General features: G+C 71.4%; 47 protein-coding genes and 2 pseudogenes (1 of these 49 running past the window's edge). 22 read left to right on the top strand and 27 right to left on the bottom strand.

The genetic code is table 11. The features are described 5' to 3' along the window. Positions 1-625 precede the first annotated feature (625 nt). The 5 genes from ACWGKT_RS17470 to crcB (ACWGKT_RS17450) all read right to left on the bottom strand — a co-directional run bounded on the left by ACWGKT_RS17470 (position 626) and on the right by crcB (ACWGKT_RS17450) (position 3,802). Positions 626-1,093: a hypothetical protein gene (locus tag ACWGKT_RS17470; protein ID WP_453274312.1), complete on the bottom strand. Its 468-nt coding sequence runs from the start codon at positions 1,091-1,093 to the stop codon at positions 626-628. Positions 1,094-1,340: 247 nt separating this feature from the next. Further along, positions 1,341-2,504, bottom strand: a complete 1,164-nt coding sequence (locus tag ACWGKT_RS17465) for an NAD-dependent formate dehydrogenase (protein WP_453274311.1) — start codon at positions 2,502-2,504, stop codon at positions 1,341-1,343. 199 nt (positions 2,505-2,703) lie between these two features. Further along, positions 2,704-3,075, bottom strand: coding sequence for a fluoride efflux transporter CrcB (gene crcB, locus ACWGKT_RS17460; RefSeq protein ID WP_453274310.1), 372 nt, complete (start codon positions 3,073-3,075; stop codon positions 2,704-2,706). Continuing rightward, positions 3,072-3,419: a DUF190 domain-containing protein gene (locus ACWGKT_RS17455; protein ID WP_356153847.1), complete on the bottom strand. Its 348-nt coding sequence runs from the start codon at positions 3,417-3,419 to the stop codon at positions 3,072-3,074. The genes crcB (ACWGKT_RS17460) and ACWGKT_RS17455 overlap by 4 nt, the downstream gene beginning before the upstream one ends. Beyond that, positions 3,416-3,802, bottom strand: coding sequence for a fluoride efflux transporter CrcB (crcB, locus tag ACWGKT_RS17450; RefSeq protein ID WP_453274309.1), 387 nt, complete (start codon positions 3,800-3,802; stop codon positions 3,416-3,418). Before crcB (ACWGKT_RS17450) ends, ACWGKT_RS17455 begins: the two co-directional genes overlap by 4 nt. Positions 3,803-4,131: 329 nt before the next feature. Between crcB (ACWGKT_RS17450) and ACWGKT_RS17445 the strand changes: the two genes are divergently transcribed. From ACWGKT_RS17445 to fmdA, 3 genes are all read left to right on the top strand, one after another. Further along, positions 4,132-4,416 (top strand): FmdB family zinc ribbon protein, encoded by a 285-nt coding sequence (locus ACWGKT_RS17445; RefSeq protein ID WP_356153844.1) that lies wholly within the window; start codon positions 4,132-4,134, stop codon positions 4,414-4,416. Between the two features lie 179 nt (positions 4,417-4,595). Beyond that, positions 4,596-5,231, top strand: coding sequence for an AmiS/UreI family transporter (locus tag ACWGKT_RS17440; RefSeq protein ID WP_356153842.1), 636 nt, complete (start codon positions 4,596-4,598; stop codon positions 5,229-5,231). A 30-nt stretch (positions 5,232-5,261) separates the two neighbouring features. Next, positions 5,262-6,512 carry a formamidase gene (gene fmdA / locus ACWGKT_RS17435; protein ID WP_453274308.1) on the top strand — a complete coding sequence of 417 codons (1,251 nt, stop codon included), beginning with the start codon at positions 5,262-5,264 and terminating at the stop codon, positions 6,510-6,512. Positions 6,513-6,590: 78 nt separating this feature from the next. Here the strand turns inward: fmdA and ACWGKT_RS17430 are convergent, their stop codons facing one another. Next, positions 6,591-7,379 (bottom strand): TetR/AcrR family transcriptional regulator, encoded by a 789-nt coding sequence (locus tag ACWGKT_RS17430; protein WP_453274307.1) that lies wholly within the window; start codon positions 7,377-7,379, stop codon positions 6,591-6,593. Positions 7,380-7,526: 147 nt separating this feature from the next. Here ACWGKT_RS17430 and ACWGKT_RS17425 point away from each other — a divergent pair, with 147 nt between their 5' ends. The 5 genes from ACWGKT_RS17425 to ACWGKT_RS17405 all read left to right on the top strand — a co-directional run bounded on the left by ACWGKT_RS17425 (position 7,527) and on the right by ACWGKT_RS17405 (position 17,765). Continuing rightward, positions 7,527-9,365 carry an MFS transporter gene (locus tag ACWGKT_RS17425; RefSeq protein WP_453274306.1) on the top strand — a complete coding sequence of 613 codons (1,839 nt, stop codon included), beginning with the start codon at positions 7,527-7,529 and terminating at the stop codon, positions 9,363-9,365. Between the two features lie 187 nt (positions 9,366-9,552). Further along, the gene (locus ACWGKT_RS17420; protein WP_453274305.1) at positions 9,553-12,405 is read left to right on the top strand and encodes an AAA family ATPase; all 2,853 of its coding nucleotides are present in this window, start codon (positions 9,553-9,555) and stop codon (positions 12,403-12,405) included. Positions 12,406-12,552: 147 nt separating this feature from the next. Further along, positions 12,553-13,335 carry a hypothetical protein gene (locus ACWGKT_RS17415; protein WP_453274304.1) on the top strand — a complete coding sequence of 261 codons (783 nt, stop codon included), beginning with the start codon at positions 12,553-12,555 and terminating at the stop codon, positions 13,333-13,335. Then, positions 13,335-15,590, top strand: coding sequence for a bifunctional serine/threonine-protein kinase/ABC transporter substrate-binding protein (locus ACWGKT_RS17410; protein ID WP_453274303.1), 2,256 nt, complete (start codon positions 13,335-13,337; stop codon positions 15,588-15,590). Before ACWGKT_RS17415 ends, ACWGKT_RS17410 begins: the two co-directional genes overlap by 1 nt. A 9-nt stretch (positions 15,591-15,599) precedes the next feature. Next, positions 15,600-17,765: a bifunctional serine/threonine-protein kinase/ABC transporter substrate-binding protein gene (locus ACWGKT_RS17405; RefSeq protein ID WP_453274302.1), complete on the top strand. Its 2,166-nt coding sequence runs from the start codon at positions 15,600-15,602 to the stop codon at positions 17,763-17,765. 40 nt (positions 17,766-17,805) lie between these two features. Here the strand turns inward: ACWGKT_RS17405 and ACWGKT_RS17400 are convergent, their stop codons facing one another. Continuing rightward, positions 17,806-18,306 carry a hypothetical protein gene (locus ACWGKT_RS17400; protein ID WP_453274301.1) on the bottom strand — a complete coding sequence of 167 codons (501 nt, stop codon included), beginning with the start codon at positions 18,304-18,306 and terminating at the stop codon, positions 17,806-17,808. A 125-nt stretch (positions 18,307-18,431) separates the two neighbouring features. After that, positions 18,432-18,875 (bottom strand): hypothetical protein, encoded by a 444-nt coding sequence (locus ACWGKT_RS17395; protein WP_453274300.1) that lies wholly within the window; start codon positions 18,873-18,875, stop codon positions 18,432-18,434. A gap of 41 nt (positions 18,876-18,916) precedes the next feature. Here ACWGKT_RS17395 and ACWGKT_RS17390 point away from each other — a divergent pair, with 41 nt between their 5' ends. Further along, positions 18,917-20,047 (top strand): saccharopine dehydrogenase NADP-binding domain-containing protein, encoded by a 1,131-nt coding sequence (locus tag ACWGKT_RS17390; protein ID WP_453274299.1) that lies wholly within the window; start codon positions 18,917-18,919, stop codon positions 20,045-20,047. A gap of 14 nt (positions 20,048-20,061) precedes the next feature. Here ACWGKT_RS17390 and manD read toward each other — a convergent pair whose 3' ends face one another. Both manD and ACWGKT_RS17380 read right to left on the bottom strand, forming a co-directional pair. Next, entirely contained in the window at positions 20,062-21,303 is a 1,242-nt protein-coding gene (gene manD, locus ACWGKT_RS17385) for a D-mannonate dehydratase ManD (RefSeq protein WP_453274298.1), read from the bottom strand. A gap of 139 nt (positions 21,304-21,442) precedes the next feature. Further along, on the bottom strand, positions 21,443-22,888 hold the full coding sequence (locus tag ACWGKT_RS17380) for a gluconokinase, GntK/IdnK-type (protein WP_453274297.1): 1,446 nt from the start codon (positions 22,886-22,888) through the stop codon (positions 21,443-21,445). 238 nt (positions 22,889-23,126) lie between these two features. On the opposite strand from ACWGKT_RS17380, the gene ACWGKT_RS17375 reads away from it, so the two are divergent. Further along, on the top strand, positions 23,127-23,342 hold the full coding sequence (locus ACWGKT_RS17375) for a hypothetical protein (RefSeq protein ID WP_356153807.1): 216 nt from the start codon (positions 23,127-23,129) through the stop codon (positions 23,340-23,342). Positions 23,343-23,372: 30 nt separating this feature from the next. On the opposite strand, the gene ACWGKT_RS17370 is transcribed toward ACWGKT_RS17375, so the two are convergent. Next, positions 23,373-25,439, bottom strand: a complete 2,067-nt coding sequence (locus ACWGKT_RS17370) for a SpoIIE family protein phosphatase (RefSeq protein WP_453274296.1) — start codon at positions 25,437-25,439, stop codon at positions 23,373-23,375. Between the two features lie 215 nt (positions 25,440-25,654). On the opposite strand from ACWGKT_RS17370, the gene ACWGKT_RS17365 reads away from it, so the two are divergent. Further along, positions 25,655-28,027, top strand: coding sequence for a SpoIIE family protein phosphatase (locus ACWGKT_RS17365; RefSeq protein ID WP_453274295.1), 2,373 nt, complete (start codon positions 25,655-25,657; stop codon positions 28,025-28,027). A 184-nt stretch (positions 28,028-28,211) separates the two neighbouring features. After that, positions 28,212-28,334, top strand: coding sequence for a hypothetical protein (locus tag ACWGKT_RS17360; RefSeq protein WP_453274338.1), 123 nt, complete (start codon positions 28,212-28,214; stop codon positions 28,332-28,334). Between the two features lie 311 nt (positions 28,335-28,645). Here ACWGKT_RS17360 and ACWGKT_RS17355 read toward each other — a convergent pair whose 3' ends face one another. After that, positions 28,646-29,218, bottom strand: coding sequence for a TetR/AcrR family transcriptional regulator (locus ACWGKT_RS17355; RefSeq protein ID WP_453274294.1), 573 nt, complete (start codon positions 29,216-29,218; stop codon positions 28,646-28,648). A gap of 385 nt (positions 29,219-29,603) precedes the next feature. On the opposite strand from ACWGKT_RS17355, the gene ACWGKT_RS17350 reads away from it, so the two are divergent. Both ACWGKT_RS17350 and ACWGKT_RS17345 read left to right on the top strand, forming a co-directional pair. Then, positions 29,604-30,152, top strand: coding sequence for a hypothetical protein (locus ACWGKT_RS17350; protein ID WP_453274293.1), 549 nt, complete (start codon positions 29,604-29,606; stop codon positions 30,150-30,152). Positions 30,153-30,292: 140 nt separating this feature from the next. Continuing rightward, complete coding sequence (locus ACWGKT_RS17345) at positions 30,293-31,561, top strand: FAD-dependent monooxygenase (RefSeq protein ID WP_453274292.1); 1,269 nt, start codon at positions 30,293-30,295, stop codon at positions 31,559-31,561. A gap of 334 nt (positions 31,562-31,895) precedes the next feature. Here ACWGKT_RS17345 and ACWGKT_RS17340 read toward each other — a convergent pair whose 3' ends face one another. The 6 genes and pseudogenes from ACWGKT_RS17340 to ACWGKT_RS17315 form a co-directional block, all read right to left on the bottom strand. Then, a complete protein-coding gene (locus ACWGKT_RS17340) occupies positions 31,896-32,813 on the bottom strand; it encodes an NADP-dependent oxidoreductase (RefSeq protein ID WP_453274337.1) in 918 nt (305 codons plus the stop codon). 81 nt (positions 32,814-32,894) lie between these two features. Beyond that, a pseudogene (locus ACWGKT_RS17335) lies at positions 32,895-33,149 on the bottom strand (isocitrate lyase/phosphoenolpyruvate mutase family protein); the annotation flags it as partial. A gap of 164 nt (positions 33,150-33,313) precedes the next feature. Beyond that, the gene (locus ACWGKT_RS17330; RefSeq protein WP_453274291.1) at positions 33,314-34,027 is read right to left on the bottom strand and encodes a class I SAM-dependent methyltransferase; all 714 of its coding nucleotides are present in this window, start codon (positions 34,025-34,027) and stop codon (positions 33,314-33,316) included. Beyond that, complete coding sequence (locus ACWGKT_RS17325) at positions 34,024-34,527, bottom strand: hypothetical protein (protein WP_453274336.1); 504 nt, start codon at positions 34,525-34,527, stop codon at positions 34,024-34,026. The genes ACWGKT_RS17330 and ACWGKT_RS17325 overlap by 4 nt, the downstream gene beginning before the upstream one ends. 2 nt (positions 34,528-34,529) lie before the next feature. Continuing rightward, complete coding sequence (locus tag ACWGKT_RS17320) at positions 34,530-35,795, bottom strand: molybdopterin-dependent oxidoreductase (RefSeq protein WP_453274290.1); 1,266 nt, start codon at positions 35,793-35,795, stop codon at positions 34,530-34,532. Positions 35,796-35,976: 181 nt separating this feature from the next. Further along, positions 35,977-36,714 carry a flavodoxin family protein gene (locus ACWGKT_RS17315; protein WP_453274289.1) on the bottom strand — a complete coding sequence of 246 codons (738 nt, stop codon included), beginning with the start codon at positions 36,712-36,714 and terminating at the stop codon, positions 35,977-35,979. A 177-nt stretch (positions 36,715-36,891) separates the two neighbouring features. Here ACWGKT_RS17315 and ACWGKT_RS17310 point away from each other — a divergent pair, with 177 nt between their 5' ends. After that, positions 36,892-38,583, top strand: coding sequence for an acetolactate synthase large subunit (locus tag ACWGKT_RS17310; RefSeq protein WP_453274288.1), 1,692 nt, complete (start codon positions 36,892-36,894; stop codon positions 38,581-38,583). Between the two features lie 14 nt (positions 38,584-38,597). Here the strand turns inward: ACWGKT_RS17310 and ACWGKT_RS17305 are convergent. Further along, positions 38,598-38,890, bottom strand: a pseudogene (locus ACWGKT_RS17305) (transposase); the annotation flags it as partial. Positions 38,891-39,231: 341 nt separating this feature from the next. On the opposite strand from ACWGKT_RS17305, the gene ACWGKT_RS17300 reads away from it, so the two are divergent. Next, complete coding sequence (locus ACWGKT_RS17300; protein ID WP_453274287.1) at positions 39,232-40,638, top strand: MFS transporter; 1,407 nt, start codon at positions 39,232-39,234, stop codon at positions 40,636-40,638. A 54-nt stretch (positions 40,639-40,692) separates the two neighbouring features. On the opposite strand, the gene ACWGKT_RS17295 is transcribed toward ACWGKT_RS17300, so the two are convergent. The 4 genes from ACWGKT_RS17295 to lnt form a co-directional block, all read right to left on the bottom strand. Continuing rightward, positions 40,693-42,660 (bottom strand): helix-turn-helix domain-containing protein, encoded by a 1,968-nt coding sequence (locus tag ACWGKT_RS17295; protein WP_453274286.1) that lies wholly within the window; start codon positions 42,658-42,660, stop codon positions 40,693-40,695. Between the two features lie 76 nt (positions 42,661-42,736). Further along, the gene (locus ACWGKT_RS17290) at positions 42,737-43,537 is read right to left on the bottom strand and encodes a 3-hydroxybutyrate dehydrogenase (protein ID WP_453274285.1); all 801 of its coding nucleotides are present in this window, start codon (positions 43,535-43,537) and stop codon (positions 42,737-42,739) included. Between the two features lie 54 nt (positions 43,538-43,591). After that, positions 43,592-44,071, bottom strand: a complete 480-nt coding sequence (locus ACWGKT_RS17285) for an NUDIX hydrolase (RefSeq protein WP_356151400.1) — start codon at positions 44,069-44,071, stop codon at positions 43,592-43,594. Positions 44,072-44,172: 101 nt separating this feature from the next. Beyond that, positions 44,173-45,786 carry an apolipoprotein N-acyltransferase gene (lnt, locus tag ACWGKT_RS17280; RefSeq protein ID WP_453274284.1) on the bottom strand — a complete coding sequence of 538 codons (1,614 nt, stop codon included), beginning with the start codon at positions 45,784-45,786 and terminating at the stop codon, positions 44,173-44,175. A gap of 232 nt (positions 45,787-46,018) precedes the next feature. Here lnt and ACWGKT_RS17275 point away from each other — a divergent pair, with 232 nt between their 5' ends. Further along, on the top strand, positions 46,019-47,053 hold the full coding sequence (locus ACWGKT_RS17275) for an O-antigen ligase family protein (RefSeq protein ID WP_356151404.1): 1,035 nt from the start codon (positions 46,019-46,021) through the stop codon (positions 47,051-47,053). Positions 47,054-47,102: 49 nt separating this feature from the next. Here the strand turns inward: ACWGKT_RS17275 and ACWGKT_RS17270 are convergent, their stop codons facing one another. Beyond that, entirely contained in the window at positions 47,103-47,666 is a 564-nt protein-coding gene (locus ACWGKT_RS17270; RefSeq protein WP_356151406.1) for a hypothetical protein, read from the bottom strand. Between the two features lie 125 nt (positions 47,667-47,791). Beyond that, positions 47,792-48,577 (bottom strand): glutamate racemase, encoded by a 786-nt coding sequence (locus tag ACWGKT_RS17265; RefSeq protein WP_453274283.1) that lies wholly within the window; start codon positions 48,575-48,577, stop codon positions 47,792-47,794. A gap of 57 nt (positions 48,578-48,634) precedes the next feature. Here ACWGKT_RS17265 and ACWGKT_RS17260 point away from each other — a divergent pair, with 57 nt between their 5' ends. Then, a complete protein-coding gene (locus ACWGKT_RS17260; protein WP_453274282.1) occupies positions 48,635-49,810 on the top strand; it encodes a glycosyltransferase in 1,176 nt (391 codons plus the stop codon). Between the two features lie 49 nt (positions 49,811-49,859). Here the strand turns inward: ACWGKT_RS17260 and ACWGKT_RS17255 are convergent, their stop codons facing one another. Further along, positions 49,860-51,146, bottom strand: coding sequence for a TerD family protein (locus ACWGKT_RS17255; RefSeq protein WP_453274335.1), 1,287 nt, complete (start codon positions 51,144-51,146; stop codon positions 49,860-49,862). A 299-nt stretch (positions 51,147-51,445) separates the two neighbouring features. On the opposite strand from ACWGKT_RS17255, the gene ACWGKT_RS17250 reads away from it, so the two are divergent. The 4 genes from ACWGKT_RS17250 (at position 51,446) to ACWGKT_RS17235 (ending at position 56,192) form a co-directional block, all read left to right on the top strand. Continuing rightward, complete coding sequence (locus ACWGKT_RS17250) at positions 51,446-51,886, top strand: DUF6643 family protein (protein WP_356151410.1); 441 nt, start codon at positions 51,446-51,448, stop codon at positions 51,884-51,886. A gap of 42 nt (positions 51,887-51,928) precedes the next feature. Beyond that, positions 51,929-52,753 carry an MOSC domain-containing protein gene (locus tag ACWGKT_RS17245; protein ID WP_453274281.1) on the top strand — a complete coding sequence of 275 codons (825 nt, stop codon included), beginning with the start codon at positions 51,929-51,931 and terminating at the stop codon, positions 52,751-52,753. Between the two features lie 231 nt (positions 52,754-52,984). Next, on the top strand, positions 52,985-53,590 hold the full coding sequence (locus tag ACWGKT_RS17240) for an Rv1733c family protein (protein ID WP_453274280.1): 606 nt from the start codon (positions 52,985-52,987) through the stop codon (positions 53,588-53,590). 163 nt (positions 53,591-53,753) lie between these two features. Beyond that, the gene (locus ACWGKT_RS17235; RefSeq protein ID WP_453274279.1) at positions 53,754-56,192 is read left to right on the top strand and encodes a right-handed parallel beta-helix repeat-containing protein; all 2,439 of its coding nucleotides are present in this window, start codon (positions 53,754-53,756) and stop codon (positions 56,190-56,192) included. A 34-nt stretch (positions 56,193-56,226) separates the two neighbouring features. Here ACWGKT_RS17235 and ACWGKT_RS17230 read toward each other — a convergent pair whose 3' ends face one another. Continuing rightward, positions 56,227-57,671, bottom strand: the 3' portion of a protein-coding gene (locus tag ACWGKT_RS17230; protein ID WP_453274278.1) for a hypothetical protein. The gene runs 979 nt beyond the window's last position; only the last 1,445 of its 2,424 coding nucleotides appear in the window; its start codon lies off the right edge, out of view — the gene reads right to left on this strand; the stop codon is at positions 56,227-56,229.

Genomic DNA, 57,671 nt, shown 5'->3' with positions numbered 1-57,671 from the left:
CTCAGACCACGCCCCCCACCGGGCCGCCGCACCGCCGCGCCAGACCCCCAATTAGGTCTGCGTCGCAGCCGCCGACCGACCCGAGCCCGGGGTGACCGACGACATCACCTGCCTCCGTGCCGTCGCGCCGCACCAGCAGCGCCTGCCCCAGGATTCACCCCGGCCACGAGCGCCCCGGGCGAGGACGGCCGATCCTCGGCACCCTCGGCCGCGGTCCGGAACCGTGCCGGCGCCCGCACACCCACCGGCGTGATCAGGAGGTCGACGATCACACCGCAGGTCGGACCTGCGGCGAACGCGCCGGGGCCGAGCTGGGCGCCGCCCACGGGCCGTGGCCGAGGCCGGACCGGCGACGGCGCGATGCGTGAGGCCGCCGGCGGTCCGGGGAGTACCGCAGAGCCGGCCCACCTGCCGGTGACCCCCGCGGCCGCGCTTGCCCCCCGCCCTGACGACCAGGCCGGGGGCATCCGCCCCCCAGTGACCGCCGACGACCGGTGGGCACCTGCCACCCGTCTCCTCCACCGCGTCGGGGACGGCCCAGCGCGCGGGCACCCGGCAGGTGAGCCCGGACACGAACGAGGGAGCCCCCACCGGGGGCTCCCTCATGATGCGCTCGGGTGCGGCGTCAGAGCTTTCCGCCGATCTCGCAGGCCTGGCACGGCGGCCGGCCGCAGGTGCACTGCATGATCGCTTCGAGGACGTCGCGGTCGTGGTAGAGGCACTCGTCCCGGCACGTGTGACGCGGGATGAACCCGGCCGGGATCTCACCGGGCCACGGCTCGTGACCGTCCCTGCAGCGGGCGAACCGCTCGGGGTCGGTGGCGTGCAGGTCGTGCATCTTGGTCCGCGCCTCGTCCTCCAGCTTCCGCACTCGCTCCACCAGGCCCTTGAGCTCGGCGGCGATGCTGGAGTACTGGTCGGTGCCGGTCCGCACGTGCGCGGCCCGCAGCGCCATCGCGGCGTTGCCCAGGAACCGGCCCGCATCCTGAAGGTCGGTCACGTGGTGCAATTGAATGCCGTTCACGCCTCGTACCCATACGGCGTCCGTACTGCTCACTGATCCACCTTCCCGGCATACACCTTGGCTATTCATGAAACGGTATGCGGGGCGCCGGTGCCTTCGCACAAGAAAATCAACCTATTCATGAAAGCTAAAAGGTAATGGGCACGCCCGTCCAGTATGTCAGGGGTGAATCGGCTCACAAGACGCGTGATCCCTCGGCGGGGACGGGCAAACCCCAGGCAAACCCAGGGACGGCCCGTTACCCGCCGATCAAGGGGATCCGCTGCCGCGGCTTCCAGTGAATCTTCTTCCGTTTAGCCGCCGCCGGCTTTATACGTCACTTGGCGACCGTGTAGGAACGCGCTCCCGCCCCGGCGAGACCGCCACCGTCGACGATCAAGTATTCCGAGCGGATGGGGCGCCCGTCGAACCAGCACTCCAGGATTTCCCGGGTACCCGCCGAATAGCGGGTCTGCGCCGAGAGGGTCGATCCGGACACGTGGGGCGTCATCGCCTCGTTCGGCATGGTACGCCACGGGTGGTCCGGCGGGGGCGGCTGCGGATACCAGACGTCACCGGCGTAACCGGCCAGTTGTCCGCTGTTGAGCGCCCGTACGACGGCGTCCCGGTCGACGATGAGCGCGCGTGCGGTGTTGACGATGTACGCGCCGCGCTTCATGGCGCCGATCATCTCCTCGTCGAAGAGGTTCAGCGTCTGCGGGTGCAGCGGCGTGTGGATGGACAGCACGTCGACCGAGGAGGCCAGCGACCGCGCGTCGGGATGCCAGGTCACCTCCAGCTCCGCCTCGACCTCCTTGGGCAGCCGGTGCACGTCGTGGTAGTGCAGGTGGACGTCGAACGGCTTGAGGCGGCGCAGTACCGCCTGGCCGATGCGGCCGGAGCCGAGGACACCGACGTCCATGCCCTCGATGTCGTAGGAGCGGGAGACGCTGTCCGCGATGTTCCAGCCCTTCTCCGCGGTCACCCACTCGTGGCAGGGCACGAAGTTGTGCACCAGGTCGAGGATCTGCATGACGGCGTGCTCGGAGACGCTGATGCTGTTGCTGAAGGTCACCTCCGCCACGGTCATGCCGTGCTCGATGGCGCTCGGCAGATCGACGTGGTCGGATCCGATACCCGCGGTGATCGCGAGTTTGAGCCGGGGAGCCGCGGCGATCCGCTCGGGGGTCAGATATGCGGGCCAGAAGGGCTGCGATATCACGACGTCGGTGTCGGGCAACTCGCGGTCCAGCGTGGAGTCGGCACCTTCCTTGTCGCTGGTCACGACATAGGTGTCGCCCCGGTCCTCCAGGAACCTGCGCAGTCCCAGTTCTCCCGATACGCAGCCGAGGAGCTGGCCCGGGGTGAAATCTATGGCTTGCGGGGTGGGCGCGGTCTGTCCGCCCGGATAGCCGGTGATGGTGGGAATCTCGTCGCGGGCGTACTTCGGGGGGTAACCGCCCACGGGGTCGGGATAGAGCACCGCAAGGATCTTTGCCATGGCCGTCCTCCATCGGTCAGGCCACTGTCCGGGTATGTCAGGCAGGGCGCCGATGATCTTGTAATTTTAGTCGAGCGTGCTTCAGCGCTGCAATCCCCGTGGTTCATGAGGGAGATGGCCCACTGGATAGGCATGCGGTCTTCGCCGGAACCTTCGGCAGGAGTCCGGGTGACAAGGCCCGCGGCCGAGGCGTCCACGGTCAGAACACGGCCTGGGAGAAGGCCAGACCGACGAAAAAGGCCCCGAGTCCGGCGACGACCGAGACGATCACATTGGCGGCCGCGAAGAATCGCGATCCGGCCTCGAACAGGCTCAACGTCTCGTAGGAGAACGTGGAGTAGGTGGTCAGGGCCCCGCACAACCCGACGCCCAGCAGGAACTGCTCGTCCGGTGACGCGACCTTGGCCAGGACCGCCCCCGTCAGCACGCCCAGGATCATCGCGCCGATGATGTTGGCGGCGAAGGTGCCCCAGGGAAAGACGGTGTCGTGATGCGCCTGGATCGTCCGGTCGATGAGATACCGCAAGGGGGCACCGACGGCGCCCCCGAGCGCGACGAGCAGATACCTCATGTATCCGCAGCCTCCCGCCCTTTGTAGCGGACCACTTCGACCTCGTGCACGATGACCAGGCCTTCGATGGACAACTCCTCCAGCTCCGGCAGGAAGGACCGGATCCGTTCCTCCTCGTCGACGATGACGACTGCCGCCGGCAGGTTGTCCGCCATGGACAGCAGCCGTGTCGTATGCACGATCGAACTTGATCCAAAACCCTCGACGCCACGGAACACCGTCGCCCCGGCCAGGCCGGCCCGGTGAGCGCGGTGGACGATCTCCGTGAACAGGGGCGTGTGATGCCACGTGTCGGTGTCGTCGACGAAAATCGTCAGACACAGCGCGCGTCCACTGAGCCTCATCTCGACTTCCTCACCCCCAGAACGCGGCGGGCGCCGGCCACGCCGATCGTCACGGCGACCAGCGCGACGACCACGGTCACCACCAGGTACACGAGAGCGATGCCGGCCCGGTCCTCCCGGACCAGTCGCTCGATGTCTGCGCAGTACGTGGAGAAGGTCGTGAAGCCTCCCAGCACCCCTGTGCCGAAGAACGGACGCACCAGCGGATTCACGGTCCACACCTCGGTGATCGCCACCACGAACGCGCCGATGATCAGACAGCCCGAGGCATTCACGCACAGCGTGGTCCAAGGGAAGTCCGCCGGACCCGTCGGCCAGATCAAGGCCGCCGTGTACCGGGCGCAGGCGCCTATCGCCCCGCCCACGGCGATCACGGTCAGCACCCGGGCGTTCCTGCGACGGGCGTCCCGGGATTGACGTGCCTCTACCACAGCAGAACTTTCCACCGTTGCGGTCGCCACAAAATGCCGGGCGGCGGCGATCGGAGGCTGCGCAGGAACCCCGCCCTCCGGCCGCTGTGCCGATGAATCCAGCTTAAACCTGCGCGTCCCGTCCGGCCTGTGGATGGCGGTGGACGATCGAGCCTCCGGGGCACTTACGACGTTCTCGGATTGCGCCGCGAGTAGACCCGCCGGCCGACCGCCACCTGACTTGACACGTGGATTACCGAGACGTCTCCTGGAAGGGAGGGAAAAGCGTCCGGAGGCTGCTGATGGCAACGTACGAATATCTATGCAGCCACTGTGGACCTTTCGATGTGAGGTTGGCGATCGGAACGGCGCCCAGAATTTACGAGTGCCCTGATTGCGCCGCTGGTGCAAAACGCGTGTACTCCGCGCCCGGCCTGACGCACACCTCGAAAGAAGCCGCTGCCCTCCACGTCCGCGAGGAGCAGTCCCGCGAGGCCCCGGCAGTGGTTTCCGAAGTGCCGCCACGCACGAGGACGCGGCCGCAGCCGCGGCCGCACCCCGCGCTCTCGCGGTTGCCGCGTCCGTGAGGGCGGTGGTCGACACGGCAGAACGCGTTGTGCGTCGACGTCCGCACAGGACGTCGCTCCCGTAGCAGTGCGAGGAATGCGGCCATCGCGCCACGCCGGCCCGGCTGAGCCGGAATCGCGTCGGCGGCCAGGGTGCGACGCGATTCCGTTCTCCACGCGGATTTAGGAGGTGCGTCCCCGTGGCATCCGTGGGACTGCTCTTCGTCGGCGCGGTGCTCTTCATCAACGGGATGATGCTCCTCGGAAAGGTAGACGCCCGGTCGGCCGCGGTGTTCAACCTTTTCGTGGGCTCAATCCAGGTACTCACGCCGACGTACCTCATCTTCATCGCCAACAACGAACCCCGGGCGATTCTGGCGGCATCCGGAATCTATCTGTTCGGCTTTACCTACCTCTACGTGGGTATCGGACTACTGGTCGGCCTCGACTCCACCGGGGTCGGCTATTATTCGCTCTTCGTGGCGGTTGTGGCCCTGGGGTACTCGTTCATCAATTTCCACATCCTCAAGGACAACCCGTTCGGAGTCATCTGGCTCTATTGGGCATTCTTGTGGTTCCTGTTCTTCTTGCTGCTCGGCCTCAAGAAGGACAGCCTCACGGTCTACACCGGCTGGGTCACGGCGATCGAGGGCTGGGTCACCGGGGTGATTCCCGCCGCTCTGCTGCTCGGCGGCTACTGGACACACCCCGACGAGACCGCCATCGCACTGGGGGCCTTCGCCGTCGTGGTGTTCGGGGCCCTGTGGCCACTCACCCGGGCAACGCGGCATCCGGCCCCCGCCACCCCGTCGGCGGGCCTGAGCGCGTCCACGTGACCGGAATCAGAAGTATTCGAGGAGATTGTCATGCCCGAAGTTCGCTTCAAGGTGGACCAGAGCAAGTCCATGCGCGAGCAGGACGTTCCCGGACACAACAGGTGGCACCCGGACGTCCCCACAGTCGAAATGGTGAAGCCGGGTTCGGAGTTCCGTATGGAGACCCGCGACTGGACAGACTGCCAGGTCGGCGACAACGACTCCGCCAACGACGTACGTGACATCGATCTGACCATTCCCCACATGCTCAGCGGCCCGATAGGCGTGGAGGGAGCCGAACCCGGCGACCTGCTCGTCGTCGACATCCTCGACCTCGGCCCCGTGCCGCAGCAGACCGGGAGCGCGGCAGGCCAGGGCTGGGGCTACACCGGCATCTTCGCCAAGGCCAACGGCGGAGGCTTCCTGACCGACTACTTCCCCGACGCCTACAAGGCGATCTGGAACTTCCACGGCCAGCAGGCGACCTCCCGCCACCTTCCTGGCATCCGCTTCACCGGGATCACCCACCCGGGGCTGTTCGGAACCGCGCCGTCCGCCGAGATGCTCGCCCGCTGGAACGCCCGTGAGAAGGCACTGATCGACACGGATCCGGAGCGGGTCCCGCCGCTCGCGGTACCGCCGGACGCCACCAACGCGCTCGCCGGCACGGCCACCGGAGACCTCGCGAAGCGCATCGGCGCGGAAGGCGCGCGCACGGTGCCGGCCCGTGAGAACGGAGGCAACCACGACATCAAGAACTTCACCCGGGGTTCGAGGGTCTTCTACCCCGTGAACGTCAAGGACGCCAAGCTCTCCGGAGGCGACCTGCACTTCAGTCAGGGCGACGGAGAGATCACCTTCTGCGGCGCCATCGAGATGGGCGGCTTCATCGACTTCCACGTCGACCTGATCAAGGGCGGCATGGAGACGTACGGCATCTCCACCAACCCGGTGTTCATACCGGGCAACGTCGAGCCGAGGTACACGGAGTTCCTGACCTTCATCGGCATCTCCGTCGACCACGACACGGACACGAACTACTACTTGGACGCGACGCTGGCCTACCGCCGGGCCTGCCTCAACGCGGTCGAGTACTTCAAGAAGTTCGGGTACAGCGGGGAGCAGGCCTACCTGCTGCTCGGCTCCTCCCCCATCGAGGGACGTATCAGCGGCATCGTCGACATCCCCAACGCCTGCTGCTCGCTGTACGTACCCACCGCGATGTTCGACTTCGAGGTCCGGCCGAGCGCCGCAGGCCCGATGAAGGCCGACCGGGGCAAGTGCGCGTTGACCACTGCCTGACCGGACGACAGGACCGGGCGCAAAGGTCCGGACACACTCACCCACAGGTTTCAGGGGCGCTCCTCGGAGCGCCCCTCGTCACTGCGAGGGGGGCGACGGAGCCAGGTCCGGCAGGTAGCTCGCCAGGCCGCGCAGGATGATCTCCAGACCGATGTCGAAACGGTCGTCGGAAGAGTCGGAGACCATGAGCCCGGACAGGGCGCGCAGGTGGGGATAGTCCTCTTCGGGCAGTGACGCGAAGTAGTTCTGCATCTCCCCGGCCATCTCGCGCCAGTCGGGACGGGCCAGGGAGGAACCGCCCGCCTCGTGCGCGGCGGCCCGGTCCTGCCACATGCCCTCCTCCAGGACGAAGCCGTCGATGTAGGTGGAGATGAGGTCACCGGCCTCCGCCGAGATGCGGTCGGGCAGCCCGGCGGTACGGAAGATGGCGAGCAACGCCTCGACGTGCGGCAGCAGTTCGGCGGTGAACGGGACGTGGGCCATGGAGATCCTGGCCATGTCCCGGTGGGACAGCAGTCGCCGCCGTACGGAGCGGGCGAAGTCCCGCAGCTGCTCCTGCCACCGCTCCCGGTCGGGTTCGGGCAGGTCGAAGCCGACGAAGAGCCGGGTGTACATCAGCTCCAGCAGGTCGTCCTTGGAGCTGACGTGGGCGTAGAGAGCGGAGACCGTGACCCCCAGCTCGGCCGCCACCTGCCGCATCGACAGTCCGTCCAGCCCCTGGCGGTCCAGCACGACGAAGGCGGCCTCGACGACCCGTTCACGTGACAGCGGTACGCGCGCGGGGGTGACGCGGGAGCGCGCGGGGCGCCCACGTTCCCAGGGAGACGGCGGTAGGGGTGGGGGAGTGTCGGAGGCCGCGTCGCTCATGGGGACAGTCTAGGCCTCGGGAGAACAGCGTTCTCCTACGGCGAGCGGCGTTCACACGAGCGGATACGCGATATATCTTGTCGCGTGTCGCCAGTTGCGCTATATCTTAATGAACAGCGTTCGCCAAGTGAGCACCGTTCTGTTAAGGTGAACACCGTTCTCGCCCCACCGCCCGTCGACCAGGGCCGTACCGGCGAGCCGGACAGTCACATGCATCCGTCCCACCGCGCGCGGATCGTCGCCGTGGCGCGGCCCTTCAGCGAGGAGTTCCCGATGTCCACCACCGGTGTCGCGTCCACCGAGACGCCCACCGACTCACCAGCGCCCTACCGGTGGCGCTGGGCTGCGCTCTTCGTGATCCTCGCGGCCGAGGTGATGGATCTCCTCGATGCCGTCGTCACGAACATCGCCGGCCCCAACATGCGGGCCGACCTCGGCGGCGGCGCCTCCACCCTGCAGTGGCTCGCCGCCGCGTACACCCTGTCGATGGCCGTCGGGCTGGTCACCGGTGGACGGCTCGGGGACATCCACGGGCGTCGCCGGATGTTCCTGGTGGGCGCCGCCGGCTTCACCGTGGGTTCGCTGCTGTGCGCGGTCTCCGTGTCGCCCGAGATGCTGATCACCGCACGTGTCGTGCAGGGCCTGTTCGGCGCGGTGATGCTGCCACAGGGCCTCGGCATGATCAAGGAGATGTTCCCGCCGCACGAGTCCCAGAAGGCCTTCGGCATGTTCGGCCCGGTCATGGGCCTGTCCGCGGTGTGCGGACCGATCCTGGCCGGCTGGCTCGTGGACGCCGACTACTTCGGCACCGGCTGGCGGATGATCTTCCTGATCAACCTGCCGCTGGGCGCCGCGGCCTTCCTCGGTGCCGTGCGCTACCTGCCGAAGGGCCGGTCCGGCCCCAAGCCGCGTCTCGACATCCCGGGCATGATCCTGGTGTCGCTGGCCGCGCTGCTCATCATCTTCCCGCTGGTCCAGGGACGTGAGTACGACTGGCCCGTGTGGACGTTCCTGCTGATGGGCGCCTCGGTGGTCGTCTTCCTCGTCTTCGCCGTGTACGAGTCGCGCCTCAGCAGGAGCGGCCGGGACCCGCTGGTCGTCCCCAGCCTCTTCCGCAAGCGTGGCTTCAGCGGTGGCATGGCCCTCGGACTGGTCTTCTTCTCGACCATGCAGGGCTTCATGCTGGTCTTCAACCTCTACACCCAGATCGGCCTCGGCTACTCGCCGCTCAAGGCGGGACTGGTGATGGTGCCCTGGTCGGGCGGCATGGTCGTCGGCTTCGGCATCGCCCAGGGCATCGCCCGGTTCGGACGGGCCGTGCTGCAGGCGGGCGCGCTGGTCATGGCGCTCGGCGTGTTCGGCGTATGGCTGACCCTCGACGTGGTGGGCAGCGGCGTCGGCCCCTGGGAGCTCCTGCCCGCCCTGCTCGTCACCGGTATCGGCATGGGCCTGCTCATGGCACCGTTCTTCGACATCGTGCTCGCCAGCGTCGAGCAGCACGAGACGGGTTCGGCGTCCGGCACGATGACCGCGATACAGCAGCTCGGCGGCGCGTTCGGTGTGGCCCTGCTCGGCACCGTGTTCTTCGGTCTGCTGGGCGGCGGGATCGCCACCGCCGTCGACCACCGCTCGGACCACCTGCGCCAGGAGCTGACCACCGCGCACGTCGCACCGGCCGCGCGGGACCGCGTCGTGGCGGACCTGCGCTCCTGCGCCTCGGACCGCGCCGTCGCCAAGGACCCCGCCGCGACCCCGGCGTCCTGCGCCCGCCTGGAGAAGGACACCCGGACCGCGGTGACCTCGCCCGAGGCCGGCGCTCGGGTACCCGCCGCGCTGAAGTCGACCGCCACGTCGGCCTTCCAGAGCGGCTTCGGCTCCGTCATGAAGACGGTGCTGTGGATCGTCGACGGCATGCTCGCCCTGACCTTCCTGCTCTCGTTCCTCCTGCCGCGCCACGCGCGTCCCGAGGGGCAGGGCGGGCACTGATCGCGGCCCCACGGGCAACGGCGAACGACGGCAACGGCGAACGACGGCCGGGCACCCCGCTCAGGGGCTGCCCGGCCGTCGTGGTCCTCGGGCTCCGCCCCTCGATCGGCTGTGCGGCCCCATAGGGTGAGCTGTGGGAATCGAAGATCGACGGGGCCGAGCGGGTCACCGGCTGGGGGACTGGAACATGGCGGAACTGGTGGGCAGGTCGTCGGAACTCGCGGGGCTGGACGCCCTGTTGGCGAACCTGGGAAGTTCCGAACTGCCGAAGGTCGCCGACATCGTCGGTGAACCGGGCATCGGGAAGAGCAGGTTGCTCGACGAAGTGTGCGCGCGGGCCCGCCGGGCCGGGTTCACCGTCCTGCGCGGGCGGGCGACGGAGTACGAACAACACGTGCCCTTACGGCTGTTCACCGACGCGTTCGCCGATGCGGATGACGGTGCTGTTGCCGACGCCGGTCTCTTCGCCGACGCCGGTGCCGTTGCCGATGCCGCTCCTGCCGCCGCCCGATTCGGACTTCACCGTGACATCGCCGCGTACCTGACGCGTCTGGGTGAGCGCGGTCTGGTGCTGGCCCTGGACGACCTGCACTGGGCGGATCCCGCCTCACGCGAGCTCGTGGACCACCTGATCCGGCACCCCGCACGCGGGCGCGTCCTGCTGGTGGTGGCCCGGCGGGACCGGCAGACACCGACCTCGCTGGCCGCGGCACTGACCCGCGGCGCGGACGGCGGAGCCGTACTCCACCTCGCCCTGGAGCCGCTCTCCGAGCGGGAATCCGTCCTGGCGCTGGCGCCCGACGTTCCCGAGGACCAGGCCAGGCGGCTGCACGCCGCCAGCGAGGGCAACCCCCTGTATCTGTTCGCGCTGGTGCACGCGTACCGCACCGGGGCGTCCCCACGCGGCCTCACCCCCGACCACCACGCCGACACCGTGGACCCGGCCGGCCTGCCCGCCGGGCTCGCGGCCCTGCTGCTCGACGAACTGGCCGCGCTCACCGGGCCGCAGCGCCAGGTCGTCGAGGCGGTGGCGGCACTCGGCGACCACGCCACGCCCGCCCTGCTGAGCGTGGCGACCGGACTCCCCCGCGCGGACGTGGAGAACGCGACCGGTGCCCTGGTGGCCCGCGATGTGCTGCGTGCCGGGCCGGGCGGCCGGTGGGTGCTGCGCCATCCCCTGGTCCGGGCCCTGGTCCACGAGAGAACCGGGCCCACGCGGCGTGCCGAGGTGCACCGCCGTACCGCGCGGGAGCTGGCCCTTCGAGGCGCTCCGGCCACCGAACGAGCCCGCCATGTCGAGCGGTCGATGACCTCCTGGGACCCCCAGGCCGCGGAGGTGCTCGTCGAGGCCGCAGCACGGTTCGCGTCGACCGCGCCGGCGACGGCCGCCCACCTCCTGGATGTCGTCCTCACCCATATGCCGGACACCCCCGACCGCTGGGCGCGGCGCGGCGAACTGGTCCTGGCGCGCGCCCGCGCCCTCGGCGTCAGCGGGAACCTCCGGGAGAGCCGGGACCTGCTGCACGCCCTGATCGAGACGTCCGGCAAGGACCATCCCGAACTGCGTACGCAGGCCGTCGCCCAGTGCGCCGTGATGGAGCGGCACCTCGGCCACTCCCCCGAGGCCACCGCCCTGCTGCGCCGGGAGCTGTCCCGCGATCCGGGCCCGTCGCCCGCCCAGGGCGTCTCCCTGCGCCTGGCCCTCGGCATGTCCGCCCTGCTGACCGCCTCCTATCCGCAGGCACGCGCGGACGTGGCGCAGGCCGCGGCCGTCGCGCGGTGCGACGACGATCCCACCGGTGAGGCGGCGGCGCTGGCCCTGGCGGCCCTGGGCGAGGCGTACGAGGGAGAGATCGACGCGGCGGCCCGGTTCGCCGACGCCGCCGGGTCACTCGCGGACGCGCTGACCGATCCCGGTCTCGCCACACTGTGCGAGGCGCTGGTCTGGCTCGGCTGGGCGGAAACCCTGCTGGAACGCTACGACGACGCCGAGCGGCACATCAGCCGGGGGCTCGACGTAGCCCGCCGCACCGGGCAACTCCACGTCCTGCCCCACCTGCTGACGAGCAGGGCCTTCGTCCACCTCACCACCTGCCGGCTGCCGTCCGCGCTGGAGGCCGCCGAGGAGGCGGAGTCCATCGCCCGGGCCGCCGGCAGCGACGAGCTGCTGGGCTTCACGCTGGCCATCAAGACGCTGGTGCTGCTGCTGTCCCGTCCGCTGGGGGACGGCAGCGCCCTGTCCACCGGTCGCGAGGCCACCGCCGCGGCGGGCCGGAGCAGGGGCTGGTGGTCGTCGCTGGCCTGGTGCATGCTCGGGCACGCGACCTACGTGAGCGGCGACCCCCATGGTGCCCAGGAGGCCATCACGAAGGCGGGCGGCGGCCCCGAACTGCCCCTGCTGCAACCGTCGATCCGCCCGGGCCAGCTCGACACCCTCGCGGCCGCGGCCCTCGCCGCCGGTGACGTCGAGGCGGCCGGCCGCTGTGTCGCCCAGGCGACGCGCGAGGCCGACCGGCTCGGTCTCGACGGCCAGCGCGCGGCCGCCCTGCGCGCCCGGGCCACGCTGGCCGAGCACCGGGGCGAAACCACCGAGGCCGTACGGCTTCTCGACGCCGCGGCACAGGAGTACGTCCGCTGCGGCCAGCCCCTGTGGGAGGCGTACTCCCTGCTGCGGGCGGCGCCCTTGGCGCAGCGCACCGGGCAGGGGGCGCGCGCCGCCGCGATGTGGCGCCGGGCCCACCGGATCGCCGTCGACGGCGGCGCGCGCCTGCTGGTGGACCTCGCCGAACTGATCGGCCCCCAGGTGATGGCCGCGACACCGGCGGTCCCGCCCCAGCTCGCGGAGCTGACGGCCCGTGAGCTGGAGGTGGCAAGGCTGGTGGCGGAGGGGCTGAGCAACCAGGACATCGCCGCCCGGCTCCACCTCAGCCGACGCACCGTAGAGACCCACCTGTCCACGATCTACCGCAAGGCCTCGGTGCCGTCCCGCTCGGCCCTGGCCGGACTCATGACCCGGGTCGGGCTGGGATCCGGTTCCTGAGCGCAACGCACCGAAACACGTAGTCGGTTACGTGTTTCCACCGAGGCCGCTTCCCTCGCCGCCGTCTACGTTCGGTCAGTCGGACGACTCGACCGGTGCAGAGGGGACTGCGTGAAGGGCAACGCCCGAGGTATGGGGGGACGCTGGGTGACGCTCCTGGTGGCCGGGGGTCTGCTGGCCGGGTGTTCGGCCCAGGGGGTGGGCGACGGATCCTCCCGGCCGACCGGGTCGTCCGCCCGAGCCGCCTCGCCGAAGGCCACGACGCCTCCGGCGGGCGGCTCGGCCGCCACCCCCGCCTTCACACCCGACGCCGACCTCGTCCCCAGGACCTCGAAGGACGGGCGCGAGCTGGTGGACTCCGTGGTGTTCGCTCCGGCCGACTGGGGCCGGGGCTATGTCGCGCAGGACCCGGCCGTGAGCGCCCCGGGCACCTGGGCCGTGCTGGACGACGGCTGCCGCTGGGGACGGGAGAAGCTCCCCCGGGAGGTGCTGGCCAGCCTGTCCCGGTACAGCCTGCTGCCGGCCGGCAAGGGCAAGGGCGCCGTCAAGGTGACCGCCGCGGCCACCGCGCACGCCTCCGTCCTCGGCGCCGACGAACAGTTGAGCACCACCCTGGAGGAAGTCCTGCGCTGCCCGGAGCAACGGCCGCGCACCGACGAGCGGATCACGGGCCTGAACTCGCTCGGCACCCCCTTCGGCACCCGCCAGCAGGAGTACGCCGACGACTCGATCCTGGAGGCCGGTCAGTACGTCGAGCGGGGCGGCGCCGCCCAGCAGTACCAGTGGATGGTCGCCCGGCTGGGCACGATCGTCGTGGCGGTCTCCGTGACCGGCGGGAAGGGCCACACCCCGCAGGAGCTCCAACAACTGGGCAGCTCCGCCCTGGGGCAGATGCTGGTGCGCGTCCAGAAGCGGTTGAAGGAGAAGTGATGGAGCCGCTGCACACCTCGGACCCCTCCAGGCTGGCGGGACATCGGCTGCTCGGGCGGCTCGGCGCGGGCGGGATGGGTGTGGTGTACCTGGCCCGCTCGGCGGGCGGTGCACTGGTCGCGCTGAAGGTGATCCAGGCCGAGTACGCCGAGGACGCCGACTTCCGGGAGCGGTTCAGGCGGGAGGCGGAGACGGCCCGCCGGGTGACCAGTCCCTGGGTGGCGTCCCTCCTCGACGCGGACCCGGACGCGCCGCAGCCCTGGCTGGCCACCGCCTTCGTGCCGGGGCCCTCGCTCGGTGAGGCCGTCGCGGCGCACGGCCCGCTGCCCCTGCGGAGCCTGCGGGTGCTGGGGGCGCGGCTCGCTCAGGCGCTGGGGGACCTGCACGAGGTCGGGATCGTGCACCGGGACGTCAAGCCGGGCAATGTGCTCCTGGCGCTCGACGGCCCCCGGTTGATCGACTTCGGTGTGGCCCGCGATCCGCGGGACACCGCGCTCACGTCGACCGGCGTGGTGGTCGGCACCCCCGGCTTCCTGGCACCGGAACAGATCCGGGGCGAGCGGGAGTTGGGCCCGGCCGGCGACATCTTCTCGCTGGGCTGCGTGCTGGTCCACGCGGCCACCGGCCGTCCGCCGTTCGGCACCGGTTCGCCGGACGCTCTGCTGTACCGCACGGTGCACGACGCACCGGAGCTGGAGGGGCTTCCGCGGGAGCTCGGCGAGGTGGTGGGCGGCTGCCTGGAGAAGGAGCCGGGGCGGCGGCCCACCGCCGAGGCACTGGCCCGGTCCCTCACGGTCACCGCGCCCGCGACGCCTGCGGACCCGCGCGAAGCGCTGCGGGCGGTACGCCCGGGGGACGAGGACGAAGTCCCCGGTGACGAGGTCTGGTTGCCGGAGCCGTTGGTCCGGCTCATCGCCGAACGGTCGGCGGCCGGGCTCGCGGTGCCGGGCGTCGACGACACCGAGATCGACGCCGCGGACGAGACCGCGGACGGCACGACCGTACCCTCCCCGCCGCAGGGGCGCGCCGTAGGCAGGCGCCGTTTCCTCCTGCTGGCCGGTGGCGCCGGCGCGGTGGCGGCGGGCGGTGGCGCACTCGCCCTCCGGGCAGCGTCCCGGGGTGACGGAGAGGACAAGGGCGCGGGTTCCGGCTCGGCGCCGAAGGACAGCATGCCCCTGTACACCATCGGGCTGCACGCCGACCTGACCGGCGGTCAGAAGGCGGTCGGCCGGGCGCAGGAGCGTGGACTGCGGCTCGCGGTCGACGAGTTCAACGCCCGCAAGGACAGTCGGTTCGCGCTGGCCGTCAAGACCGTGGACGACGGCGGCGATCCGGCCAAGGCGGCCGCCGCGGCCAAGCGACTGGTCGCGGACCGTTCGGTCCTGGCCGTGGTCGGTCCCACCACGGACGCCACCGCCCTGGCCGCGCTGGCGACGTACGACGCCGCGTCGCTGCCCCAGGTCGCGGTGTCGCCCGGGGCCACCGTGCTGGGGGTGACGGGCAGCCGGTCCTTTTTGCGCGCCCGTGTCACGGACACGATCCTGCCGTTCTATCTCAGCGCGTATCTGCGCGGCACCGCGAAGTCGCGCACGGTCGGGATCGTCGACGACCGGGCGGCGGACGCCTACGCCTGGGAGATCAGCAGCATTCTCGCCCGGGTCCTGCGCGACGCCCGGCAGCCGGCCGTGCCGAAGGTGGTCAGCGCGCTGCGGACCGACTTCGCGCCGGCCCTGGACGCCCTGCTCGACGGGGGCGCCGACTCCGTGGTCTTCGCCGGCTACCACGACCGGGCCGCGCTGCTGGCCCGGGAACTGACCCGCCGTGACTTCCCGGGCGCGCGGGTCGCCGCCCAGGGGGTCCTCGATGCCCGGTTCCTGTCCGCCGCCGGGGACGCGGCCGAGGGCTGGGCGATCGTCGCCCCCGTCATGGACGCCGCCGTGGCACCCGAGGCGAAGGCGTTCGCTACCGCGTACCGTGGGCGATTCCACGCGGAGCCGGAGCGGTACGCCGTCGAGACGTACGACGTGGCGCAGCTCGTCCTGAGGACTCTGGGCGCGCTGTCCGTCGGACACCGCACCCGGCAGAACCTGACGACGGCCCTGCGCTCGGCCACGTACAAGGGGATCAGCCGGAACCTCGCGTTCAACAGGAAGACCGGGGAGCTGGTCGTCGACGGCACCGGGGTCCACCTGTGGAAGGTCACCGGCGGCCGGTTCTCGTACCAGGGCGTGGCGCCCTTCCAGGTCTCCACCTGAGGGCCGCTGATGGAGCCGTTGCGCGGTGCCGACCCGGCCGGGATCGCGGGGTACCGAGTGCTGCGTCGGCTCGGCGCGGGTGGCATGGGCGTGGTGTACCTGGCCCGGTCCGCCGGCGGTTCGCTCGCCGCGGTGAAGGTCATCCGCGCCGCGTACGCCCAGGACCCGGGGTTCCGGGCCCGTTTCCGGCGTGAGGTGGAGACGGCGGGCCGGGTCGTGAGCCCCTGGGTCGTACCGCTGCTCGACGCGGAGCCGGACGCGCAGTCGCCGTGGCTCGCCACGGCGTTCGTGCCGGGCCCCTCGCTGGCGGAGGCGGTCGAGGAGTGCGGTCCCCTGCCGGCCGCTTCGGTACGGTTCCTGGGCGCCCGGCTCGCCGAGGCGCTGGCCGCCGTGCACGGGGCGGGTCTGGTGCACCGGGACGTCAAGCCGGGCAATGTGCTGCTCGCGGTCGACGGGCCGCGGATGATCGACTTCGGTATCGCCCGGATGCCGGAGGACACCGCGCTCACCGCCAGCGGGATGGTGGTCGGCTCCCCGGGGTTCCTCTCCCCCGAACAGGCCCAGGGAAGGGGCCGGGAGATCGGACCGGCCAGTGACGTCTTCTCGCTCGGTTGTCTGCTGGCCTACACGGTGACGGGCGAACGCCCCTTCGGCCGGGGCTCGGCGGCCGAGGCCCTGGTGCGTACGGTCCACGACGAACCGGACCTGGACGGCGTACCGGCACCGCTGCTGCCGCTGCTGCGGGACTGTCTGGCGAAGGAGCCCGGCGCCCGCCCCACCGTGACCGAGGTGCGGGAGGCGCTGGATGGTGAGGGCGAGGCGGGGAGCTGGTTGCCGGAGTCGCTCACCCGGCTGATCGCGCGCCGTTCGACGGCCGTCCTCGCCCTGCCCGCGGTCGAGGCCACCGCGGTGTCCGGTGCTCCGGCGGGCGTCGACACGGTGCCGGCCGTGGAGGGACCGCCGCCGGGGGCCACACGACGCCGCTTCCTGGTGCTGGGCTCGGCCGCCGGGGTCGTGGCCGCGGGCGCCACGGCGGCCTGGTGGACGGCGGGCCGCCCCGACCGCTCCCCGACGCGCAGCGGCGGCACACGGCTGCCGCGGCTGGTGCTCGCCCTGCAAGCCGATCTGACGGGCGAGCAGAAGACGGCCGGCCTGGCACAGGAGAACGGTGTCCGGCTGGCCGTCGACCACCTCAACTCCCGTACGGGCCGCGGCTTCGACCTCGCCCTCCAGGTGCACGACGACGCGGGCAGCGCCACCCGGGCCGGGCAGGTCGCACGCCGTCTGGCCGCCGACGACCGGGTCCGCGCGGTCATCGGGCCGACCACCGACGCCTGCGCCAAGGCCGTCCTCAAGCAGTACAAGACAGCACTGCTTCCCATGGTCTCCGTGTCGGTCGGGCTCGACGGGGTGCCGGCCGAGCCGTACCGGACCTACGCCGCCACCCGACCCCCCGACCGCAGCCTGGCGGCTCCGCTGGTCGCCTATCTGGTACGGACCGTTCGGGCACGCCGCACGGTGCTGATCGACGACGCTGCCGAGGGCGACTTCAGCTGGGGCATCTGCGCGGACGCCGCGGAGGCGCTCACATCCGGACAGCGCACCACGATCCGGCGCACTCTCGCCGCCGACGCCGGGGCCGACGCCTTCCGTGCCCTCGCCGAGTCGGTGACCGACGCGAAGGCGGACGCGGTGCTGTTCGCCGGAGGGCACGCACGCGGGGCGAAACTGGCGCGTGCGTTGCGTACCGCCGGCTACTCCGGGGCCCGGCTGGCCACCCAACGCGCCCTCGACCCGGGCTTCTTGACCGCGGCGGGCGACGCCGCCGAGGGATGGATCTTCGCCACCGCCTTCCTCGACCCGACCCGGGTGCCGGCCGCGCGGTCCTTCGTCACCGCCTACCGCGCACGCTTCCACGCCGCCCCGCCCTGGTACTCGGCGGAGGCCTACGACGCGACGCTCTTCGTGGCCCGGGCGCTGACGACACTGGGCGCGTCCCGCGCGGAACGGGGCGCGATCGTGGGGCGGTTGCGCGAGATCGACTACCGGGGGATCACCAAGCGGCTGCACTACACGTCGTCGAGCACCGGGTACACCACGAAGTCCCTGTATCTCTTCCGGGCGTCCGGCGGCCGCTTCCGCTTTCTCGGCCAGTTCGAGGATGCCACCGCCTGAGCCGCGCGCGCCCGGCGCGGATCTCGTGGTGGCGCGGGCGTCACGCGTCCTCGGTCGCCTCCGCACGGGTCCAGCCGTGCCGGAGGTTTGCGTGATCCCGGCGGTCGACACGCGTGACCTCCGGCGCTCCGTTGCTGCGCGCCCGCGTCCCGCTGATCAGCGTGCGGTACGCGAAGAGGAGCGTCGCGGCCACGGTCAGGGTGAAGGCGATCCCGGGGCCGTACCCCGTGTCCCTGGACGTGCGGACCAGGTGGACGAGGCCGTAGCCACTGAGGACCGTGGCCAGGGCGCACACCTTCCACAGCACCGCGTGCAGGCGCCGCTCGCGGCGCACGTCGGCGAACGACGGGAGGGCCACCCGGAGTTGTGCGTCGCAGTGGTCGCACGTCTCGTCGGTCTCGTTCCTGCGCCCGTCGAAACGCTGCAGCCGGCTGGTGGTGGCGTTGGTGAGGGCGATCGTCCGGGTCGACTGGTGACTGACCTGCTTGGTGAGGCTGTGCATGATCTTGTACTCGAAGGTCCCCGGCACCTCTGCGGCCACGACTCGCGCCCCTTCTCTCCCCGACCCGGACAACATCAATTCTCCCCGGGCCTTGGCCACTTACCATCGGATCAGCACCGTTGGGGACCACCCTGTGACGAAATGGGCGCCCGACGGGGCGGGTTCTACCGCCGCCGTGCGACCAGGTACCGGGCCCGCCACTGCGGCAGGCAGTCGTGGAGGTACAGCGCGAAGGGGATCCACCAGATCAGATCGTTGGTCAGGAGGATGACGCCGGAGGCCAGGGGCCACTCGCCGGTGAGGGCCAACCCCAGCCAGCCGAGCGGTCCGAGGAGCTTGCCGGCCAGTCCGACCGCGGCGATGGTGAAGCCTTCGGCGGGGCGGAGGGCCACGTCCAGGTAGAGCAGCCCGTACAGGCCGAGCACCATGCCCAGCGTCATGAAGATCTGCGGGTGGTTCTGCGGGGGCATGTCGGCGACCCGGAACAGCCATTGCGGGTCGATGACCGCGTAGCAGCCCCAGGCGACGTTGTAGATGCCTGCCGCGGCGAAGACCCGTCGGTGCAGGCGCTCGCGGGGAACGGGAGAAGTCTCACATGAGGTGACCACCACCTTATTGTCGTGTCCACACGCCGGTAGCATCCCGGCGCATGGGGGAATCGAACCTCGTCGTGGTCGGGGGAAGCGGCTTCTACGGCCGGTACGTCGTCGCGGACCTGCTCCGCAGACCCGACGTCCGCGTCACCGTCGTCTCCCGCAGACCGCCGCAGCCGCCCTTCCCGTCCGACCGGGTCCACTGGGTCGCCGGTGACCGCGACGCCCCGGAGCGACTGGGCGAACTCCTGGGCGACGCGGCCGCGATCGTGCACTGCGCGGGCCCGTTCCAGGCGCTCGCCGGCCCCGGCAGCCATCCGCTCGGGCCGCTGCGGGCGGCGGTGTCCGCCGGAGTACCGTACGTCGACATCTGCGAGGACCGCTCCTTCCTGCGCGCGGCGGCCGCGGTGGCCGGCACGGCGACGGCACCCGTCCTGACGGGGGCCTCCGTCGTGCCGGGCCTGCAGGCACTGATCGTCCACGACCTCGCGAACGGCATGGACCGGGTCGACGGCGTCCTGTGCTGCGCCGCTCCCGACACCCGGCGGCACCGCGGCCCGGCGATGTTCGAGGCGATGATGCACGGCGCCGGGCTCCCGTTCACGGCTCCTCGCGGGGGCGTCCCGACCGTGGTGCACGGCTGGTCCGAGCCCGAGTGGACCCTGTTCCCACCGCCGGTCGGCCGGCGCCTGGTCCACCAGGTGTACGAGATGGCCGACCTGGACGTCCTGGCCGACCTGTGCGGTGCCCGTACGATCGCCTTCAAGGCCGGCACCGAATTCACCTCCGTCAACCGCGCGTTGGGACTCTTCGCGACGCTCCGCGCCCGCACCGGGCGGCCCCGCGGCACCCGGCACTGGACGCCGGTGGTGCGCGCGGCGTCCTGGCTCGTCGGCCGGTTCGGTGACGAGGCGGGCGGCTTCACGGTCACCGTGAGCGGCCAGCGCGACGGACGTCCGGTCACCCGACGACTGGGCATGACGGCCCGCCGGGACGGCGGCCGCATCCCCTCACTGCTCGCCGGCATCGCCGTCGACCACCTGCTGACGGGCCGACTCCCCACCCCCGGCCTCGTCCCCCTCCACTCCTGGCTGACACCGCACGAACTGCGCACGGCCCTGCGCGACCGCGGGATCGACCTGTGGCGGCGGGACGACGAGGACGACTGGCGACCGTGGGAGGAGTGACGGCCCGCTCGCCCTCACCAGTCGTGCACGGTCCCGTCGCGCAGCCTGCTGACCGGCAAGTACGCCTGCTGATACGGGAAGTGACGGGCCGCCTCCACGTCGAGGTCGACGCCCAGGCCCGGTGTGTCGGACGGATGCAGCAGTCCCTCGTCGAAGCGATAGGAGGTGCGGAAGACCTCCAGGGTCCGGTCGGAGTGCCGCATGTACTCCTGGATGCCGAAGTTGTGCACGGCCAGGTCCAGGTGGAGGGCGGCCGCCATGCCCACCGGGGAGATGTCGGTGGGACCGTGCATCCCGGACCGGACCCCGTAGACGGCCGCGAGGTCCAGCAGCTTCTTCATCGCGGTGACGCCACCGGTGTGGGTCACCGCGGAGCGCACGTAGTCGATCAGCCGCTCGCTGAGCAACGTGGTGTAGTCGTAGACGGAGTTGAAGACCTCGCCGATGGCCAGGGGGGTCGTCGTGTGCTGCCGGATGAGGCGCAGGGCCGCCTGGTCCTCCGCGGGCGTGGCGTCCTCCAGCCAGAACAGGTCGTACGGTTCCAGGGCCTTGCCCAGCCGGGCGGCCTGGATCGGTGTCATCCGGTGGTGTCCGTCGTGCAGCAGCGGGAGTTCCGGGCCGAACTCCGCGCGCACGGCCTCGAAGACGCCGGGCAGGTGCCGTAGGTAGGCGCGCGTGTCCCACGTCTCCACGGTGGGCCGGGGCCGGTCGCCGGCGGTGGGGCGTGCGGGCTCGTAGTCGTAGCGGTCTCCGCCGCCGGCGCTCGACGCGGCGACGCCGTACACCGAGTCGAAGCCGGGGATCCCGGTCTGGACACGGATGGCGCGGTAGCCCTGTTCCTGGTGGGCGCGTATGGAGTCGAGCAGTTCGGGCACGTCGCGGCCGGAGGCGTGCCCGTAGGCGAGGGCGCCGCTGCGGGACGCGCCACCGAGGAGCTGGTAGAGCGGCATCCCGGCGCACTTGGCCTTGATGTCCCACAGCGCCGTGTCCACGGCCGCGACGGCCGCCATGGTCACGGGGCCGCGCCGCCAGTACGCCCCTCGGTAGAGGTACTGCCAGGTGTCCTCGATCCGGGAGGCGTCGCTCCCGATGAGCAGGGGCACGACATGGCTGTCCAGGTAGGAGTGGACGGCCAGTTCGCGGCCGTTGAGTGTGGCGTCGCCGAGTCCGACGATGCCGTCCTCGGTGGTGATGCGCAGGGTGACGAAGTTCCGTCCCGGGCTGGTGACGATCACCTCGGCGGACACGATCTTCATGGTGGATCCCCCTCTTCCGGCGGTTCGTTCAGTCGAGTCGTTCAGTCGGTCCGTTCGGTCGGTGCGGTCGGTGCTCTCGGTGGGCGCGGCAGCCCTGTGCGGCGGTGACGGCTGGATGAAGCCGGGGGCGAAAGCCGGGTCAGTGGCCCCGGATGCGCCGGGCCAGTTCGGTCTGGACCTCGGCGACGATGCGTTCGACCGGCAGGGTCGCGTCGACGGTCATCCCGGCCTCGTCGTCCTCCAGTGGTTCCAGGTCCTCGAACTGCGAGGACACCAGGGCCGCGGGCATGAAGTGCGACTTCCGGCTCTCCACACGGGACGTCGCGGTGTCCCGGTCGATCGTCAGGTGCACGAAGAACGCGTCGGGCCGGGCCACGCGCAACAACTCCCGGTAAATACGTCTGAGCGCGGAGCAGGTGATCACCAGCCCCTCCTCCGCGCCCGCCGTCCGCATACGGCCCGCGAGGGCGGCCAGCCACGGACTGCGGCTGCGGTCGTCGAGCGGGGTGCGGTTCTCCATCGCCTCGACGTTGCTCCGGGGATGGAAGCCGTCCCCCTCCTCGAACGGCACCCGGAGCGAGTCCGCCAGGTACCGGCCGACGGTGCTCTTGCCGCAACCGCTGACTCCCATGACGACCACGGGAGCGCGTCGGGCGTGGAACAAGCCGGCCATGGCCTCCTGGAAGCCGGCCCGATGGGCGGGTGGCAGGCCGTTGGCGTTGAAGTGGTCCAGGCCCGCCCGCAGTCGGTCGCGCACGCCGGGATCGCGCAGTCGTCCGCTCCGGATCTCGGCGAGGAGCGCCTCCGCGAAGGCCTCGGCGGCCGTGGCCAGACCCTGGTCGATGGCGTAGGCCAGTCCCATGTGCAGCCACATGGCGATCGGCTCCGGCCGGGTGGGGTACCGCTGGACGGTGTCGGGGCAGACGGCGGCCCGCGTCGGCGTGATCACCGCCTCCTGGTGAGTGCCGGCCCAGTTCCTGTCGATGCGGTGGTTCAGCGCCATGACGACCGGATAGGACAGGCGCAGGAACAGCTCGTTGCGCGAGCCGGCGAGGAGAGTTCGGTGGAAGGCCGCGTCCACGTCCCTGAAGCACTGCCGGATCGCCGCGCCCTCCTCGGGCCGCGCGAAGTCCGGGTCCTCGCTCAGGGCGAGCAGGGTGCGGGCATGGCTGGTGAGGTCGTGGCAGATCTCGGCGGACCGGCTCCGGGCGGCCAGCCTGGCCGCGTGGGGCTCGATCACCTCCCGCAACTCGGTCAGTGACCGCATCTGACTGTCGGGGGCCACCTCCAGACGCCACGCGATGACGTCGGGGTCCAGCAGGTCCCACTGTTCCAGCGCCTGTACGGTGGCCCCGATCCGCGGTTGCAGATTCACCAGGCCCTTCTGGTGCAGCGTCTGCAGGGCCTCGCGGGCCATGGGGCGGGTGACCTCGAACTCCTGCGTGACGGCGTCCACGGTGAGGTGGTGGTCGCGGGGCTTGCCGCCCTCCACGATCTGGCAACCCAGTTGCTCCACCACCCGCGCGGTGGAGCCCCGTAACGCGTCCTCGGATCCTTCGGGCAGGTCGACTTCGGGACCAGTCATGGCAGAGATGCTAGGTCACAGCGCCGATCTGGTCAGCCATCCAAACGCCATTAACGGAAGCGCGGAATGGCGTTGGGGCGCACGCCGGGGCATTTCGCGCACCTCTGCCGCCCCCGTACGACCCCGAAGCCGATTGATGAGGCATCAGATGCCTTCTCTGGCCTAGATCACATCAGTACGTTGGTCAGCCATCGAAAGGTTTCGATGACGTGGAGGACCGGCCATGCAGGAGAGCCGTATGCCCGAACCGACCTCGCCCACGCCTCCGCCTCCCCCTCCGCCTCCACCCGAGCGGTTATCACTGCGCTGGGCCCTCATCCTCTTGGCCGCGGTGGTGGCGGGACTGCTGGTGGGCCTGCTGACGTACGCCCAGTCCCGCAACTGGCCGGCCTCACTTCTGGCGGCGCTCGGAGCGAGCGGCGCGGCCCTGGTGAGTCTTCCGCTGCTGCTCTGAAGCACCGGACGAGCGGGCTCGGCTCATCGCTCAGGACTGGGCCCGGGCGATCAGCAGGGCGACGTCGTCCTCGCCCCCGGGCGGCCGCAGTATCTCCAGGATGCGGTCACAGGTGTCCTCCGGATCTCGGCCACATGCCGTACTGAGGGCGTCGAGGAGGGCGTTCAGGCGGACGTCGATCGGTTCGCTCCGGGTCTCGACCAGACCGTCGGTGTACAGGGCCAGCTCGTCGCCGGGGCGGAACGCGATGGTGGCCGCCTCGAAGGGCACACCGCCGACACCCAGCGGCGCGCCGGTGGGCAGGTCGAGCAACTGCGCTGCCTGGCCCACCCGCATCAGGGCCGGGGGCAAGTGACCGGCGAGGCAGATCTGGCACTGGCCCCGGTGCGGGTCGTACACGCAGTAGATGCAGGTGGTGATGGTCTGCTCGGTGCCCTCCGTCAGGTGGTCGAGGTGGCGCAGGGCCTCGGCGGGGGCGAGGTCGAGTTCGGCGAAGGCGCGGGCGGCGGTGCGGAGTTGGCCCATGGTGGCGGCGGCGTTGATGCCGCTGCCCATGACGTCCCCGACGACCAGGGCGGTCTTGTCTCCCCGTAGGGGTATGGCGTCGAACCAGTCGCCGCCGATCTCGCTCGTTGCGCCCGCGGGTTGGTACCGGCAGGCCACCTTCAGGCCGGGCAGGAGCGACGGGGGCTCGGGCAGCAGGCTGCGCTGGAGGGTCAGGGCCGCATGGCGCTGCGTCTGGTATCCGCGGGCGTTGTCGATGCAGACCGCTGCTCGGGCGGCCAGTTCGGAGGCCAGGAACGCGTCGTCGTCGTCGAAGGGCTCGGGGTTCCGGGTGCGTCTGAGGTCGAGGGCGCCGAGGACTTCGCCTCGGGCCACGAGCGGCACGGCCAGGTAGGAGTGCACACCGTCCGCCGCGAGGAGCGAGGCGGACTCGGCATGGCGGGCGATGCTCGCCGGATCGGGACGGGCGGTGCGGGGCATGAGCACCGGCCGGCGGGTGCGCACGCACTGGGAGATCAGGGGGTCGTCATGGTCGACGAGTCCCGTGACGGGATCGGCCGTGCAGGCGGCGTCCGCGGAGTGAACCGCGTGCACGGCCAGGGCGCGGAACCGTGCGGGGCCGGTGTGCGGCGTCATCCGGTCGGGCAGGGCGTCGTCGAGCACGAGCACGGCGGCCGCATCGGCCAGAACCGGTACGACGATGTCCGCGAGTTCGCGTGCCGTCGTCTCCAGATCGAGGGTGGTACCCACGCAGGCGGAGGCCTGGGCGATCAGGTCCAGCCGCTGCCGGGCCCGGGCGGCTTCCGTGGCGGCTCGATGACGTTCGGTGACGTCGATGACGGAGTAGGCGATGCCCAGCACCCGCCCGGCCGAGTCCTCCAGTCGGTAGTACGAGACGGACCAGGCGTGCTCATGGTCCGGGTCGCCGGGGGGACGACAGACGATTTCCCGGTTCACGACCGACTCGCCCGTCTCCAGGACATGCCTCAGACGGGCCTCGGGGTCCGTGTCGAGGAAGGTCAGGATCTCGCCGACCGACCGGCCGAGACGGTCGGCGGCGGAGTGACCGGAGATGCGTTCCAGAGCCGGATTCACGGCCAGGTACCGCAGGTCGCGGTCCAGGATGGCCAGCCCCAGCGGGGACTGGGACACCAGCCGCATGGCCAGGGCGGCGTCGCGCTCGACCTGTTCCACGACGGCCTGGTCCGCGGCCAGGCCCAGGACGTAGGTGTCACCGAGGTCGTCCAGCAGCCGCATGTTGCGGAACTCCACGAGGCGGGTGCTGCCGTCCTTGTGCCGGACGGGGAAGGCCCCGGCCCAGTCCTCACCGGATTCCATGACCTCGGCGAAGAGCTTGACCACCTCGTCCTGGTGCTCCTCGTGGACGGTCAGCAGCGCCGCGTGCTCGCCCAGCGCCTCCGCCGAGGTGTAGCCGAAGAGCTCCTCGGCCTGGGGACTCCAGAAGACCACGCGGCCCTCGGTGTTCAGCACCACCGCGGCCACGCTCAGCAGGTCGAGCAGGCCACTGGGCGGCGAGGCAGGGCCCACCGCGGGCCGGCTCATGCCTGCCCGGGAGGAGTCCGTCGTGCCCATGCCTCATTGTCCTTCCCGCTCGGCGCCTCGGCCCGTGCCTACCGGCGGGTGTGCTGCCTCCATCCATGGTCAGGCCTCCCGCTCCGGATGGCATGGTGGGTCGCGCCCGGCAATTCATCGGCCCCCGCCCCGTGGCAGCGGGTGGTCCTCGCGTGTGCGGTTGTCGTCCGTCGTGCGGCACGGGATGCTGAGTGAGCACGAAGGGAAGCGGTGTCATGGATCGTTTTCCGAATGCCGCCAACGTCGATTTCCACAGTCCTCTGGACCTTTCCAAGGCCGCCGCCGCGGTACTCGACGCCGAAGGCCGCGTCTCCGGGTGGGGAGCGTCGGCCCAGCGCCTCCTCGGACACGCACCGGAGGACGTACTCGGAAAGCCGGCCGGCCGACTGCTCGCCGCGGCCCCCGGACAGCGGCTGTCCGCTCTCTGCAGGACGCACAAGCCCCGCTGCACCGTCCTGGACCTGTCCTGCCGGGACGGACGCACCCTGCGCGCGGCCGTGACGTTCAGCCCGCTCGAACACCTGGGCGTCGCCGCGACCGTCGTGGTCGCGGCCGAGCTGGAGGCGCTGCGCGGCTGGGAGGCGCAGCTGGCGATGCTGCAGGGACTGGCGACCGAGTCGACCGTGGGCCTGACGATCTTCGACACCGACATGCGCGTCGTCTGGGGGAACGTCTCCACCGATCTGGAGCTCGCGGGTATCGCCCAGTACATCGGCCGGCCGGCCGCGGACCTCTTTCCCGAGGGCGAGTTCATCTCCCGGCACCACCCCCCGGACGAGGACCAGATCATGGAGCACGTCATGACGACGGGCGAACCGATCATGGGCATGCACTACCGGGGCCGCGCCCCCGCCGACCCGGTGCGCGAGCACGTCTGGTCCTGCTCGTACCACCGGCTGGTGGACGCCCGGGGCGAGCTGCTGGGGCTGTTCGAGGAGTCCCTGGACATCACCGAGCGCTACCGCGCCCAGGAACGGCTGTCGCTGCTCGTACGGGCGGGAAAGCGCATCGGTGCCTCGCTGGACGTACGACGTACCGCCGCGGAGCTCGCCGACGTGGCGGTGCCGCAGCTGGCGGACGAGGTGCTGGTGGACCTGCCGCCGGCGGTCATCGAGGGACGGCAGCCGCCGACGGGATCGGCGCCGGGGCACAGTCTGCTGCGGATGCACGGCCGGACCCCGGAGGAGTTCCGGACCAGTCCCGTCTCCTATCCACCGTCGTCACCGCAGGCGCAGAGTCTGGGCACCGGCCGCCTCGTCGTCGACGCCGCCCCGCCCGAGGCACCGGACGAGGAGGGACCGGCCGCCTCGCACTCCTGTCTCTTCGTGCCACTGCTCACCCGCAATACGGTCCTGGGCCTCGCCACCTTCCGGCGCAGCAGCAACCCCGACCCCTTCGGACCCGAGGAGCAGACGCTCGCCGTGGAACTGTCCGAGCGAGCCGCCGTCGGCATCGACAACGCGCGCCGTTACACCAGCCAGCACGCGGCGGCCCTGGTCCTGCAGCAGAGCCTGCTGCCCCAGCACCTGCCCGAGCAGAGCGCGGTCGACGTGGCGTACCGCTATCTGCCGGCCGACAGCCGTGTGGGGGTGGGCGGCGACTGGTTCGACCTGATCCCGCTGTCCGGTGCCCGAGTGGGCCTGACCGTGGGTGACGTGGTGGGCCACGGCATGCACGCGGCCGCGACCATGGGCCGGCTGCGCGGCACCGTGCGGACCCTGGCCCTGCTGGACCTGGACCCGGCCGAACTACTGACCCGGCTGGACGGCCTGGTCGCGCAGGACTCGGAACCCCACGCGAACGACGGGCTGAGCGACGAGGCGCTCGGGGTGACCTGCCTGTACGCGATCTACAACCCGGTCAACGGCCGGTGCTCCTGGGCGAGCGCGGGCCATCCCCCGCCGATCGTGGCCGACGCCAGCGGCTCGGTGGCGCTGTCCTCGCTGGCGCCGGGACCGCCCCTGGGGCTGGGCGGCCTGCCCTACGAGAACGTCGATCTGAACCTGTCCGACGGCAGCGTCGTGGCGTTCTTCACCGACGGAGTCGTGGAGGACCGGCGCACCGACATCGATAGTGGGATCGACCGCCTCGCCCACGTGCTGACCTGGCAACGGTGCCCGCTGGAGGAACTGTGCGACCGGGCGTTCTCGTCGCTGCCGCCGGGACCGCAGGCGGACGACGCCACGCTGCTGCTGGTCCGCACCCGGCGGCTCGACACCGATCAGGTGGCGGATCTGGAGCTGCCGCCCGACCCGGCCATGGTGGCGCAGGCCCGCACGCTCACCGAGCACCAGTTGGAGGCCTGGGGCCTGTCCGAGCTGGCGTTCACCGCCGAACTCGTGGTGAGCGAGCTGGTCACCAACAGCATCCGGTACGCCACCGGGCCCGTCATGCTGCGGCTGATCAGGGACCGCTCCCTGCTGTGCGAGGTCTCCGACAACGCGCACACCGCACCTCACCTGCGGCGAGCACGTCGGGACGACGAGGGAGGCCGCGGCCTGTTCCTCGTCGCCCAGGTGTCCCAGCGCTGGGGCACGCGCTACACCGCGTCCGGGAAGACGATCTGGGCCGAGCTGGCCATCCCGTAGGAGCCCCTGCCACGGTGCACGCACCGTGCGCCCGGCCGCCCCGGTGTGCGCAGGCATGGTGTCCGCACGCATAGCCTAGCCAACCCCTGAACTATGTTGTCCCACCACATGTGCGCCTGACCTGCGTCTTCCTACGGTGTGCCGACACGTACCCGTCCCCACCGCATACGAGGAAGTGGCGCACATGGCCTCCGCAGCATCCGCTCCCCCGACGCCCGCACCCCCCGCCGACCTGAAGCGCGTGGTCGCCGCCAGCCTCATCGGCACCACCATCGAGTGGTACGACAACTCATCCGATCAGAGCTAGGACCTGCTGCTTTCCATGATTCCGGCCGACAGGGTCAGCACGGAACCAGCACCGGGTCGGGGGCATGCCGCCTCGCTGCAGCCCGACGACGAGTACTACGCCGAGATGCGGCAGGCGCCCTGGCGGCGCTTCCGACGGATCCACCGCCCCGAATGAGAGTTCAGCCAACCCCCGTTCAAGCAGTAATAACTTCGCAGTTCAGGGCGCTGGATGAGGTCATCCCGTTGACTGCGGCGTCGCCCCTCCCGTGGGGGCCTACGGCGCCATCGACAGGGAGCGTCCCAGCAGGAGGCGACTTCTGCGCAGCCGACTCACGCGCCTGGTGCTTCTTCCCGGTCTGCGGGGGCGGATCCCTTCGAGACCGGGAGGTGGCCGTGCAACAGGAGGCTGACAAGCTGGCCCACCACCGCCTCGCCCGGCGGTATGCGGTTCACCGCGGCCAGGTACACGACGGTTCCGGAGTAGATGTCGACCATCAGTGAGGTATCGGTGTCCGGCGGCAACCGGCCTTCGAGGCGGGCCCGCTCCAGCAGCTTCACGACCGAGGCGCGGCGAGGTTCGATGAGCTCGGCGAAGGCTCCGGTGCCGGTGGGATCCTCGATCACGTCGGCGAGCAGCGCCGGGAGGATCAGGCAAGTGGGCATGGCGGAGACGAGCTCGATAGTGAGACGGACGGCCGTGCGGAGGTCGGCTTCGAGGTCGCCGGTCTCGTGGATGGGAGGCAGGGGGACTTCCCCGCTGAGGGCCTCGATCACGAGTGCGGCCTTGTTCGGCCACCACCGATAGATGGTGGCCTTGCTGACTCCGGCCCGCCGGGCGATGCCTTCGAAGGTCAGCCGCTGGTATCCGACCTCGCCGAGGAGGTCTTTCGTGGCTCGGAGCACGGATTCGTGAGATTCCCGGCGTCGCCGACGCGAATCAGGCGCGATGTGGTCGGGCTGGGCGGCGTACTCAGGAGCCAAGGCGCTCTGGCGGCCGTCTTGCCGCCTGGGAGTGTCCACCGCATGTCTCCCTTGTGAGCCATTGGCACCCCGTTGATTTTGCCCTGAAAGTGGCCTTATATTGACGAAACGGTGCGTTTCGTACTCTATGCTCCGTCTTGTACTCAATAGTAGGATCCGCAAGCCTGCTTGGAAAATGCTGGGACGTGGTTCAGCAGGTCCGGCGGGTGGATCACCACGCGTCAGACCCGCGCGCAGGATCTGGCGCCTATGGGCGTTCCCCCTGAGCGCCCGAGATCCCTGTTGCGACCCCCGGAAGGGGGACATCATGCGCGCGACTACGGGCAGGATGCGACGGATAGCCGCTGTGATCTGCACGGCACCCATCTTTGCCATCGCGGCCGGAGCCGGCGCTGCCAGCGCGGCCGCTTTCCCCTCGTCGTCCCATGTTGCTTCGGCTCCCTCCCACGACAGCAAGGGCCTGGGAGATCGCTGCTTCTACAGTGACGGCTGGGGCTGGGGCTGGGGCTGGGGAGACCGCTGCTTCTACGGTGGCGGCTGGGGCTGGGGAGACCGCGGCCACTCCGGTGACGGCTGGGGCTGGGGAGACCACGGCGGTGGCGGGTACGGCGGTGGTGACCGCGGCGGTGGCGGGTACGGCGGTGGCGACCACGGCGATGGCGGCTACGGCGATGGCGGCTACGGCGGCGGCGACCACGGCGATGGCGGCTACGGCGGCGGCGACCACGGCGGTGGCGGCTACGGCGGCGGCGACCACGGCGATGGCGGCTACGGCGGCGGCGACCACGGCGGTGGCGGCTACGGCGGCGGCGACCACGGCGGCGGCGGGTCCGGCGGCGGCGGGCACGGCTACTGACGCTCCAGCGCAGTGAGCTCGCGATCAACGTTCGGCAGTTTCGTGAGTGCCGAATCCGGATGCCCGGACACCTCGGGCATCCGGACCCGTCTGAAGCGACAGGCCTCCCATCCGACTGGTAGTCGGGGCGGTGGGTAGCGGTGAGGATCGTGTGCGTCGGTGCGGGGCCTGCGGGGCTGTACTTCGCGATCTCGGCCAAGTTGCGCGATGCCGGGCACGAGATCACCGTGTACGACCGTGACCCGCCGGCGGCCACCTACGGCTGGGGCGTCGTGTACTGGGACGACCTGTTGGACGTCCTCTATCGCAACGATCCGGAAAGCGCGCGGGAGGTCACCGCCAGGTCCGTGCTGTGGCAGGACCAGGAGGTGCGTGTGCACGGCTCGGGCGGCGAGCAGACGGCGCACTTCGGAGGTTACGGATACAGCATCAGCCGATCTGCATTGCTCGACGTCCTGGCCCGGCGTGCCTCGCAGCTCGGCGTCGACCTCCAGTATGGCCACCGCGTTGCAGATCACTCGACGCTTCCCGAAGCGGACCTTCTCGTTGCCGCCGACGGTGCGAACAGCGGGATCCGGGGACAGAGCGCAGCGTTCGGAACTCGCATTGAAGTCGGTCTCAATCCCTACATCTGGCTCGGCACGGACCAGGCGTTCCGCGGCTTCGTGTTCAACTTCGAGCAGACGTCCGCCGGATGGATCTGGTTTCACGCCTACCCCTCGGTCGCGGGAATCAGCACCTGCATCGTCGAATGCTCACCGCAGACCTGGCACGCTCTGGGACTAGACGTGCTCGGCCGCGACCCGGGAGTGCGACTGCTGGAGGACACCTTCAAGCGCGGACTCGACGGCCACCGCTTGATCAGTCGATCACGGGGCGCGCCGGCGCGCTGGCAGCGCTTCGCGCACGTGACCAACGAGACCTGGTACCACGGCACGACGGCGCTCGTCGGCGACGCTGCCCACACCACCCACTTCACGCTGGGGTCGGGCACCAGACTGGCGATCATCGACGCGATCGTCCTCGCACACAGCCTGCAGAAATACCTCGACGTGGAGGACGCCTTGCGGGAGTACGACCGCCATCGCCGCGTGGAACTCCATCCGGTGCAGGCGGCCTCGCGTACGAGCATGGCGTGGTTCGAGCACTTGGACCAGTACATCGACCGCGACGCTGTGGCGTTCGCGCACGCCATGTCGGTACGCCACGGCGGCCAGAGCCCCTGGCACCACCAACTCCACATTGCCACCCAGATCGCTGCCGTACGCACGGCACGGCGCGCCTTTGCCACTGGCCGACGTTGGTACCTCGCCCGCCGACGAGGCGAAGGGAAAGACGCCCAGTCACGTCAAACTGGCCGACTACCGTGCCCGCCCGGACTTGATCAGCTGGGAAACCGTGACGGGTAGACAGCCGGACGCGCCGCCCGCCCGCCGCCGCAGGACGGTGTGCACCATGTCCTCGGTGATGACGGCCGGCCGCGAGCGGCGGCGAGCCCTTCCAGGGTCGACTCGCGGATGTTCTCCCGCTCGGTCTCCGCGACCGCCGCGAAGAATGCGAAGAGCGGCTTGCCGTGCCCGCTGGGTCGTACATTCCCGCGAGGGGGCCGGCGAGCATCTCCAGCACAGGCCGTGGGCGAACAGGTGGCTGGCGAGCGCGGTGAGTTCGGCGGCGTCGCGGCTGAGCCGCTTCATCTCGTACACCGTGGGGATGACCCGCCAGTCGGGCTGTGGCCATCACTCCCTACGGGCGTACTCGGATGACTGTCTTCCCGCTGCGTCGCGTGGCCGAGTTAAAGGCACCAACGGCATCATCCAAGCTCGCGACGTCGCCGATGTTTGTCCGCAGCCGTCCATCCCGCACCCGCTGCACGATCTCACCCAGTTCGGCACGATCGGCCTCGACAACAAAGTCCACCGCCAGGCCGTCAGTGGGCCGCGCCTCGACCGGGCCGACGATGGACACCAGCGTTCCTCCGGCCTTGATCAGGGCAGCGGACCGCTTCTGAACGTCGCCACCGATGACATCGAAGACCAGATCGACGCCGCCGACGTCTTTCAGCGCGTCCTTCTCAAGGTCGACGAACTCATGCGCGCCGAAGTCGAGTGCCTTCTCACGGTCGGCGGCGCGTCCAGTGCCGATGACGTAAGCGCCGGCCTCACGTGCGAGCTGGGTCACCATCGTCCCGACTGCCCCGGCCGCGCCATGAGCGAGGACAGTCTGGCCGGCCTGAAGGCGCCCGTGCTGGAACAGCCCCTGCCACGCGGTCAGACCTGAGATGGGCAGGGACGCACCTACCGTGAAGTCGACGTCGCCGGGCAGCGGTGCGAGGTTGCGTGCTTCGATCGCCACGTACTCCGCCAGGGTGCCGTCGCGGTGCCAGTCGGCGAGGCCGAACACCCGCTGCCCGACCGACAGCCCCGTCGTACCGTAGCCGAGGGCGGTGACCACTCCGGCCAGCTCGTGGCCGGGGATCGACGGTGTCTTGTCACGACCGGCGCGATCGGTCCAGGTCGATGGCCACTCCATCTCAGTCGGGACGAAGCCCGATGCGTGAATCTGAACGATGACGTCGTTGATGGCTGCGGGCGGCTCAGGCCGCTCCGTCAGCGTCATCCCGGCCGTTCCCGCGGCCTGGTCGGTTACCACAATGGCTTTCATTGAGATTGTCCCCTTCCTCGCAGGTGGTGTGGGCATTGGTTTCCAAGTGGGTGTTGAGATGAAGGTGCAGGCAGCGACGTCTTCAGGCGCGTCGCCGTAGCCGTCCTGGGAGTCTCCGTCGACGGGCAGCCCGGTGAGCTGACCGAACAGCCGCGCATGCGCGAGGTGCTCGCCACGGGTGACTTCGTGACGCCCGTCGGACCGGCCGAGCGTGGCAGCGAGCTCCGCTGACGATGTCGCGATCGCCTCGAAGCCGGCATCGGCCAGCATCAGCGCCGAGAGGCCGTCCCATGTGTTCGGCAGGACGAGGCCGCCGTCACGGGTGTGCAGTGCCATGAATCTCTCATAGAGTTCGGAGCCTGGCATACCGAACCTCTCCCGAGCGATCGTTGGAGACGGTGACGGATCGAGCGGCAAGGTACGCCGCCTCGACGAGGACGCCGACGCTCATCCCGGCGTATGGGTCCGGTGAGCCGGATGACGGTGACACAGACCATTCCTCAAACTCGTGCCACGCTCACCCAGCCTGGTCCCTCGCCTGGGTCGACCAAGGAAGATCTCCGATGAGCCAGGGTGAGGAAACAGCGGTGTCCGCTCGTCCACTGGTCGGTGATGCTGAGGGCGAGGTCCTCGGCGACCCTGTGGAGCGCGCGTCGCCCCAGCCGCGCCCAGGGGAAAGGCGGACCGCTGTGGCCCTGGAGGTCCTCGAACCGCACCGTGCACAGCTCCTCGATGTCATCGGGGTCGACCTCGATGACGAGGCGTCCCGCCGGGGCCATGAGGCCACCACAGCGGTGCAGCAGGCTGCGAGGGTCGCCTCCAATGCCGATGTTGCCGTCGATGAGCAGAACCGTCTGCCAGCCATTCTCGGCCGGCAGAGGGTCGAAGACCGACCGGCACAGTGCGAGCCCGCCCCGGACGCTGGTGAGTGCGACCGCGCGAGGTGCGATGTCGACCCCGAGAGCGAAGACTCCCCGGCTCAGCAGCTCTCTGCACAACCGGCCCGGCCCGCAGCCGACATCCAGGACTGGGCCGATGCAGCGTTCGAGCACGGTCGTGTCAGCTGCTGTGGGCTGCTCGTGCCAGCGGTGCACGGGCATCCGGATCCGGCGCCCGTCGACCAGCCGCATATACACCGGTCCACGGCCGGGTCGCAGGGCCAGCGCGTAGGGGTCCTGCTCGGTGCCGTACAGCTTGTCCTCGTCGGTGGTCACGGTGGGGCGCCATGACCTGTGGCGGGCAGGCCCTCGTCGCCGCGGTCGGCCCGCCGGGCGCGGCGAAGTCGGATCGCGAAGGCCACCGCGGAGGCGGCGAAGAGCACGCCGGTGATCGCCAGCCATCGGCCGAGGTAGACGCTGTCGGAGAGCCCGGTGTCACCGGGGTAGGGGACGGCGAGCCGGAAGAGGAGCGGGAACCAGACCAGCAGGAGCAGGCCGGACAGGAATGCGGGGACGCGCAGGTAGTTGATCCACGGCACTGCTGGTCCGTCGGCAGTGCGATGACGCAGTACAGAGAGGGCAGACAGGTCGGCCAGCGAGTACAGGGGCAGCAGAATGAGGTCATGGAGGATGGCCGCGCCGACGAACCAGATCGCCACCTCCAGCGGCCGGACCGCGAAGAGGCGCACCATGGCGTAGGCGGTGAGGGCGAAAGAGGCGATCAGGACCAGTAGATGCAGGGGGCCTGAGCCGTACCAGCGGACGAATCGTGTCATGGTCACGCCCTGAACGTGAGCCGGTGGACCCACTTGGTGTTGTTCACGCCGGGGTTGGCCGGGACGATGACGCGGGCCGGGTATCCGTGATCGAGCGAGAGGTCCGCGCCGTTGACGCGGAGGGCGAGCAGCGCTCTGGAATCGCGGATCTGGTTGCCCCGTAGCACCACCCTGGTGAACGGGCCGGGAGGTTGGATGGATTCGACCAGGACGCTTCCGGCGTCGGTCATGCCGGCCAGGGCGGCGAGGTCGGCCAGCCGGAGGCCGCTCCAGTTCTGGTCGTCGGTGGACCAGCCCTCCACGCAGGCGATCGGCAGAGCGGCGGCGTGCTGGGGCATCGTCAGAAGCTCCTCGCGTGTGAAGACCTGCGGCGCTCCGCCTCCGAGCACCTCCAGCCGCCAGCTGGGGCCGACCAGAGCGGGGGTGACGCCGACCTTCGCCGCCGTCTTGTTGATCTGGAAGGCGTTCGGGCCTCTGCCTGGGTCGCGGTTGTGTGGTGCGAGGAGCGCGGTGCCGCGCAGCCGGCCGCCGATGCTCTGTCCGGCGGTCACGGCGAGAAGGAGGAGCGAACCCGCGCCCACCATGCCCAGCGCACCGCGGCGGGTCATCGTCGGCTGAGCGGGGGCAGCTGCCACCAGGCCATCGGGGTCGGGTGGTTCGGGAACGGTGTGGGCGAGGTCGGTGCGCAGCTCGGCACTCAGACTGCGCGAGCGCAGGGTCCGTGTCATCCGGCCGAGCTTGAGGCACACGTGGACGACGAAGGCGGCGATGAACACCCAGGCGCCGTAGAAGTGCAGGCGATAGAAGGAGCCCGGGAAGACGTAGTAGAGCTGGATGTTGAGGATACCGGTGACGAATTCGAAGATGACGCCGCCGACCAGCATCAGCAGGGACATCCGCTCGAGTCCGTGAGCGACGGAGCGCACGGGCAGCCATTCGAAGAGCTTCGGGATGACCGACCACAACTTGGCCAGCAGGACCGGGACGAGGATCACGCCCAACGTCACATGGACGCCCTGGAGCAGCCGGTAGAACCAGTACGGGTGCGTCGGCCAGCTGAAGAGGTAGAAGCCCAGCACGCCCTTGTCGGGTGTCTCGTCATTGAGTGGACTCAGGCCTGGATTGTAGGAGGCGTAGGACAGCAGTCCGGTGACGAACAGCAGAGGAATACAGATCAGGAGGACCAGTCCGAACACCGACGTCAGCCAGGGCCCGCGGATCGGACTGCGCCAAAATCCCGGCCGGAACGGCCCCGGGGGCGGGGGCATCTGGCTGACGCGCTGCGCCGCCGTACGGGTACGGGCTGCCGCCGACGCTACCGCAGCCGCCCCACCGGCCCGCACACGCCTCAGCCGCTCCCCTGCGCGCTTTTCGTCCGGCCCCCGGCGCGCCGGCCCACTGCGAGGGGCCGAACCCGACGGCCGACCGCCACTTGCCATCGGCATCCCGCTACCGGTGCTCGGGGTTTTCGTAGTCGCGGCGGCAGCCTGCGTCCCAGGCGGTGCGCTGGTTGCCGTAGGCGGGGATGCCGCCCAGGTCCTTCAGCGCTCGGGCCAGGTGCAGCAGGTTCCAGGTCATGAAGGTGGTGTTGCGGTTGGTGAAGTCGTTCTCCGGACCGCCCGAGCCGGGATCGAGGTAGGAGGGGCCGGGGCCGGCCTCGCCGATCCATCCGGCGTCCGCCTGGGGCGGGATCGTGTAGCCCAGGTGCTGGAGACTGTAGAGGACGTTCATGGCGCAGTGTTTGACGCCGTCCTCGTTGCCAGTGATCAGACAGCCGCCGACGCGGCCGTAGTAGGCGTACTGTCCCGCTTCGTTGAGCAGGCTGGAGCAGGCGTAGAGGCGTTCGATCACCTGCTTCATCACGGAGCTGTTGTCGCCCAGCCAGATGGGGCCGGCCAGCACGAGGATGTCGGCTGCCAGGACCTGCTGGTACAGGTCGGGCCAGGCGTCCCGCTGCCAGCCGTGCTCCCTCATGTCGGGCCACACGCCGGTGGCGATGTCGTGGTCCACCGCCCGTACGACGTCGAGGTGCACTCCTTGTGCGTCCAGGATGGCGGTGCTGCGCTCGATCAGCCCCTCGGTGTTGCTCGTCTCCGGCGAGCGCTTCAAGGTGCAGTTGAACACCAGAGCACGTAGGTCGTCGTACCGGGCCGGCGGCGTGTCGGTAGCGGGCGACGAAGTAGTCACACGGTCCTCCCGGAGCCCTGCCGCCGCGCGGTGCGCGGCGACTCATCCACTGCGCCCAGCCTGCAGGTCGACCGCGGCAGCCGCCACCACAACGCCTCCGAATGGTCCCGGCGTTGCGCGCCCCCGGTCGGCTGCCGACGAGTGGCCGGGACCGGTGGCCACGCCTACGTTCGTCTCATGGGTACCGAAGGCGCGAGCGAGTCGCGGAACACGGCAGCAGTTGAGGACGTCGCGCACCTGCTGGTGCGCTGTCTGCGGGCCGAGGGTGTGGAGTACGTCTTCGGGATCCCCGGCGAGGAGAACATCCGCTTCGTCGACGCACTGAACGGCTCCGGGATCCGGTACGTCCTGGTGCGCCACGAGCAGGCCGCCTCGTTCATGGCGGAGATCTACGGCCGGCTGACCGGCCGGGCCGGGGTGTGCTCGGCGACGCTGGGGCCCGGCGCGATCAATCTGCTGCTCGGTACCGCGGACGCCATGACGAACAGCGCACCGATGGTGGCCCTGGCCGCCCAGGGCTCCCTGCGCCGCATCCACAAGGAGTCGCACCAGATCATCGACCTGGTATCGATGTTCGCTCCCGTCACCCAGTGGTCGGCCCGTATCGAGTGTCCGGACGCGGTGCCGGAGATGACGCGCAAGGCGTTCAAGACAGCGCAGAGCGAGCGGCCGGGGGCCGTGTTCCTGGCAGTCCCGGAGGACATCGAGGCGGAGCGTCCCGCCGAGCGTCTGGCGCCCTTGCAGAGAGACGCGGTTCGGGCCGACGCGCCGTCACCCTCCCAGATCGCACGGGCCGCCGAGGTGCTCGCGGCCGCACGGCACCCGGTCGTGCTGGCGGGTCATGGCGCCGCGAGAGCCGGGGCCTCGGCCGCCCTGGTGCGGTTCGCCGAACGGCTGAACATCCCGGTCGCGACCACGTTCCACGGCAAGGGCGTCTTCCCCGACGACCATCCGAACGCCCTCGGCGCGGTCGGCTTCATGCGCCACGACTACGGCAACTTCGGCTTCGACGCGGCCGATGTGCTGCTCTGCGTGGGGTATGAGATCCAGGAGTTCGACCCCGTCAAGATCAACCCGAATGGCGACAAGCGAATCGTGCACATTCACCGCTTCCCCGCCGAGGTGGACGCCCACTACCCGGTCACCGTGGGCGTCGAAAGCGACCCCTCGCAGGCGCTGGACGCACTCTCGGCAGCGCTCCCCGAGGGACTCACCTACGACGCGGGAAGCAACGAGAAGATCCGTACGCTGCTCGACGAAGAACTGCAGTACGGACGCGACAGCGACGCGTTCCCCCTGGTACCGCAGCGCGTCGTGAGCGATGTGCGCACCGCGTTGGACCGCCACGACATCGTGCTCGCCGATACCGGCGCCGGAAAGATGTGGATGTCCCGTCTCTACCCGACCTTCGAGCCGGATACCTGTCTGGTCTCAAATGGCCTGTCCACGATGGGGTTCGCGCTGCCGGGTGCTATCGCCGCCAAGCTGGCCCGGCCGGACCGGCGCGTCCTGGCGATGATGGGCGACGGCTCGTTCCTGATGAACTCCCAGGAACTCGAGACGGCCGTCCGTGAACGCGTCCCGTTGGTCGTCCTGGTCCTGGTGGACGAGGAATACGGCCTGATCACCTGGAAGATGGAACTCGAACTGGGCCGCCACAGCCACACCCGGTTCACCAACCCGGACCTGGTCGCCTACGCCGAGAGCTTCGGCGCACGCGGCTACCGGATCGAGGCCGCCGACCAGCTTTTGCCTGTGCTGCGCGGGGCCCTCGACGACGACGGGGTCTCCGTGATCGCTTGCCCCGTGGACTACTCCGAGAACCTTCGCCTGACCGACAGACTGGGCAGTCTCCACGGGCCGTTCTGAACCAAGAGGTCATCTCATTTGGTGAGTCTGCGGCAGCAAATGAGGGTGCAGGCGATGCTGGTGAGGCCAGAAAGTGGACGGCCTTGCGTTCGTAGCGGCGGTGCAGGCGGCGGCATCCGGCGAGCCACGCCATGGTGCGTTCGATGGTCCAGCGGTGCCGTCCCAGCCGCATGGAGGACTCGATGCGTTTGCGGGCGATGCGGTGCCGGCCGCGCTGGCGTAACCATCGGCGCAGGTGGTCGTAGTCGCAGCCCTTGTCGCCGTGGAGCTTGGCCGGCCGCCGTCGGCGCGGACCGCGACGGGAGCTGAGCTGCGAGGCCGGGCTCGGTCTCTCAGTCCGGTCACCTGCCACACAACGACTCTGAGCCGATCAACTCCAGATGTGCGAGTTCAACGGAGCGTAGTCAGCACCAAACCAGCACGGGAGTCAGCACCGCACCGTCAAATCACCCCGAACTGCGCGTCCCGGACAGCACTCGTTTCGGCCATCTTCGAGCCCCTGAACCGCCCATCCGTGAGCTGGCATGGTGGCCGCACGCATAGCTAACGCTCGAACTATGTTGTCCCGCCACATGTGCGCCTGACCTGCGTCTTCCTACGGTGTGCCGACACGTACCCGTCCCCACCGCACACGAGGAAGTGGCGCACATGGCCTCCGCAGCATCCGCTCCCCCGACGCCCGCACCCCCCGCCGACCTGAAGCGCGTGGTCGCCGCCAGCCTCATCGGCACCACCATCGAGTGGTACGACTTCTTCCTGTACGGCTCCGCGGCCGCGCTCGTGTTCAACAAGCTGTTCTTTCCGGACTCCGACCCGCTCGTCGGAACCCTGCTGTCGTTCCTGACGTACGCGGTCGGCTTCGCCGCCCGCCCGCTCGGCGCGCTGGTGTTCGGGCACTACGGTGACCGGCTCGGGCGGAAGAAGCTGCTGGTCCTGAGTCTGCTGCTGATGGGCGGGGCGACGTTCGCGATCGGCCTGCTGCCGACGCACGCGAGCGTCGGCAGCGCCGCCCCGGTGCTGCTGACGGCGCTGCGCCTGGTGCAGGGCTTCGCGCTCGGCGGCGAGTGGGGCGGGGCCGTCCTCTTGGTGTCGGAGCACGGGGACGCCCGGCGGCGCGGGTTCTGGGCGTCGTGGCCGCAGACGGGCGCGCCGGCCGGTCAACTGCTGGCGACCGGTGTGCTGTCGCTGCTCACCGCCGTGCTGTCGGACGAGGCCTTCGGCAGCTGGGGCTGGCGGATCCCGTTCCTGCTCTCCGGTGTCCTGGTCGTCGTCGGTTTGTGGATTCGGCTCTCTGTCGATGAATCGCCGGTCTTCCAGGAGGCGCGGGAGCGGGCCGAGGCCCGCCGGGCGGCGCGCGACGGGGATGCCGAGCAGCTGCCGCTCGTCTCCGTGCTGCGGCACCACTGGCGGGACGTGCTCGTGGCGATGGGCGCGCGCATGGCGGAGAACATCAGCTACTACGTCATCACCGCCTTCATCCTCGTCTACGCCACCGCCTCCGCCGGCGTCTCCAAGCAGACGGCGCTGAACGCCGTACTCATCGGCTCCGCCGTGCACTTCGCGGTGATTCCGGCCTGGGGCGCGCTGTCGGACCGGGTGGGACGCCGGCCCGTGTACCTGCTGGGTGCGGCCGGGATCGGTCTGTGGATGTTCCCGTTCTTCTCGCTCGTCGACACCGGCTCCTTCGGGAACCTGGTGCTGGCCGTGACCGTGGGACTGGTGCTGCACGGCGCGATGTACGCGCCCCAGGCCGCCTTCTTCTCGGAGATGTTCGCGACCCGGATGCGCTACTCCGGCGCCTCCATCGGCGCCCAGTTCGCCTCCGTCGCGGCCGGCGCGCCCGCGCCGCTCATCGCCACCGCGCTGCTGTCGGACTACGGCAGTTCGACGCCGATCGCGCTGTACGTGATCGCGGCGTCGGTGCTGACGCTGGTCGCCGTGGGCGTCGCCCGGGAGACCCGGCACCGCGACCTCGCCGACGTCGCGGGCGACGGGCAGGCCCTGGCCGGACCGGAGACCGCCGCGTCGCGGGCGGCGGACGCGCGCACCGTGTGACGGACCGCGGCAGCACCGGCCCCGTACGACCACTCGTACGGGGCCGGTGCCGTGTCAGTGCCGGTTCGGCGCCGCCAACCGCTGCAGCCGCAGGGCGAGTTGGATCTCCAGGGCGCGTGCCGGGTCCTGCCAGTCCTCGCCGAGGAGGCGGGCGACACGCTCCAGCCGCTGGGCGACCGTGTTCACATGGACATGGAGTTCGTCCTTGGTCCGGGCCGGGCTCATGCCGCAGGCGTAGTACGCGTCGAGGGTGCGCAGCAGTTCCGTACCGCGCCGCTCGTCGTACGCGACCAGCGGGCCGATGGTGCGCTCGACGAAGCCGGCGACGTCCCGTTCACCCGCGAGGAGCAGCCCGAGGAAGCCGAAGTCCTCGGCCGCGGCGCCGTCGCCCAGGCGGCCGACCAGGCGCAGCGCGTCCAGGCAGCGGCGGCCCTCCCCGTAGGCGGCGGCCACGGTGTCGGGGTGTGCGAAGAGGTCGGTGACGGGGGCGGAGGAGCCCACGGTGACCGGCTCGTGGACGGCGCCGCCCAGGTGGCGGGCGGTGCGGCGGGCCACGTCGGTGGCGGTGTCGCCGTCGCCCAGGGGCAACAGCAGGACGGTGCCGCCGTCGCGGGCGGCCGCGAGGCCGTGCCGGGTCGCGGCGAGGTGCGAGGCGGCGGCCCACAGACGGCGGCGGGCGTCGGCCTCCTCCTCGGCGTCGGTCGCCAGGCCGTCGAGGCGGGCGGCCAGGACGACATGGGTGGCGTCGAGGTCGGCACGCAGCCGCAAGGCACGGTCGCGCAGCAGGCGCGGGTCGCGGTCGCGGGCGTCGAGGAGGTCGTCGAGGAGTTCGCCGCGCACGCGCTGCTCGGCCTCGGCGGCGGAGCGGCGGGCGAGCAGGAGCAGCGAGGTGACCATCGCGGCGCGCTCCAGGGTGCGCTGGTCGACGGGGTCGAGGCCGGGCTGGCCGCGCAGCACCAGCGCGCCGAGCAGTTCGCCGCCGGCGGCGACGGCGGCGATCCAGTCGTCGCCGTGGCGCACCGCGTGGCCCTCGGCGCCGGAATCCTCCAGCGGCTGCGCGGGTGCGGCGCCCGTCTCGACGAACTCGACCGTGCCGTCGAGGACTTCGGAGACCGCCGCGGCGACGTCGTGCACTCCGCCGCCGCGCAGGACGAGTTCGGCGAGGCGGTCGTGGACCTCCGAGGCGCGCTCGATGACCCCGCTGCGGTCCCGGATGATCTCGTTGGCGTGCTCCAGGCCGGCCAGGGCCGAGCGGGTCTCGGTGAGCAGGTTGGCGGTGTCGATGGCGGCCGCGGCGAGGGCGGCGAAGGAGCCCAGCAGCGCGATCTGCTCCCGCTCGAAGACCCGGGCCCGCCGGTCCGCCGCGAACAGCACGCCGATGACGTGCGGGCCCAGCATCAGCGGCACCCCGAGAATGGCGACCAGTCCCTCGTCCCGTACACCGGCGTCGATGCTGAGGGTGTGCTGGAAGCGGTCGTCCTTGAAGTAGTCGTCGGTGACGTACGGCCGGGCCGTCTGGGCGACGAGGCCGCCGAGTCCCTCACCCATGCCGAGGCGCAGCTGCTGGAAGCGGGCCGCGACCGAGCCCTCGGTCACCCGCATGTAGGTGTCGCCCCGGACGGGGTCGTTGAGGCTGAGGTAGGCGATGTCCGTGCCGAGCAGCGAGCGGGCGCGCTGCACGATCGCCTGCAGGACGGCGTCCAGGTCGCGGAGGCCCGCCAGGTCGTGCGCCGTCTCGAACAGGGCGGACAGCTCGGCCTCGCGCCGCCGCCGTCCCTCCAGGTCCGCGCGGACCCGCAGCGCGAGGAGCTTGGCGTGTTCCAGCGCGGCGATCCGGTCGGCCGGGCGGCCCTCGGCGCGGGCGAGCAGCACCGGCTGCTCGTACGCCTCCGGCGAGGCGCCGCGGGCGAGGAGGTCGAGAAAGGGGGTCTCGGCGCCGCCGTCGGGGGTGACGGCGGTGCCGGTCGGCGTCCCGGCACCGGAGGCGGGACGCCCGGCGGACTGCACGTGATCGCGGGACATGCTCACAGGATTCCGCATCGTCCGTCCGTCCCGTCAGGCCTGTGGACAACTTCCGGCCCCGCGGGCGCCGGGTCGCTCAGTGTGCCGTCCAGCCGCCGTCCAGCACCAGTGAGGTGCCGGTGACGAAGGAGCCGTACGGGCCGCACAGGTAGGCGACGGCCTCCGCGACCTCCTCCGGCTCGATGAGCCGTTTGACCGCGCTGTCCTGCAGGAGCACCTCCGCCAGTACGCGCTCCTCGGGGATGCCGTGCGCCCGTGCCTGGTCGGCGAGCTGCTTCTCGACCAGGGGGGTGCGCACATAGGCCGGGTTCACACAGTTCGAGGTGACTCCGTGGGGTGCCCCTTCCAGAGCGGCCGTCTTGGACAGCCCCTCCAGACCGTGTTTGGCGGCCACATAGGCCGACTTGTAGGCCGAGGCACGCAGACCGTGTACCGAGGACACGTTGACGATGCGGCCCCAGCCCTGTCCGTACATGTGCGGCAGCGCGCCGCGCACGAGGCGGAACGGCGCCTCCAGCATCACGGTGAGGACGGTGTGGAAGACGTCGGGCGGGAACTCCTCGATGGGGCGCACCAGCTGCAGCCCCGCGTTGTTGACCAGGATGTCCGTGCCGGCGGCGGCGAGTTCCGCCGCGTCCAGGTCGGTGAGGTCCAGCACGTGCGGTTCGACGCCGCCCGGCAGCCCCCGGGCCCCGTCGGCCAGCTCCTCCAGGCCCGCCGCGTCCCGGTCGACCGCTCTCACCTTGGCACCGGCGGCCGCCAGCCGCAGCGCACAGGCGCGGCCGATGCCGCCGGCGGCGCCGGTGACGAGGGCGGTGCGGCCGCCGAGGTCGAGCGTGGGGGCCTGCGGGCCGGGCGGGTTGCTGGGCGAGGTCATGGACCGACCCTAGGCAGCTCCCCCACCCGGCCACATGTGGTCACACCCCATACTTCATTCGAAACTCGTAGGGCCGAACCATGTGGGTTCGTCGGACAGGGCCTGCTTGATCCGGACGAGCTGGTGGTCGTCCATCTTGGGCAGGGCGTCCACCTCGAACCAGCCGACCGCCAGGGACTCGTCGTCGTTGACGCGTGCCTCGCCGCCGACGGCCCGGCAGCGGAAGGTGATGTCCATGAACTGGCAGATGTCGCCGTTGCCGTAGGTGACGCGCTGGCTGGACCTCACCATGACGACCCGCTCGGCGACGCACCGTACGGCCGTCTCCTCGTAGACCTCCCGCACGGCGGCGGCCGCGGGCTGCTCGCCGGGGTCCGGAATGCCGGAGAGCACCGCCCACTGGTGGTTGTCCGAGCGCTGGCCGAGCAGTACCCGGCCCTCGTCGTCGAAGACGACGGCGCTGACCCCGGGGAGCCACAGCAGCTGGTGACCGGCCGAGGCCCTGATGGTGCGGATGAAGTCAGGAGTAGCCATGGAACCGACCCTAACGGGCCGGTTCCGGTCGTTCCTGTCCCTTCCCCGGGGCGTCCACGGATGCCCCGGGCGCGTACGCCGGGCGTACGACCGAGGGACGGCTACGCGTCACCGGCGCGACGCGCGCGCAGTCCGGCCCCGATCGCCCAGCCGATACCGCCCGCGGCGACCAGCACCAGGGCGATCTCGGGGAGGATGCCGAGCCGGGTGGCGGGCGTCTCGGAGGAGCGCAGCGGCACCTTCTGGACCAGGTAGTCGGGCACGAACATGCCGGTCTTCTGGGTGATCTTCCCGTCCGGCATGATGAACGCGCTGACGCCGCTGGTCACCGGCACGGTCACGGTGCGGCTGTGCTCGACGGCCCGGACCCGGGACATGGCGAGCTGCTGGTAGGTCATCTCGCTGCGGTCGAAGGTCGCGTTGTTGCTGGGCACGGAGATCATCTGCGCGCCGTGGGTGACGTTGTCCCGCACAGCCCAGTCGAAGGCCGCCTCGTAGCAGGTGGCGAGGCCGACCTTGGCACCGTCGATGTCGAACACGCCGGGCTTGGTGCCGCGGCTGAAGTCCTGGCGGACCATGCTGGTCCAGTTCTTGTTGATCGCCCCGATGACCGACCGCAGGGGGAGGTACTCGCCGAACGGCTGGACCTGCCGCTTGTCGTAGGTCTGCGTGGCTCCCTTGGCCGGATCCCACAGGATCTGCTCGTTGAGCAGCTTGCCGTCCCGCTCGACGACGCCGCCGACCGAGATGGGCGCGCCGATCGCCTTGGCCGCGTCGTCGATGACGATCGCCGCGTCGGGGTTGGCGAAGGGGTCGATGTCGGAGGAATTCTCCGGCCACAGGACGTAGTCGGGCTTGGGGGCCTTGCCCGCCTTGACGTCGGCAGCCAGCTTCATGGTCTCGCGCGCGTGGTAGTCGAGCACGGCGCGGCGCTGGGCGTTGAACTCCAGCCCGGAGCGCGGCACGTTGCCCTGGATGACCGCGACCGTCGCGGTGCCGTTCTCCGCCGCGTCGCTGACCAGCGACCGCGCGGCCACCGCGCCCGCGACGGGGACGGCCACGCTCAGCAGCGCCGCGGCCGCGGCCGCCTTGCGGACGGCGCTGGTGCGGCGCCCCTCGACGACCAGGCGCCCGACCTCGTACAGACCGAAGCCGCACAGCACGACCGCGAAGCCGAGCACCGGGGTGCCGCCCACCGCGGCGAGCGGCAGGAAGACACCGTCGGCCTGACCGAAGGCGATCTTGCCCCAGGGGAAGCCGCGGAAGGGCACGCGCGCGCGTACCGCCTCGCCCGCTATCCACACGGCGGCCGCCCACAGCGGCCAGGCGGGCAGCCGGGAGACCGCGGCGACGCCCACGCCGACCAGCGCGACGAAGACCGCCTCGATGGCGACCAGCGCGAGCCACGGTCCGGGGCCGACCTCCACGCCGGTCCACACCAGCAGCGGCAGCAGGAAGCCGAGGCCGAAGACATAGCCGAGGCCGAACGCCGCCTTCCACCTCCGGCCGCGCAGCACCCAGGCGAAGCCGGCGAAAGCGGGCAGGGCCAGCCACCACAGGGTGCGCGGCGGGAAGCTGACGTACAGGAGCACGCCGCAGAGCGCGGCGGCTGCGGCCGGGACCAGACGCCGGAGCAGGCGGATGCCGCGCGCGCTGGGCGCGGGCACCGGCTGGAGCTGGTCCGACTGGTCCACGGAGGTTGCGGTGACGGTCACGCCGCGAGTGTACGGCCGGTGACCTTGCCGCCGACAGCACGGTCCGGACGGCGGGACCCGTCGCCGCACCGCCCACGCGCCACATCGTTCCTGCGCAACTCGTGCACAAAACGGTCATCAGCCGTTACGGTGTGCCGGAACCCGTGTCGTGCGGTCGGTCACGTTCCGCGCGCGGGGTCTGCCACAGGTCGGGGGACCAGGTACGAGGGGCGACGGGGTGGGGTCGACGGGTATGACGTCCGCGACCGGTGCGGATACGGACAGCGACAGACGAAACGTTTCTGACGCGGCGGGCGTGGCGGTGCTCGGAGGCTGCGCCGCGTGGTCCCTGATCACCGCGGCGGCGCACGAGGGACGGCCGGAAGGCGTCCTGCTCGCGATACTCGCGGTGGCCGCCGGCTATGCCTCGGGCCGGATCTCCGGGGCACTGCTGCCGGTCGCCGCACCCTGCGCCGGGGCGCTCGCCGGGCTCGGGCTCGCGGTGGCCATGCCCCGGCTCGCCCCGGGGCCGCAGTTCGACGCCCCGCTCGGGCACGCCGGCGCCACGGCGGCCCTGCTGACCCTCGCCGCCGGCGCCGCGTGCTGCGCCGCCTGGGCCACGCCCGTGCCCAGCCTCCGGCTGGCTCTGCGGCTGCTCGCCGTCGCGATCGCGGTGACCGGGGCGGCGACCGGCTCGACCACCGGCTGCGTCCTGGCCGCGGCCGTCGTCCTGAGCTCACTCGCGGCCGGCCGGATGGGCCGCGGCCCGGGCCTGCTGTGGCTGGCCCTGGCGGCGGTCCTGGTCACCGGCGCGACCTGGGCGGTGGCCGGGAGCTTCCTGCCGGACGGGCTCGCCGCGTCCCTGGAGGGCCAGCTCACCCCACGCCGCGTCCAGCTGTGGCACGACGCCCTGCACCTGGCCCGCCACGACTCCACCCTGGGCATCGGGCCCGGCCGCTTCGGCGAGCTGAGCACCACCGCCAACCAGGCGCTCCTGCCCGACGGCAAACCGCACTCGGCGCCCCTGCAGCAGGCGGCCGAACAGGGACTGGTCGGCGTGCTGCTCCTGGCGACGGCGTTCTGCTGGGTGCTGTACGCCCTGGGGCGCACGCCCCGCTCCACACCGGTGGCGCTCACCGCGGGGGCCGCCCTGACCGCGCTGGCCGCGATCGCCGCGGTGGGCGACGCGCTGAGCTTCACCACGGTGTCGGTGGGGGCGGGCCTGCTGGCCGGTATGGCCACGGCCCGGCCGCTCGCCGCACTGCCTCAGGGCGGTGATCCCCGGTGACGCACGGGTTCTTCGCGGCCCCGGTGAGGGCGGTCGCGAGCGCGCTGCGTCAGCGCGCGGGTCCCGAGGCGATCGTGCGCAGCCGGTCCCTGATGGCCCGGACGGCCGACTCCGCATCGTCCACGGTGATCGTGAACGTGTGGCCGTCCCACAGGCGCAGGACCACGCCCTCGCCCCGGCGCACGACGACCGCGGTGCCCTTCTCGGGCCGCCAGCGGTAGCCCCAGCCGCCCCAGTTGCGCGGGGTGACGTGCGGCTCGAAGTCGGCGCCGGCGACCTGGTTCAGCGGGATGCGGCGGCGGGGCACGCCCATGTGGCCGCAGCGCACCTCGACGCACTGCTTGTCGAGCTTCAGGTCGACGTGCACGAACGCGAGGGTGCCGAAGAGGACCAGCAGTCCGGCGGCGATGCAGCCGATGACGGACATGGCCAGCGGGGCGACGCCGGACGTCCAGGCCGAATCCACGGCCAACTCGATGCCGAGCGCCATGCAGGCGGCCCCGACGAGCGCGAGCAGCCACTGCATTCTGTTGGTGGCGCGCCCCGTCCACACCTCGGGGCGAGAGGTGTTCTCGGCGTCCTCGGCGACCTCATCGTGGGACCGGTCCCTCATGTTTATGAGGTTACCCAGGTTTCGCTGCGCGGGTACCGCGTCGCGCAGGGTGACCGCTCCGGAATGACCGGAACGGGCCCGCCGACCGCAACGGAGCCGCCGACGGGGTACCCGGCGGCCGGGGGTCAGCCGGCCGGGGTGACGGCCGGCAGGAGCCTTCCCTCGGCGTAGTTCAGCGCGGGCACGGGCAGCTCGCCCTCGCGACCGCTCAGCAGCACCGTCAGGGCGCCCTCGGCCGGAGCCTCGGGGGCGGGCACCTCGCCGATCCGGCGCAGCGCCTGGGCGGCCACCGCCCCGGCGGAACCGTGCAGCACCAGCGCGGGTGCGTTCGGCCGCTGCACAGCGGCGCGGATACGTTCCGCCACCAGCTCGTAGTGCGTGCAGCCCAGGACGACGGTGGTCACGTCGTCGGGGGTCAGTTCGGCGGCCGCGGCTACGGCGCGGTCGATGGCCGCCTCGTCCGCGTGCTCCACGGCTTCGGCCAGTCCCCAGCAGGGCACCTCGGTGGCCGGGACGCCGTCGGCGAACGCCTCGATGAGTCCGCGCTGGTAGGGGCTGCCGGTGGTGGCGGGCGTCGCCCAGATCGCGAAGGGGCCGCCGCCGGCCGCCGCCGGCTTGATCGCCGGGACCGTGCCGATCACCGGGATACCGGGCTCCAGGAGGGTCCGCAGGGCGGGCAGCGCGTGCACGGTCGCGGTGTTGCAGCCGACGATGAGCGCGTCCGGCCCGTGCGCGGCCGCGGCTTCGGCGACGGCCAGGGCGCGCTCCGTGAGGTCCTGCGGCGTGCGCGGTCCCCAGGGCATGCCGTCGGGGTCCAGGGAGAGCACGAGATCCGCGTCGGGCCGCAGGCGCCGTACCGCGGCGGTGGCCGCCAGGAGGCCGATTCCGGAGTCCATGAGCGCGATCTTCACCCGGCCACGATAGACGATGGCCCCCGGCGGCCAGTCCCGGTGGGGCAGACTGCGCGAGTGAGCGCCATCGCGTGGACCGCCGCCGTATCCCTCGCCGCCTGGCTGTGGCTGCTGCTCTGCCAGGGCTTCTTCTGGCGCGCGGACGTACGGCTGCCGCCCCGCCGGGATCCCGCCGACTGGCCGTCGGTGTGCGTCGTCGTACCGGCGCGCGACGAGGCGCCCGTGCTGCCCGCCAGTCTGCCCTCGCTGCTGGCGCAGGAGTACCCCGGGCGGGCGGAGGTCTTCCTGGTCGACGACGGCAGTACGGACGGCACCGGGGAACTGGCCCACGAGCTGGCGCGGCGGCACGGCGGGCTGCCGCTGACCGTGGACTCCCCCGGCGAGCCGCCCGCGGGCTGGACCGGCAAGCTGTGGGCGGTGCGGCACGGCATCGCTCTGGCACGCGCGCGTGACCCCGAATATCTGTTGCTGACGGACGCGGACATCGCCCACGCGCCGGACAGCCTGCGTCAGCTCGTGGCCTCGGCGCGCACCGGGGACTTCGACGTGGTCTCGCAGATGGCCCGGCTGCGGGTGGAGAGCCTGTGGGAGCGGCTCGTGGTGCCCGCCTTCGTCTATTTCTTCGCCCAGCTGTATCCGTTCCGCCGGATCGGCCGGAAGGGGTCGCGGACGGCGGCCGCGGCGGGCGGCTGCGTCCTGGTGCGCGCGGACACGGCGGTGCGCGCGCGGATCCCGGACGCCATCCGGCATGCCGTGATCGACGACGTGGCCCTCGCCCGCGCCGTGAAGGGTGGCGGAGGCCACATCTGGCTCGGGCTGGCCGAGCGGGTGGACAGCGTGCGCCCCTATCCCCGGTTGCACGATCTGTGGCGGATGGTCTCGCGCAGCGCGTACGCGCAGCTGCGGCACAACCCACTGCTGCTCCTCGGTACGGTCGCCGGTCTCGCCCTGGTGTACCTGGTCCCGCCGGCCGCCGTCCTTGCGGGCGCGGCGACGGGCAGTGCGGCGGCCGTGGTGGCCGGCGCGGCGGCGTGGCTCGTGATGACGGCGACGTACGTGCCGATGCTCCGCTACTACCGGCAGCCGCTGTGGCTCGCTCCGCTGCTGCCCTTCACCGCGTTCCTGTACCTCCTCATGACAGTCGATTCCGCGGTGCAGCACTACAGGGGGCGCGGCGCCGCCTGGAAGGGGCGCACGTACGCCCGCCCGGACGCCGTGCCCGACGAGGGCTGACCGCGGCTTCTCCTTATGTACGTACGGCATGTACGTATACGTACGGCGGCTACTTGCGGCCGGGGGTCCAGTTCATCCCCCACCCGTAGGCGCGGTCGACGGTCCGCTGGGGGCTGACCCCGCGCTCCGGGACCAGGTAGCGCGCCTCGCGCTGGACGACGAGGTCGCCGCCCGTGTTGGTGAGCAGGGCCAGCGCGCACACCGTGGAGGGCACCGAGCACTCGTCGAGCGAGAAGTCGATGGGCGCGCCGTGCTGGGGCTGGAGGGTGACCGTGGCGTGCAGGTCGGCGAAGGACCGGGCACCTTCGTAGATGGTCACGAAGACGAGGATGCGCCGGAAGTCCCGCGTGTGGTCGAGGTTGACGGTGAGGTTCTCGCCGCTCGCCACGGCACCGGTGCGGTCGTCGCCGTCGAGGTGGATGTACGGCGGCCGGTCGAGCGATCCGAAGGCGTTGCCGAGGGCCTGTACGACTCCTTTGCGGCCGTCGGTGAGTTCGTACAGGGCGCACAGGTCGAGGTCGAGGTCCGCGCCGCGCTTGCTGCCCCAGCCCGAGGCCTGCCGGAGCATCTGCCAGTTGAGGTTGACCCGCAGGGCACCCGAGGTGCCGCCCTGCTTGGCCAGCGACACCGAGGGGGCCGCCTTGGTGAGCGTCACCTTGGTGAGGCGGACGGACTGGGCGGGCGGTGCCGTGGGCGGGGGCGGCGGCAGGTGCACCGGGGGTCCCGAGGGCGGGGGCAGGTGGGCCGGCGGGGCGGTCGGGGGCGGCATGGTCACCGGGGGTGCCACCGGTGGGGCGGCGGGAGGTGCCGGGTGCTGCGGCTCGTCCACGGTGATCCCGAAGTCCGTGGCCAGGCCCTCCAGGCCGCTGCTGTAGCCCTGGCCCACGGCGCGGAATTTCCAGCCGCCCTGGCGGCGGTAGAACTCGCCGAGCACGAACGCCGTTTCCACCGTGGCGCCGGCACTGTCGAAGCGGGCGACCACGCCACCCCGGCCCGCGTCCTGGACCTCGATGTACAGGTCCGGCACCTGCCCGAACGTTCCGCCGTCGGCGGAGGCCGCGAGGACCACCCGCTCCACGGCGCCCTCCACGCGCGCGAGGTCGACGAGGAGCGAGTCGGTGACCCGCCCTCCGGCGTTCCGCTTACCCTCGTGCCGGACCGCGCCGGAGGCGTGCGACGGCTGGTTGTAGAAGACGAAGTCGCCGTCGGAGCGCACCTTTCCCTCCGCGAGGAGCAGCGCCGAGGCGTCCGCGTCCGGGATGCCGGGTCCCGAACGCCATCCCAATTCGACGCGCAGGGCCGTTGTCGGCACCGGCGCATTCGAACCCTTCGACATTGACATGTACGCCCCCATCACGTGTCGCAGCGCCAGGCTGCACCCCGGCCGTTCATTGTCGTCTCTACCCGCCCAACCTATTCCCGGCGGCCGGCGAACTCCCATGATCCGATCAGGAAGATCGCTGGCCAACCCCCGGTAACCCGCCAGGAACTCGGCCTTTACACGATCAGAACGCTGATCGCCGTCCTTTTTTGCCAAGTTCGCTCGGATTGGGGATGCCCGGTCACTGCCGACACGGAAAACAACCCTCTTATCGGTCTCCCCAACCAGCACATCGTGGGCTTAACTTATGTGCCATGACCTCCCCCCGCTCCACTTATGGCGGCGGCTACTACTCCGCCTCCTTCCCGGACACTCCGATCTACGACTCGCTCGTGGCCGAGCGGGGCACCCCGCAGATCGCCCCGATCCGGGTCCCCGCCGCATACGACACGCCGGGCAGCAACCTGCCCGCGCTGCCGTCGGCACTCCCCGCCCTCCCGGCGGGTCCGTCTCATCACGCACCCGCCTATGGCTACCCGCAGATGCCGCAGCCGGCTCCGCTGCAGCAGGCGCCCGCCGCGTACATCCCCCAGCAAGCCACCGCGCCCCGGGGCTACCCCGGCCCGCAGGCCCAGCAGCCCCGCCCGATGGCGACGGGCACCGGTTACGAGGCGATGCGCCCCGCCGCCCCGCGGCCCATGCAGGCTCCGTACCAGGACCCGTACAACAACCAGCAGCAGTACCGCGGCTACTGACCGGCCTCCCCCGCTGTCGGTGCCACCTGGCACGATGGCGTCATGGGGAACGCCGAGCTGCAGTCGATCCACGTCCATCCGGTCAAGGCATTCCGGGGCACCTCGCCCCGGGAGGCCGTGGTGGAGCCCTGGGGGCTGTCCGGGGACCGGCGCTGGGTACTGATCGACGACGGGGGAAAGGTCGTCACACAGCGCGAGCAGCCGCGCCTCGCGCTGGCCGCCGCCGAGCTCGTGCCCGGCGGCGGCGTCCTGCTCTCCGCGCCCGGACGGGCGCCACTGACCGTGTCCGTCCCGGAACCGGTGGGCACGGTGACCGTGAACATCTTCGGCACCAAGGTGGAGGCCGCGCCGGCCGATGAGGCCGCGCACGCCTGGTGCGGCGACTATCTGGACGCGGACGTCCGCCTCGTCCACATGGACGACCCGGCCACCCGTCGCCCGGTCGACCCGGACTACGCGCTGCCGGGCGAGACCGTGAGCTTCGCGGACGGCTTTCCGCTGCTCCTCACCACCACCGCCTCCCTGGACGCCCTGAACTCGCTGATAGCGCAGGGCGACCGCGCCCATGAGGGCCCGCTGCCCATGAACCGCTTCCGGCCGAACGTGGTCGTAGCCGGCACGGCGGCCTGGGCCGAGGACGACTGGTCCCGCGTCACCATCGGCGACGTGCCCTTCCGCGTGGCCAAGACGTGCGGGCGGTGCGTGGTGACCACGACCGACCAGGCCACCGCCGAGCGCGGCAAGGAGCCGCTGCGCACGCTCGCGCGGCACCGCCGGTTCGGCACCAGCCTCGTCTTCGGTCAGAACCTCGTCCCCCTGTCGACCGGCACGATCCGGGTGGGAGACCCGGTCCGGGTTCTCGGCTAGGACTCCAGGACCGGGCGGTCCGTGCCCGGGGAGGGGGCGGCGGGGACGATTCCGCGATCGGGGTGCCGCACGGGGAACCGGAGGCCGGGGCCCGGTCGTTGGGGGTCGTGGGACGTTCATGGTGGGTCCCGGTCGCGGGGGGGGCGAGGTGATGTCGCTCTCTTCGACCGGGCTCGCGGGTGAGCGGCTCCGCAGGGGGTTGTCGGGGAGCGGGAAGGGGGGTGCGGGACGGTGCGAACCATCAGCGGCCTGTGGCGCTGGCGGCGCAATCCGCTGCGCCGCACGACCGATCTGGTCGAAGCCTGGGTGGCCCTCGTGGCGCTGCTGCTGATCGCGGTGGCCGCCCCCGTGATCGGGTCGCTCGTGGGTGCCAGGGCGCAGGACTCGCTCCAGCGGTCCGTGCGCGACCAGCGGCACTCCCGTCATCTGGTCCCGGCCACCGTGGTGCGGATGCTGGAGCGCGCCCGCCTGGAGCCCGACCCCGACTCGTCCACGGCCCATGAGTACCGCACCCGTGTCCTGGCCGACTGGACCGGGCCGGACGGCACCCGGCAGCACGGCCCGGTCCTGTCGGGCCTCAAGTCCCCGCACAAGGGCGACCACTTCGTGGTCTGGACGGACGCCCACGGCCGAATAACCACCCGGCCGCTGGACTCCGCGACGGCGACGACGCACGCCGTGCTCGCCGGGTTCGGGGCGGCCGCGCTGACCACGGGGGCCGTCGAGGGCGGCAGGCGGCTGATCCTGTGGCGCATGGTCCGCCGCCGGTACGCGCGTTGGGACCAGGCCTGGGACCGTGCGGGCCCGGACTGGGGCAGGGCCGGCACCGGCAGCTGACGGCCTTCCGCCTCTGGTCAACCCACTGGCCGCCCGCACGCTACGGTGGACCGGCCGAAGCTTTCGGCATCGACCCGCGCGGGAGCGAGCCGCAGGGGTGCGGCTGTAGCGTCCCGACGGCGCACACGCCATCAGTACGACGAGGTGGGGGCACGGCAACGCCATGGCACAGGGCACGGTCCAGGTGACGCACACCGGCACATCGCGGTGGCGGCGCCGCACGGGTGAGTACGCTTCGCTCGCCGCCGCCCTGGAGGCAGCCGCCGACGGCGACGTCCTCACCATCGCCCCCGGCACCTACCGGGAGAACCTCGTCGTCGAGCGGGCGGTGACGCTGCGTGGGCCCGAGGGCTCGCCCGGCTCGGTGCGCATCGCGCCGGTGGACGGGGTCCCGTTGACCGTGCGCGCCTCGGCCGTGGTGCAGGACCTGCACGTGGAGGGCCAGGACGTGGCGGCGCCCGCGCTCCTGGTCGAGGAGGGCACGCCGGAGCTGACGGACATCCGGATCGTCACCCGGTCGGCCACCGGCATCGAGGTGCGCGGCGGAGCGCGCCCGACCGTGCGCCGCTGCACCGTGGACAACCCGGCGGGGATCGGCATCGCCGTACTCGACGGCGGCGCCGGGGTGTTCGAGGACTGCGAGGTGGTGGCGGCCGGTCAGTCGGGCGTCGCGGTGCGCGGCGGCGGGCACCCCCGCCTGGACCGCTGCCGGGTGCACCACACCTCCGGCACGGGCCTGATGGTCACCGGGGAGAACTCGGCGCTGGAAGCGGTGGGTTGCGAGATCTACGAGGTCCGCGGCTCCGGAATCCAGGCCACCGCGCGGGCCACCGCCCACCTCACCGACTGCGACGTGCACCGCACCACCGCCGACGGCGTCACGCTCGACACGGACGCCGTGCTCACGCTCGCCGACTGCCGCATCCACGACATCCCGGAGAACGCGGTCGACCTGCGCTCCCGCTCGGTCCTCACGCTGACCCGGACGACGGTGCGTCAGTTCGGACGCAACGGCCTGTCCGTGTGGGACCCGGGCACGCGCGTGGACGCCAACCAGTGCGAGATCTTCGACAGTACGGGCGACTACCCGGCGGTGTGGGTGAGCGACGGCGCCACGGCGGTGCTCGACTCCTGCCGGGTGCACGACGTGCCGGACGCGCTGTTCGTGCTGGACCGCGGCTCCCGCGCGGACGTCGTCGACAGCGACCTGTTCCAGGTGCGCAACACGGCCGTGTCGGTGAGTGACGGCGCCACGGCGCAGCTCGACGACTGCCGGATCCGGGACGCGGCCACCGGGGCGTGGTTCCGCGACCACGGCAGCGGCGGCACCCTCAACAACTGCACGCTGGACGGCGCCCAGACCGGCGTGATCGTCACCAAGGGCGCCGACCCCACCATCGAGCGCTGCACGGTCGACTCCCCCGCGGAGGCGGGCTTCTACGTGTCGGCCGGGGGTCGCGGCAACTTCCTGGGCTGCCGGGTGACGAACAGCGGCGGCTACGGCTTCCATGTGATCGACGGCTGCCGTACGACGCTGAAGAAGTGCCGTACGGAGCGGTGCGCGCGCGGGGGCTACGAGTTCGCGGACGGCGGCGCGGAGTCGGGGTCCGGCACGGGCCCGGTCGTCGAGGACTGCACCAGCGACGAGAGCGGCGGCGGGGTCAGGCCGCCGGCGGCCCGCGAGACGGTCACGCAGACGGCGGGGCAGTCCGCCGGTCTGCTGGGTGCGATCCCGGGGCAGCGCAGCACCGAGCAGGAACCGCTCGTCACCGCTGCGGCGCCGGAGCCGGCCCGGACCTCCAAGGCCGTGCTCGGCGAACTCGACGCGCTGGTCGGCCTGGAGAGCGTGAAGCGCGAGGTGCGGGCGCTCACCGACATGATCGAGGTGGGCCGGCGCCGGCAGCAGGCGGGACTGAAGGCGGCCTCGGTCAAGCGGCACCTGGTCTTCACCGGCTCACCCGGCACCGGCAAGACGACGGTCGCCCGGCTCTACGGCGAGATCCTCGCCTCCCTCGGCGTGCTGGAGAAGGGCCATCTCGTCGAGGTGTCCCGGGTCGACCTGGTCGGCGAACACATCGGCTCCACCGCGATCCGCACCCAGGAGGCCTTCGAACGGGCCCGCGGCGGCGTGCTGTTCATCGACGAGGCGTACGCGCTGTCACCGCAGGACGCGGGCCGTGACTTCGGCAAGGAGGCCATCGACACGCTGGTGAAGCTGATGGAGGACCACCGGGACGCGGTCGTGGTGATCGTCGCGGGATACACGGCGGAGATGGAGCGGTTCCTGTCCGTCAACCCCGGGGTGGCGTCCCGCTTCTCGCGGACCATCACCTTCAGCGACTACGGCCCCGAGGAGCTGCTGCGGATCGTGGAACAGCAGTCCGACGAGCACGAGTACCGGCTGGCGCCGGGCGCGCCCGAGGCCCTGCTGAAGTACTTCACGGCGATCCCCAAGGGCCCGGCCTTCGGCAACGGCCGTACCGCACGCCAGACGTTCGAGGCGATGGTGGAACGGCACGCGAGCCGGGTGGCCCAGCTCGACGACCCGAGCACGGACGACCTGACCCTGCTGTACGCGGAGGACCTGCCGGAGCTGCCCTGACCGTGCCAGTCCGGCGTGTCCTGCCGTAGGGGCGCTAGGACGCCGGGTCCGGTCGCTGGCCCGGCAGTTCCGGGCGGAGCCGGGCCAGCAGTCGCTCCCGTTCCTGTGCGAAGGCCGGGTCCGCCTGGTAGTCGGAGTGGCCGAGGATCGGGGCGGGCAGCGGGTGCCGGCCGGTGCGGCCGTAGGCGAGGGGGTCCTTGAGCGGCTCGTGGTCCACGTCCGGGCCGCTGCCGCCGGGGACGCGGACCGGTCCGCCGATCGGGTCGGTGAGGCGGTAGAGGTTGCGCCAGCAGGCGACCTCGCGGTGCAGGGAGCGGAGCGCGGCCGGGCCGAAGTAGGCCGGGAACCAGCGGCCGTACAGGCGCTCCAGCGGGGAGCCGTAGGTCAGCAGCCCGACCCGCCCGCGGTCGGACGGTCTCAGCTGCCAGGCCGCGGCGGCGGCGAGCACGCTGCCCTGGGAGTGGCCGGAGATGATCAGGCGTCCGCCCGTACGCCGCGTCCAGGTCGCCATGCGCCAGGTCAGGTCCGGCACCGCGCGCTCGGCGTAGCAGGGCGGCGCGAAGGGGTGGGCGGCGCGCGGCCAGAAGGTGCCGACGTCCCAGAGGATGCCGATGGTGCGGCGCGCGGAGGCGTCCTTGTAGGCGCGGCGGCCCCAGGTGACGAAGAGTACGAAGCCGAGTCCGACCAGCCAGGAGCCCAGGTTCTGTGAGGTCTCGGCCGCGCCCTGGACGACGGCGTAGGTGTGCCGCGTGGCCTCGCCGGGCGTCCTCTCGGTCACCTCGGCGCCCACCAGCGCTCCGGCGCCGAGCAGCAGGGTGGCGGCGGAGAGGACGGCGACCACGAGGGGCACCCGGTCGGTGAGGGCGGCCGTCGCCCGGGTGCGGGCGATGCGGCGGGTGCGCGCGAAGTCCTCGGGCTCTCCCGTGTGGTCGAGCTCCACCTCGCCGCGTTCGGCGCGGCTGAGCAGCCAGGTGCGCCAGGACAGCCAGCCCGCCAGCGCCAGCAGGGCCGCGAGGAGGGGCGGGATCACCGAGGCCTGCCAGGTCAGGAGTACGGGTGGGCCGTCGATGGAACCGCCGGTGCCGTCGAGCCAGTCGGCCACGCGCTGCGCGACCCCGCCCGACATCACGCCGCCCAGCGCGCAGGCCAGCAGGGCCACCGCGGGGCCGGCGAGGCCGCGCATCGCGGCGCGCCGGTCGGGGCGGCGGCGGTGCAGTGCGTGGGCGACCACGCCGAGGGCGACGACCAGGGCGCCCTGCGCCAGCGCGATGCTGCCGAACGCGGCGTCCCCCGGCAGTCGTCCGGTGCCCCGCCAGCCCGGACGCGACCAGCCGGCGTAGCCGAGGGTGAGGGCCAGCAGGACGAGGGCGCCGAGCGGCAGCCGTCGTACGAGGTGCTCGTCGAGCTCCTGGTCGAGGCGGTTCTCGCTGCGACCCCGTCGGCACACCACGAAGACCACGGCGGCCGCCCAGGCCGACA

The sequence above is a fragment of the Streptomyces sp. NPDC054794 genome, assembly GCF_053611585.1.
This window is presented reverse-complemented; position numbering and strand designations above follow the sequence as displayed.

Bases quoted from the DNA above. Each gene is read 5' to 3' on its own strand.
- ACWGKT_RS17470 (WP_453274312.1), bottom strand. From the start codon at position 1,093: ATGAATAGCCAAGGTGTATGCCGGGAAGGTGGATCAGTGAGCAGTACG.
- ACWGKT_RS17465 (WP_453274311.1), bottom strand. From the start codon at position 2,504: ATGGCAAAGATCCTTGCGGTGCTCTATCCCGACCCCGTGGGCGGTTAC.
- crcB (WP_453274310.1), bottom strand. From the start codon at position 3,075: ATGAGGTATCTGCTCGTCGCGCTCGGGGGCGCCGTCGGTGCCCCCTTG.
- ACWGKT_RS17455 (WP_356153847.1), bottom strand. From the start codon at position 3,419: ATGAGGCTCAGTGGACGCGCGCTGTGTCTGACGATTTTCGTCGACGAC.
- ACWGKT_RS17445 (WP_356153844.1), top strand. From the start codon at position 4,132: ATGGCAACGTACGAATATCTATGCAGCCACTGTGGACCTTTCGATGTG.
- fmdA (WP_453274308.1), top strand. From the start codon at position 5,262: ATGCCCGAAGTTCGCTTCAAGGTGGACCAGAGCAAGTCCATGCGCGAG.
- ACWGKT_RS17430 (WP_453274307.1), bottom strand. From the start codon at position 7,379: ATGAGCGACGCGGCCTCCGACACTCCCCCACCCCTACCGCCGTCTCCC.
- ACWGKT_RS17420 (WP_453274305.1), top strand. From the start codon at position 9,553: ATGGCGGAACTGGTGGGCAGGTCGTCGGAACTCGCGGGGCTGGACGCC.
- ACWGKT_RS17410 (WP_453274303.1), top strand. From the start codon at position 13,335: ATGGAGCCGCTGCACACCTCGGACCCCTCCAGGCTGGCGGGACATCGG.
- ACWGKT_RS17405 (WP_453274302.1), top strand. From the start codon at position 15,600: ATGGAGCCGTTGCGCGGTGCCGACCCGGCCGGGATCGCGGGGTACCGA.
- ACWGKT_RS17390 (WP_453274299.1), top strand. From the start codon at position 18,917: ATGGGGGAATCGAACCTCGTCGTGGTCGGGGGAAGCGGCTTCTACGGC.
- manD (WP_453274298.1), bottom strand. From the start codon at position 21,303: ATGAAGATCGTGTCCGCCGAGGTGATCGTCACCAGCCCGGGACGGAAC.
- ACWGKT_RS17380 (WP_453274297.1), bottom strand. From the start codon at position 22,888: ATGACTGGTCCCGAAGTCGACCTGCCCGAAGGATCCGAGGACGCGTTA.
- ACWGKT_RS17375 (WP_356153807.1), top strand. From the start codon at position 23,127: ATGCCCGAACCGACCTCGCCCACGCCTCCGCCTCCCCCTCCGCCTCCA.
- ACWGKT_RS17370 (WP_453274296.1), bottom strand. From the start codon at position 25,439: ATGGGCACGACGGACTCCTCCCGGGCAGGCATGAGCCGGCCCGCGGTG.
- ACWGKT_RS17365 (WP_453274295.1), top strand. From the start codon at position 25,655: ATGGATCGTTTTCCGAATGCCGCCAACGTCGATTTCCACAGTCCTCTG.
- ACWGKT_RS17360 (WP_453274338.1), top strand. From the start codon at position 28,212: ATGGCCTCCGCAGCATCCGCTCCCCCGACGCCCGCACCCCCCGCCGAC.
- ACWGKT_RS17350 (WP_453274293.1), top strand. From the start codon at position 29,604: ATGCGCGCGACTACGGGCAGGATGCGACGGATAGCCGCTGTGATCTGC.
- ACWGKT_RS17340 (WP_453274337.1), bottom strand. From the start codon at position 32,813: ATGAAAGCCATTGTGGTAACCGACCAGGCCGCGGGAACGGCCGGGATG.
- ACWGKT_RS17325 (WP_453274336.1), bottom strand. From the start codon at position 34,527: ATGACACGATTCGTCCGCTGGTACGGCTCAGGCCCCCTGCATCTACTG.
- ACWGKT_RS17320 (WP_453274290.1), bottom strand. From the start codon at position 35,795: ATGCCCCCGCCCCCGGGGCCGTTCCGGCCGGGATTTTGGCGCAGTCCG.
- ACWGKT_RS17310 (WP_453274288.1), top strand. From the start codon at position 36,892: ATGGGTACCGAAGGCGCGAGCGAGTCGCGGAACACGGCAGCAGTTGAG.
- ACWGKT_RS17300 (WP_453274287.1), top strand. From the start codon at position 39,232: ATGGCCTCCGCAGCATCCGCTCCCCCGACGCCCGCACCCCCCGCCGAC.
- ACWGKT_RS17295 (WP_453274286.1), bottom strand. From the start codon at position 42,660: ATGTCCCGCGATCACGTGCAGTCCGCCGGGCGTCCCGCCTCCGGTGCC.
- ACWGKT_RS17290 (WP_453274285.1), bottom strand. From the start codon at position 43,537: ATGACCTCGCCCAGCAACCCGCCCGGCCCGCAGGCCCCCACGCTCGAC.
- ACWGKT_RS17285 (WP_356151400.1), bottom strand. From the start codon at position 44,071: ATGGCTACTCCTGACTTCATCCGCACCATCAGGGCCTCGGCCGGTCAC.
- ACWGKT_RS17275 (WP_356151404.1), top strand. From the start codon at position 46,019: ATGACGTCCGCGACCGGTGCGGATACGGACAGCGACAGACGAAACGTT.
- ACWGKT_RS17270 (WP_356151406.1), bottom strand. From the start codon at position 47,666: ATGAGGGACCGGTCCCACGATGAGGTCGCCGAGGACGCCGAGAACACC.
- ACWGKT_RS17255 (WP_453274335.1), bottom strand. From the start codon at position 51,146: ATGTCGAAGGGTTCGAATGCGCCGGTGCCGACAACGGCCCTGCGCGTC.
- ACWGKT_RS17250 (WP_356151410.1), top strand. From the start codon at position 51,446: ATGACCTCCCCCCGCTCCACTTATGGCGGCGGCTACTACTCCGCCTCC.
- ACWGKT_RS17245 (WP_453274281.1), top strand. From the start codon at position 51,929: ATGGGGAACGCCGAGCTGCAGTCGATCCACGTCCATCCGGTCAAGGCA.
- ACWGKT_RS17235 (WP_453274279.1), top strand. From the start codon at position 53,754: ATGGCACAGGGCACGGTCCAGGTGACGCACACCGGCACATCGCGGTGG.